Here is a 57,671-nt window from a genome sequence, read left to right on the forward strand (position 1 = left end):
ATACGGCCGAGAAGCGCAGAAACCTCTGAACCCGCTTGTGTGAAACGGAAAATGTTATCGATAAAGAACAGTACGTCCTGTCCTTGTTTATCACGGAAATGCTCAGCCATTGTAAGACCCGTCAGTGCTACACGCATACGTGCGCCCGGCGGCTCGTTCATTTGTCCGAAGACCATGGCTGTTTTCTTAATAACGCCTGAATCGCTCATTTCGTAGAAAAGGTCGTTCCCTTCACGAGTACGCTCTCCTACACCGGCGAATACGGAAATACCGCCGTGCTCTTGCGCGATGTTGTTGATTAATTCCTGGATTAATACGGTTTTACCTACGCCGGCGCCGCCGAACAATCCGATTTTACCGCCCTTGATGTAAGGAGCGAGCAGGTCAACAACCTTAATTCCCGTTTCAAGAATTTCAACCTCAGTTGAAAGCTCATCGAATGAAGGAGCTGATCTGTGGATCGGGTCCTTTTGAGCATCCGCAGGCAGCGGTTCATTTAAATCAATTTTATCTCCCAGTACGTTAAATACGCGTCCGAGAGTCACATCACCGACAGGAACGGAAATCGGCGCACCTGTATCAACAGCTTCCATTCCGCGCTGAATTCCGTCCGTAGATGCCATGGCAATTGTACGGACTGTATCATCGCCTAAATGAAGAGCAACCTCTAGCGTTAGGTCGATGCCTACTTCATTTTCGCCTGTAGCTGGCTGTGAAACTTTAATCGCATTATAAATCGCAGGCAAGTGGCCGTCCTCGAAACGTACGTCGACAACCGGTCCAAGCACCTGACTTACGCGTCCTTTCTTCATCGCTATCCCTCCTGACAAAATCTTTCTATTCTAAAGCGGCTGCACCGCCGACAATTTCGGTAATTTCTTGTGTAATCGCCGCTTGACGCGCGCGGTTATATGAAAGCGAAAGTGAATCAATGAGTTCTTTCGCATTATCAGTCGCATTTTTCATTGCTGTCATTCTCGCAGCGTGTTCACTTGCTTTACTGTCAAGAAGCGCGCCGTAAATTAAGCTTTCCGCATATTGAGGAAGCAGCACTTCGAGCACCTCTTCTTCATCCGGTTCGAACTCGTAAGAAGCCGTGCGCTTCCCGCCGCTCGTTCCGAAATCCGTTAAAGGCAGCACTTTTTTCTCCGTCACTTCCTGTGAAATCGCACTGACGAAATGGTTATACACCAAATGCAGTTCATCAAAAGCGCCGTCGATAAACATTTGAACCGTCTGACGGGTCAAATCTTTAATCTGAGCAAAAGTGACCTCGTCGCCAAGCCCCACTAACTCAGACAAAATCGGCATCTCCCGTTTTTTGAAGAAATCGCGGCCGACTCTGCCGATTGCAATCACCGTGTATTCATCTTTAGACTGATGGCGTTCTTGAATGGTGCGGTAAGCGTTTCGCAAAACCGAACTGTTAAACGCACCCGCAAGCCCGCGGTCAGACGTAATGACGAGATACGCCGTCTTTTTCACTTCTCTTGAGACAAGCATCGGGTGTTTCGCGTTTTTCGCGCCTTTTCCGACGTTAAACACAACCTCCTGGATCTTATCCATATACGGAGCAAATGACTTTGCGTTGGTTTCCGCACGGTTCAGCTTCGCAGCGGATACCATCTGCATGGCTTTTGTAATCTGGCTTGTTTTTTTCGTTGACGTGATCCTTGACTTAATATCGCGTAATGAGGCCAAAGATTTCACCACCTTTATTCTTCATTTGCGTAAAAAGAGAGAAAAAGAGAACCTTTTTCTCTCATCTTCTAAGGGTTAGTTGCTTGGTGCAAATGTGCGTTTGAAGCCTTCGATTGCAGCTTTGAAGTCTTCATCAGCAGGAAGGTTTCCTGTTTTCGCAATGCCGTCAAGCAGATCTTTATGGTTTTGATCAAGGTACATGTAGTACTCTTCTTCAAAACGTCTGATATCCGCAACCGGAATATCATCAAGATATCCTTTTGTCAGCGCATAAAGAATGGCTACCTGTTTTTCAACCGGAAGCGGTTTATTCAAGTCTTGTTTCAGCACTTCAACTGTACGCGCACCGCGGTTCAGTTTCGCCTGAGTCGCCTGGTCAAGATCAGATCCGAATTGGGCGAACGCTTCAAGTTCACGGTATGAAGCCAGGTCAAGACGCAATGTTCCAGCTACCTTTTTCATCGCTTTGATTTGGGCTGATCCGCCGACACGGGATACGGATAATCCGGCATTGATCGCAGGACGCACGCCTGAGAAGAATAGGTCGGATTGAAGGAAAATCTGTCCGTCAGTAATGGAAATGACGTTTGTCGGGATATAAGCGGAGATATCTCCTGCTTGTGTTTCGACGAACGGCAGCGCCGTAATTGATCCTGCGCCTTTAGCGTCACTCAGCTTGGCTGCGCGCTCAAGCAGACGGGAGTGAAGATAGAATACATCCCCAGGGAATGCTTCACGGCCCGGCGGACGGCGAAGAAGCAATGACAGCTCACGGTAAGCGGCCGCTTGTTTGGATAAATCATCATATACGACGAGAACGTGCTTGCCGTTGTACATGAATTCTTCACCCATTGTCACCCCTGCATACGGTGCAAGGTAAAGAAGCGGAGCCGGCTGTGAAGCGGACGCCGTCACGACAATCGTGTAATCAAGCGCGCCATGCTTACGAAGTGTTTCCACCACGCCGCGCACTGTAGATTCTTTTTGACCGATCGCTACGTACACACAGATCATGTCTTGATCTTTTTGGTTTAAGATTGTATCAATCGCAACAGATGTTTTACCTGTCTGACGGTCACCGATAATCAGCTCACGCTGTCCGCGGCCGATCGGAATTAACGCGTCGATCGCTTTGATACCTGTTTGCAGCGGCTCATGAACCGATTTACGGTCCATTACGCCTGGAGCCTGGCTTTCGATCGGACGTGTTTTGCTTGTCAGAATCGGACCCAGTCCGTCTACCGGCTGTCCGAGCGGGTTGACGATACGTCCGATTAATTCTTCACCTACAGGAACTTCCATGATGCGGCCCGTTCTTTTGACCTCATCACCTTCACGGATATCTCTGTAAGGTCCTAAGATAACGATACCTACGTTGGATTCTTCAAGGTTTTGAGCCATACCCAAAACGCCGTTTGAAAACTCAACAAGTTCACCGGCCATACAATTGTCAAGGCCGTGCACACGCGCAATACCGTCTCCGACTTGGATGACTGTACCTACGTCATGAACTTCAATTTCAGATTGGTAATTTTGAATTTGCTGCTTTATCAGCGTGCTAATCTCTTCAGCTTTGATGCTCACTTAGGTTTCACCCCTTCTATCGATTTCCTCCGGCAAGTTGACGTTCCATGCGCTCAAGCTTTCCGCTCACGCTTCCGTCATAAATCCGGTTTCCAATGCGGACTTTAATGCCGCCTATTAAATCCGTCTGCACTTCATTTCTGATTCTGAGCGAAGCGATTCCGGCTTTTTTTGCAAACACTTGAGACAATGATAACATTTCCGCTTCTGACAGCGGTTTTACTGAATAAACAACCGCGTCCTCTGTCTGACGGGCCTGATTGGCAAGTTTGATAAACTCGTCTGTGAGATCAGGCACAATCGAAGACCGACGGCGGTCAATCAGAAGAAAAATCGTATGCAGCACAGACTCAGACAGTGCGCCGAACGATTGCTGAATCAGCTCTTTTTTCTTAGCGGCCGATACCTTCGGATGGCTTAACACTTCCTGTAATCCGGCTTCGTTCCGGAACACTTCTTTTAGTACGGTAAGCTCTTCTTCGATTTCATTGATTTGAGAAGTCTCAACGGCAATGTCGAAAAGCGCAGACGCGTATCGTTTAGAGACAGCAGATCCACTCATCGGCTTTCTCCTACCTCTTTAAGATAGTCCTGAATCAGTTGTTCCTGGGCTTGTTCATCAAGCTCTTTTTCAATCACTTTCGATGCGATTAAGACAGAAAGTGATGCGACTTGCTCGCGAAGTGCGGAAACCGCTTGTTCTTTTTCTTTGACAATTTCGGTTCTCGCCGCTTCTTTCAATCTTTCAGACTCGGCGCGTGCAGCTTGGATAATGTCTTCCTTCTGCTTTTCACCCAGTTTTTTCGCATTTTCAATGAGTGATTGTGATTCCTGTTTCGCTTCTTTTAAAAGAACGCGCTGCTCTTCAATCAGCTTCTGCGCTTCTTTATTTCTTTCTTCAGCGGACGTAATTTCGCCGGCGATATGATCTTCACGCTGTTTCATTATATTTAATAGCGGTCCAAGAGCGAATTTCTTGAGAAGCGCTAATAAAACTAACATAGCTAACAATTGGAATAGGATATCTCCGCCGTTAAACGACAGTCCTAATTCAAGAGGTAATTGAGACATCTACTACGGCAACTCCCTTCTGCAGGTTTTCTCTTCTGATAAAAAGCCGTTTCGGGACGGCTTGCTTATCAGACATAAAGCAATGGCGAAGGTTCTCTTAGAGTGATCTTCGCCATTTTTAGTTCATATAAGGCTTTTTTGCTTAGCCAAAGAACGCTAAGAACGCGATAACGACAGCGATAATCGGAAGGGCCTCAACCAATGCGATACCCATGAACATAAGAGTTCTAAGTTCTTTTCCTGCTTCCGGCTGACGGGCAATTCCCTCTACCGTACGTGAAACGATCAGACCGTTACCAATACCTGCACCAAGTGCACCTAAACCGATTGCAATTGCAGCTGCTATTAAATTCATGAAAAAGTTCCTCCTTTAAAATGTTATCCGAATGGATATATGATTTTAATGATCATGACTGATTTTGTGTGACATGTACACCATCGTCAGCATCGTAAAGATAAATGCCTGGATGGTACCGATGAACAAGCTGAACGCCTGCCATGCAAGCATCGGAAGAATGGCTCCGACTGTGCCGACCAAACCGAGAAAGAAGCTGTTTGAGTAGAAATTCGTCGCCAGATTCGCAAGCAGGCCAAGAAGAATTTCCCCGGCGAAAATGTTACCGTAAAGACGAAGTCCGAGTGTCAGCGTATTCGCAAACTCCTCAATGATCTTCATCGGGAACATAAGCGGAACCGGTCTGAGGTAATCCTTAGAGTATTCCTTCAAACCTTTCATCTTCACGCCGTAATAGTGCGTTAACGACACAACCATAACGGCTAGAGTCAGAGTAATAGCCGGATCGGCCGTCGGTGATTTCCACCAAAGCTCGTGTCCGACCGTTACAGAAAACGGCAGCCCCAGCATATTTGATACAAATATGTACATCAGCAAGGTTACACCAAGCGCCAAGAAGTTAGCCCCTGTTTTTAAATCCATTGTACTGCCTATAATATTGCGGACAAAATCAACAATCCATTCCATGAAGTTCTGGGCTTTTCCTGGACGGATGGACAGCGTTCTCGTAGTGAGAATCGCAATCAGCAGCACAATCACACTTGCCACAGTAATCATCAGAATGTTTGTCAGATTAAAAGTAAGACCAAACAAATCCATAGTTCTGTAATCGTGATTCAATGGGTTTTCACCTCTCTTCCATTGATGAACGTTTGAGCTGAATAATGGAATCTATCATAATGACGGGATAAATTGTCATTAATCCAATAATTACACTTGCCACACTGACTTTATCGGGATATTTAAAGGCGACAGCCATCGCAAGTATCGCATTGCACCAACGCGCTGCGCTCCCGAGTGATCGTATGGACTTTCCTTTCGCCACGGCCTTGTCAAAAGCATTCATTCTTCTGGTCAAGAGCCACAAATTAAACAAACTGAAAACAGTTCCCAAAAAGAGGCCTAGAAAAACAGTTTTATACGCCGTAAGACCATATCCCAGCAAATAGATTGCTAAGATCACAAATACATATCTCCGTTGTCTGCTGAATGTAAAATTGGGATCGTCCATCAACTATCTGTCTCCTGATGAAAATGTAATATAATTCCTGGATACGGCAAAACATGCGGTTAACCCTTTGCAGAAGGCCTTTTTTTGTCCCGCAAAACGGCCTGTTCGAAAAAACCACTCATCCTCCTGATGCCACGGGATGCTGTTTCATTCGCTTAGATAAATCCTCATATAACGGGTTTTTTGGAGGATTTAAAATGAGGATGGATACTAGAAATGAAAGGAATGAAAACCTTCTCATAATACCCTCGTTTAGCATACAATAGCCCCTAACATGTGTCAATCTGTTTAAAGTTAAAAAACTTTTTATACCGAAAGCATACACAGAATGTTCACAAATTCACCTATAAATGTATGAAGTCTGCCCATTCAGCAAATATCTGGATAAAAAAAGAAAACCCCCTGAATGAGGTTTTCCGATTTATTTGGTTCCGTACAGTCTGTCACCCGCGTCACCGAGGCCCGGAACGATATAGCCTTTTTCATTCAGTTTTTCATCAAGGGCGGCGATATAAATATCAACGTCAGAGTGATGTTTCTGCAGCTCTTCCACGCCTTCCGGAGCCGCTACAAGACACATAAAACGAATGTTTCTCGCGCCGCGCTTTTTCAGGCTGTTTATCGCTTCCACCGCAGAACCTCCCGTAGCAAGCATCGGATCCACGACAATAAATTCGCGTTCTTCTACATCAGAAGGAAGCTTGACATAGTATTCCACCGGTTTTAAGGTTTCCGGATCACGGTATAATCCGACATGTCCCACTTTAGCGGCCGGGATTAATTTCAGCATGCCGTCAACCATTCCGAGACCCGCTCTCAGGATCGGCACGATACCGAGTTTCTTCCCTGAAATCACTTTGGATGTCGCTGTTTGAACAGGTGTTTTCACTTCCACTTCTTTAAGAGGAAGATCACGTGTAATTTCAAACGCCATCAGTGACGCGACTTCGTCCACAAGGTCTCTGAAATCCTTTGTGCCTGTATTTTCATTCCGAATATATGTCAGCTTATGCTGGATTAAAGGATGATCAAATACGTAAACCTTTCCCATACTGTGTTCAGCTCCTTTTTTGTTGTCCGAGTGACTTTTTCACACTTCTATTGATTCTACAGAAAAAGACAAACAGTTTCAAGAAAATCATAAAAAAACCCGCCGGATTAAGGTTCCGGCGGGTTTCTTCCTTATTAATAGTCCAGTTCTTTATATAAAGGAAACTTTTCAGTCAAGGCAGATACGCGCTGTCTCGCTTCTTCAAGTTTTGCTTCGTCTTCATGATTTTTCAGTGCGAGGCCGATGATGGCGCCGACTTCTTCAAGCGCGTCACCGTCAAAGCCGCGGCTTGTCACAGCTGCCGTACCGAGACGGATTCCGCTTGTGACGAACGGTTTTTCCGGATCGTAAGGGATCGCGTTTTTATTAGATGTAATGCCGATTTCATCAAGAACGTGTTCAGCGACTTTTCCGGTCAGACCGAGAGAACGGAGGTCGACAAGCACAAGGTGGTTATCCGTTCCGCCTGATACGAGCTGAATGCCCTCTTTGTTCAGAGACTCAGCCAGGCGCTTCGCGTTCGAGATGACGTTTTGCGCATACGTTTTGAAATCATCTTCAAGCACTTCTCCGAAAGAAACGGCTTTGGCCGCGATGACATGCATAAGCGGTCCGCCTTGGATTCCCGGGAAAATGGATTTATCAATCTTTTTGCCGAACTCTTCACGGCAAAGGATCATTCCTCCGCGGGGGCCGCGAAGTGTTTTGTGAGTCGTTGTCGTTACAAAGTCAGCGTAAGGAACCGGATTCGGATGAAGACCGGCTGCGACAAGACCCGCGATATGCGCCATGTCTACCATGAAGTAAGCGCCGACTTCATCAGCGATTTCGCGGAATTTTTTAAAGTCGATCGTGCGGGGGTACGCGCTCGCTCCGGCAACGATGAGTTTCGGCTTATGCGCCAGCGCTTTTTCACGCACATCTTCATAATCTATATATTGCGTGTCTTTATCGACACCGTATTCTACAAAGTTGTATTGAACGCCGCTGAAATTAACCGGGCTTCCGTGTGTTAAGTGGCCGCCGTGGGAGAGGTTCATCCCGAGCACCGTGTCGCCGTGCTCTAAAATCGTGAAGTAAACAGCCATGTTCGCTTGAGCGCCTGAGTGCGGCTGAACGTTTACATGCTCAGCTCCGAAAATCTCTTTCGCGCGGTCGCGGGCGATGTCCTCAACGACATCAACATGCTCACAGCCGCCGTAGTAGCGTTTGCCGGGGTAGCCTTCAGCATATTTGTTTGTTAAAACAGAGCCTTGTGCTTCCATTACCGCTTCCGTCACGAAGTTTTCAGAAGCAATTAATTCGATCTTAGTCTGTTGACGCTTACGCTCATCTTTGATGGCATTAAACACTTGTTTGTCTTGTACAGGTAAATGTTTCATCAGCGAGATCCTCTCCTATCCGTTTCCTGTTCTTTATTTTTACCACCCTTATTGTACATGGTTTTTCAGGTGAATGTAACAGCTTATTTAAAAAAATCACAAAATTTAATTAGAAAACACGAACATTATACAGGAAAAGTATTTTCATCATTCGCATTCATAAACGGCGCGAATTCCGCCTATCAGCTTCGGTCTTGTCCGGGCCATCGTCACATGTGCTTCTCCAAGCTCACGGCTTGATATCCGGACAGGGACGGCAACGGGTTTCAGATGCATGCCGATGAACGTATCACCGATGTCAATCCCGGCGTCAGCCTGAATCGATTCGGCGAGCACGGGAGAACGCATCTGCCGGTATGCATAAGAGGCCATCGCTCCGCCCGCTTTCGGGACGGGGACGGCTGAAACAATGGGGAGCCTGAACCGCTCGGCCGTTTCCGCTTCAATGACAAGCGCCCTGTTTAAATGCTCGCAGCATTGAAAAGCAAGATGCACACCCGTTTTTTCCTTAAACCGGTTAAGTCCGCCGTATATCAATTCAGCCCAATCCCCGCTTCCGGCGGTGCCGATCCGGCTTCCGGCGGCTTCACTTGTACTGCACCCGATCACCAGCAGACTGCCGTCCGTCAGTCCTGCCTGCTCTTGAAACTCAGTCAGCATGTCCGTCCATTTTTGCTTCATCTCTTCCATTGTCCAGCACCTCTTACAGATTTTTTTCTTCGTAATCTGCGATTTTGCCGATCCGCCGTTCGTGGCGGCCGCCCGTAAATTCAGTCGTCAGCCAGACTTTTGCGATTTCGCGCGCCAGCCCCGGGCCGATGACGCGTTCGCCCATCGCAAGAACATTCGTGTCATTGTGTTCACGCGTCGCTTTTGCGCTGAAGGTGTCATGGGCAAGCGCACAGCGTATGCCCTTTACCTTATTTGCGGAGATGCTCATGCCGATGCCTGTGCCGCAAATTAAAATTCCCCTGTCAGCTTCCCCGTTCACCACTTTTTCCGCTACCGGAAAAGCGTAGTCTGAATAATCGACAGAGCCGGCGCCGCATTCACAGCCCATATCAATGTATTCAATCTGCAATTCATCCAAAAGACTTTTTATTTCTTCGCGGATATGGACGCCGCCGTGATCTGACGCAATAGCTACTTTCATTCATTTACCTCCTAGGTGTGGCTGGGCGAAGACAGCCCAGTGTGCTTGTCCTTTTTATTACGAAATCCGTTGATTTCATTCTACTCTTTCACATTCGTTTTGCAAATGACCTGTTTGCAGATTTTCTGACAGATTACTTGCTTTTTCCGTCAAGCAATTGATCAGCCAAAAGGGTCAGCAGCTCCTCCAGTTCGTCCCGCGTCTGTTTATAAACATCAAGCGGACCGCCGAACGGGTCAGAGATATCGCCGCTTTCCCCCGTTACGTATTCTTTAATGGTAAAGACTTTGCCCTGACTGTTTTGATATCGGCCTTCAATCAGCTGTTTGTGCTGTTCCGTCATCGCCAGCACCAGATCAGCCGTCTCGATATGTTCTTCCGATAAGGGAGATGAACTGTGATTGAGAGCGATCCGTTTTTCAAACAGCGCTTCTACGGCATGGGCCGACGCTTTTCCGTGCGGAGACGCGAATACGCCGGCCGAGCTTACGCTGACATCCAGCCCTTTCGTTTCTGCAATGGATTTAAAAAGAGCCTCAGCCATGGGACTGCGGCACGTATTGCCTGTACATACAAAGATTATTTTCATGTCCGTCACCTCTTACTGCCTATTATAAATGAAGAAAAAAGAAACGGCATCTTCGTTTCTTTTTTTACGTATCTTATATCGGTAAAAGCAGTTTCAGCCCGAATCCGATCAAAATGGCTCCGCCAAGCGCTTCGCTGTAGGAGCCGAGCCACGACTGCACCTTTCTTCCCGCCAAAAGGCCCGCCCATGTTAAAACGGTGCTGAAGACCCCGAACAGCGTAACGGCCAGAAACGGATTGGAGCCGTTCATCCCGAGACTGAGCCCGACAGAAAAGCTGTCCAGACTGACACCGACCGCAAACAGCAACAGTCCCGATCCTGCCGGAGATATGAGCGGCCCGTCTGATTGTTTAAACGCGGCGATGATCATCTGCACCCCTAAAATGAAAAGAAGAGATCCGCCGATGTAAACGGCGAGCGTCCCCAAAAAACCGGACAGCAGATGCCCGGCCGCCATTCCCACAAGCGGCATCATGACATGAAACAGCCCGATGACAACCCCTATATGAAAAATCTGTTTTTTCTTCAGCTGAATCATTCCCATTCCGAGCCCGACGGAAAAGGCATCCGTCCCCAAAGCAAATGCCATGATGCTTAAGGAGACAAGTTCCCCGATGAATAGATTCGACATGAAATAAAAACCCCCTTGGACGTGCCCGCTTGTTTAGCTTATGCATGTCCGATAAGGGGTAGAACAAGTTAATGGATAACGGTGCCGCCTGCGGCTTTCATCAGCCTGTTCATCACGGCGAGCCCCACTCCGGTATCCGGAAAGGACTCAGAAATAATCATGTCCACTTCCGCTTCATCAAAGCTGCGGAGCGCATCGTATAAGGCGGATGCCACTGTTTCAAGGTCGGCGCGTCTGCCGCAGACCTTGATATAATCAGCCTGGTAACTATCGGCGTTCTCTTCTGTTGTCAAAATGCCGATTCGTTTTCCCCGGCTTTTATATACGTCTGCCAGTTCTTGAATTCTCCGGGCGCCGCCGTCGGCAATAGCCATCGGCGCAGAAGGCGCGTAATGTGTATATTTCATACCCGGAGAAATAGGAACCTCATCTTCTTCGGTCAGCCCTTTATCCACAAGAACCGGACCGGCGGCGGATTCAATCTGCTCTTTTGTCACGCCGCCCGGACGAAGCAGCACGGGCTGTTTCCCCGTACAGGACAGAACGGTTGATTCCACGCCGATTCCCGTCGCGCCGCCGTCCACAATACCGGCAATGCGGCCGTTTAAATCATGAGCTACATGCTCGGCCTTCGTCGGGCTCGGTTTCCCTGATAAATTGGCGCTCGGCGCGGCGATCGGCAGTCCGGCCGAGCTGATGAGGGCTAATGCCACCGGATGATCAGGCATTCTGACCGCTACCGTCTCAAGTCCCGCGGTGACACGGGGTGACAGCACACCGGGCTTACACGGCAGAACAAGGGTCAGCGCCCCCGGCCAGAATAGCTTCATAAGCTTTTTCGCCGTCTCAGGAATATGGCTGATAAAACGATCAAGCTGGCTGATATGGGATATATGCACAATCAGCGGGTTATCGCTCGGCCTTCCTTTCGCCTCATATATTTTGGTTACGGCTTCCGTATTTTCAGCGTTAGCGCCCAGTCCGTAAACGGTTTCTGTCGGAAAAGCCACAACCTCATTCTGCCGGAGCAATTCCGCGGCTTGTGTAATCTGGGGATCGGTTGTGGATAATTCGCGCGAACAATCCACAAACCATCTTTTTGTTTTCATGTATAACCAAACTCCTTATTTTAAAGCGGTAAAACTTTATTTTCTCTCGTGTATTCCTTTTGAAAGTATAAAAGATGTCCTTTAATAAAACAAGTGTTATCCACAAACTGTGGACAACACTTTTTAATAAGTGGATAACCTTGTGTATAAGTTAGATCAGGCAGAGGTTTTCACCATTAAAAACGAACCTTCTGTGCATAACGAGTTGCGGAAATGTTCGGACGTATACAGTTCATCAGGTGCATCGGCGCACGCTTCAAATCCCATCACATTCAGAAACTCAGCAGATGAGGGCTGATTGGCGACTAAGTAGACATCTTGAATCTCATGTTTTTTGCACAGCACATCCATACTTTGAAACAGTGTAACGATATGGCTTTGATTCAGCCTGTCCGACATGACGAGTGAACGGAGAAGCCCTTTTCCGCCGCTGAATTTTTCGATCCCGAGACAGGCGGCAATCTTTTTTTCACTGTCTTCCAGCACGATAAAACGGCTGATCTGCTGATCGATTTCCGCATGTGCCGTATCAGCCTTTTTCAAAAAGGCCTCCAGCGCCTCCGTATCTTGATCTCTTGCCACTCTCAGCTGATAAAACATATATTTCCCTCCGTTTCGATCAACTCTTTCTTCCAATCTATGAATCGAATCCGGATTTATGCCTTTTGCTTCAGGAAAATAGATCTGAAATCCAATCGACGAGGAAAAACTTCACTTCTGTATCATCGTCATCTTTATTTTCTTTCTTCGCTTTATCAGCCTTTGCTTTTACGTCATCCAGCACTTTTTTAGTCTGTTTCTGCGTTTCTTCCTGCTTCTGTCCGCCGTCTTCCTGATCTTTCACCGCTTCGCCGTTTGAGAAATCAAGGAAGCACAGCGGCGGAAACAAGACGCACCACCAGTTGGCGCCCTCGCCATTGCCGAGTGTAATTAAAATCGCTTCATATTTTCCGGCCGGATAGACCATATTGCCGTAGAGCTTTGTCGGAAACGAGATTTTATTGAATTGAACTGAAACGGATTGATGCGCACCCTTTTCTTTCATTGTTTGTTTGACGATTTCTTTAATTTCAGGAAGCTTCGAACGAATGAGCCGCCGCGCTTCTTCAATGGAAGTGATATCTTTCACCCAGTCCGTGATTTGCTTGTTTACAGCATCTCTGATCTGGCGCTTGAGCTTTTGATCCTCATCGTTATCACTGTTGGCCAAAATCCTGAGCCGGATCGCTTCATCCGGTATGACAACGGGCTCATTGGCTGATGCCCGCGCCGTTTCTTCTTTTGTCAAACCCGCAAGCGCTCCTGATAATAAAAGAAAAATATATATGCAGATCATCATGGTCTGTTTCATCGGTCCCCACCGTTCCTCTCCGTGCTTTTTTTATCTAGTCCCATTATGGACATGACGGAAAAGGTTTAAACCGGCGGAAAGAAAAAAATCTAGCAAGCTGATAATCTGCATTGACAGATTCAAAATATGGTACGATATTATTTTGATAGGAGGTTTTCAGATGAAATATAATTACACCGTGCTGCTGTCGGCGGCATGTATGTCTGTCATTTATTCTATTTTGTATGTTCATCAATTCATTATCGCGGCTTTCATTTCGATGGCGTTTTATTTTTTGTTTCCTTATTTGATTTTTGCGCTGCCGCTTCAATACTTTCTGAATAAAAAGCCGAAGAGATTTCATCCGCTGTATCTTCTTTATTATTTAGGGGTGTCATTCATTGCAAACGGGATCATCTTCGGTCTTTTGCAGCCGTCAGGCCAATCTCTGTTTTCTAATTCAGCCTTTTATATCTTTGCGATTTTAACAGCCGTCGTCTATTGGGTATGGGATTCCGTATTGCTGCAAAGACAAAATCCGGCTACAGAAGCGTAATCAGCAGACAGCCGGCTGAAGGGAGAGCGGCGCAAAAGAAAACGGCGGCCATCTTTAAACGGGCGTGCCGTCCTTCTTCTGTTTCAGAATGATAATTGGCCCGCTGCTCCGCTCCGCTTACGGCCAACCCGGAAACGATGATCGCTGTGACGATAAGAACAGCCGTAACGGCGCCGAAAATGATGTCAAAGCCAAACGGCAGAACAAATCCCGCCGCATAAGCTGCGGCGGCGAGTATACATCCGAAGGCGAACGCTTTTTTCAAGGCGGATGCCCCTTTCATTTTCTTTCCATTGTAACAAAAGCCCGCCATGTGCGTCACCGGCGGGCTTTTTTCATGATGTGATGATCGCGGATACGGTTCTGTCTTTTCCGTTGATGTCCTGTACGACTTCCACTTCCGCATTTGGAAAGGAATGACGGAACAGGTCTTTCACGGCTTTTCCCTGATTATATCCGATTTCAAAGACGACAAGCGCTTTATCTTTCATGACAAGAGGCAGCTCCTCCATAAACCGCTTGTAGAATTTCAAACCGTCACCGCCGTCCGTAAGTGCATGAAGCGGCTCATGGAAACGGACGATATCCGACAAATCCGCCATTTCTTCTTCAGAAATATACGGCGGATTGGAAACAATAATATCCGCTTTTTTCCCTGATGAAATAAAAGGAGTTAACAGATCTCCCTGCAAAAAACAGACGTCCGCTCCGAGGTTCTGGGCATTTCTTTCCGCCACCTGCAGCGCTTCTTTTGAAATATCCGAAGCCGATACTGAAAAATGTCCGCATTCAAGCGCGAGCGTCACCGCAATGGCTCCGCTCCCCGTACCGATATCAATGACGTTCAGGCGTTCTGCCTCGGAAAATACCCGCTTCTGTCTGTCCAGCAGATGAAAGACGACTTCTTCCGTTTCCGGACGCGGAATGAGAACATCGTCATTCACAAAAAATTCCCTGCCGTAAAACTGTTCTTTCCCGATAATATATTGAATCGGAATACCTTCTTTATGCATCTCCACGTGCCGTCTGAATCGATAAAGCTCGTCCTCGCCGACGGGCTCCTGCAGACTTGCGAGAAGTTTGCTCCGATCCATTCCGGTATCATTTAACAACAGCAGCTCGGCCGCGTTTTTTTCTCTTCCCGCTTCGGTTAAATAAGAAGAAGCCCAGCTTAGGGCTTCAAAAACGGTCTTCATCTTAATTTTCCGCCTGCTGGAGCTTGCTTGACTGGTCTTCTACGATTAACGCTTCAACCACTTCATCAAGCTTGCCTTCCAGGATTTGATCCAGCTTTTGAATCGTCAGGCCGATGCGGTGATCCGTCACACGGTTTTGCGGGAAATTGTATGTGCGGATACGCTCGGAACGGTCGCCTGAACCGACGGCTGATTTACGGGTCTGATCATATTCAGCCTGAGCTTCCTGCTGGAATTTGTCATAGATTCTGGCGCGGAGCACCTTCATCGCTTTTTCTTTGTTTTTAATCTGGGATTTTTCATCCTGACAGGATACGACGACACCGGTCGGTAAATGCGTCAGGCGTACGGCCGACATCGTCGTGTTTACGCTTTGTCCGCCCGGTCCGCTTGATGCGAATGTATCGACGCGGATGTCTTTTTCGTGGATGTCCACTTCTACTTCTTCCGCTTCAGGAAGACACGCCACCGTCGCCGTGGATGTATGAATACGGCCGCCTGATTCCGTTTCCGGAACACGCTGTACGCGGTGCGCGCCATTTTCATACTTCAGCTTGGAGTATGCGCCTTTTCCCGTAATCATAAAGATGATTTCTTTGTAACCGCCCGTTCCGGTCACGTTTGCTTCCATGACTTCAGTCTTCCAGCCTTGGATTTCGGCATAACGGGAGTACATTCTGTAGAGATTTCCCGCAAACAGCGCGGCTTCTTCTCCTCCCGCTGCTCCGCGGATCTCCATGATTACGTTTTTGTCATCGTTCGGGTCTTTCGGGATGAGGAGCACTTTCAAACGCTCTGATAAGGTTTCCGTCTCTCCCTGCAGTTCGGAGATTTCTTCCTTCACCATTTCTCTCATATCGGCATCAAGCTTTTCCTCAAGCATCGCTTTCGCATCGGCAAGCTGTTCTGATGCGTCTCTGTATTGTCTATAGACTTCAACGGTTTCTTGTATATCAGATTGCTCTTTCGAATATTCTCTAAGCTTTTTCGGATCGTTGACCACTTCCGGATCACTTAAAAGCTCATTTAATTTTTCGTATCGTTGTTCAATTGACTGTAAACGGTCTAACACGGTCTTCACCTCTGTTTTCCTGTGCGTAACATTCTCATTATAGTATAGGGCTTATCGCCAGTCAAAAGCAATTCGCCTCTGTTATACTGAAGCAAAAAAGGAGGGGCGGATATGCTGAAATCCATCCACCATATAGCAATCATATGCTCTGATTATGAAAAGTCGAAAGCTTTTTACACCGAGATTCTCGGTTTCGGCATTATAAAAGAAACATACCGAAAGGATCGCGGATCTTATAAACTTGATCTGGCGCTGGACGGCGCGTATGCGATTGAATTGTTTTCCTTTCCCGATCCGCCCGAACGGCCGACCAGACCGGAAGCCGCGGGTCTCCGGCATCTCGCTTTCACCGTAAACGATCTTGAAGCAGCCGTCAGGGAGTTAAAAGAAAAGGGCGTCGGCACAGAACCGATCAGAACCGATCCGCTGACGGGGAAACGGTTTACCTTTTTCTTCGATCCCGACAAGCTTCCGCTTGAATTGTATGAAGCGTAACTTTTTTTGAAGAAATGCCGCTTTCTTTGGCGAATTCCTTCTTGTTTTGTCTAACATGAAGGGAACGCCGCCTCATGGTCGAATACCTAGCAAAAAGGAGGTATGTGATCATGAATACAAACATGGCCGCGAAAGAGCTCGGTGTCTCCGCAAAAACGGTGCAAAGGTGGGTCAAGCAGCTGAATCTTCCGGCTGAACGGAATGAGCTCGGACATTATTCCTTTACACCTGAGGATCTTGATGTGCTGAAATCGGTCAAACGGCAAATTTCTGAAGGCACTGCCCTTCTGGACGTTCAAGTGCCCCGGCAGCCGAAAAAACGGACGGGCTTCATTTTGCAGCGTCCGAAAATCAATGGCGGCGCTGAACAAAGATTGGCAGAGCTGGAGCGCAAACTGGACATTCTCACGAAAGAGAAACAAGGTGAGAACCATCTGCTTTCAAGGATAGAGGAGCTTGAACGCCAGCTGAAACAAAAGGCGGATGAAGGGGTGTCTTATCAGCTTCTTCAGCACAGGCGGGAAATTGACGACCTCAATACCGAATTGCAGACATTGGCCTCCCGCATCCAGGAACTTTCCCAGACAGCTCCCCTCTCAGAAACAGCCGCTTCTTCAGAACATAAGAAACCCAGAAAAAAAACGAGATTTTCGCCTTTTAAATTTCAATTCTAATCAAAAAAGCTCCCTGAAACAGGGAGCTTTTCATTATGCAGTCAGCGCAATGATGATCGGCAGTGAGATGAGAGATAAAATCGCACTGATCACGAACGCGGACGCAGTTTCTTCCTCTTGTTTTTCGAAACGTGTGGCAATCATCGCCGCTACCGCAGATCCAGGGAATGCAACGAGCAATACCGCTTTTGTGATCTGGTCAGCCGAAAGTCCGACTGCAAGAGCGATTAAGTACATCAGCGCAGGCTGAACGGCAACTTTTAACAAAGCGATACCGAAAGCCGGCAGACTGAGCTTAATGCTGCGGATACCGACAGTTACACCGACAGCGAAGAGCGCGACACCCGATGTTGTGCTTCCGAGCTGATCAAGCATTTTTTCTCCCAAAGCAGGGAGTGTTACACCACAGAGTACCAAGATGATACTGATAAGCGGTGCAGCCGCAAGCGGTTCGGAAAGACCGTGAAGAATAGACTTACCAGTCATTTTCCAGAAGTTCTCGTTTTCAGTGTCTTTTTTCTTAGATGACTCACCGACAGTAGCGATAATGATCGCAAGCGGGTCAAGGATGGCGTTAACCACGATACCCGTAACGGCGATAGGAATCGCTACTTCGCTTGCTCCGAATAAACTTCCTAGTACGGGAATACCCATAAAAGCAAATGTCGGCTGTGCAGAGTTTAAAGAAAATACAGATGAATTCGTTAAATCATACTTGAAGATAAATTTGCAAACCAACAGAATGACGATATAGAATCCGACAATCCCAATGATCAAAGCGACCATCAAAGGAACCTGTGATAAAAACGCACTTCTTGAAGTGGTTAAAATACTTGCGATAAAATGCGCCGGAAGCGCGTACTTCGTAACTAAGGTGCTTACCCCTTTTGCTGACTTCGCGTCATAACTTCCGAAGCGACCTGCGAACCATCCCAGCACGATCACGAAAAAGATCGGCGCCAGGAGGATTAAAATATCTAAGAAGCTCAAAATATTCTCCTCCAAATCCTTAATGTCCGTATACTTTAGCCTTTACATAAAAGCTTTCCCTCGGACTGTAAAATTAATCGTAAAAATTATTTAGCGACAACTTGTTTATATTGCGGTTTCCACATTGCATCAAGAACGGCTTGTTCTACATTTTCAGGAATGCGGTTTGCCACGCCTTCTTTAATTGCAGTTTCCGCTACGGCGATCGCAACTTTAATTGAAACTTCTTGTAAGTCGCTCATGCTCGGCAGAAGGCCTGCACCCGGTGTTTCAAAATCAACGCTTTCTGCGATTGCGTCAGCAGTTGCCGCAAACATTGCAGGAGTAATCACTTTCGCTTCTACAACGATTGAACCGAGACCAAGTCCAGGGAACGCGAATGCGTTGTTAGATTGTCCGATTTCATGAGAAACGCCATTGTACTCTACATTGTCAAACGGGCTTCCTGTCGCCACAAGCACTTTGCCGTCAGTCCATTTGAAAAGATCGCTAGGAACGGCTTCAGCAAGCGGTGTCGGGTTAGACATCGGCATGATGACCGGACGCTCAACGTGTTTTGCCATTTCTTTGACGATTTCTTCACTGAACGCGCCGCTTTGGCCTGATGTACCGATTAAGATTGTCGGTTTCGCTTGACGGATCACTTCAATGAAAGGAATTTGTCCATTTTCATCGCGTTTCCAATCTTTAATTTCTTCAGCTGTGCGCAGGTACGGCTCTTGGAAATCAAGAATGTTTTCCATACCTTCAATTAACAAGCCTCTGTAGTCCATTGTGTAGAACGCTTTGTTGGCTTCTTCTTCAGAAAGACCGGCAAGCACCATAGTGTCGCGGATTTGGTCAGCGATTCCGATTCCGGCAGATCCCGCACCGAAGACAACCACACGCTGGTCTTTAATAGACGCGCCTGTTTTCTTCATAGCCGCAAGCACACCTGCAAGCGTAATCGCACCTGTTCCTTGAATGTCATCGTTGAATGTAAGAATTTCATGGTTGTATTTCTTCATGATATTGCGCGCGTTTTTGTTTCCAAGGTCTTCCCAGTGAAGAAGAGCTTTAGGGAAATATTTAAGCGCAGCTTTTACATAAGCGTCAACGAAAGCTTCGTAACGTTCGCCTTGGATACGTTCATGACGGTTACCGATGTATAAAGGATCGTTCAGAAGTTTTTCATTGTTCGTACCGACGTCAAGAACGACAGGAATAACACGGCTTGGGTCAATACCGGCAGCAGCTGTGTATACCGCTAATTTACCGATGGCGATGTTGATACCGCCTACACCCCAGTCACCGATTCCGAGGATGCTTTCTGAGTCTGTCGCAACGATCAGATCAATATCTCCGGCAGTGGCATGAAGGTTTTCAAATGCCTCTTCGATTCCTTCCACGTTGTCGATAGAAAGGTAAATCCCTTGAGGTCTTCTGTACTCATGGCTGTATTCTTGAATCGCTTCACCGACAGTCGGTGTGTAAACAACCGGCAGCATTTCACGAAGATGGTTTTGAAGCAATTTAAAGAAAAGAACTTCGTTTCGGTTTTGCAAATCATTCAAATACACGTTTTGGCGAAGGCGGTCCGGCTGAGCTTGAAACTGCTCGTATGCGCGTTTTGCCTGCTCATCAAGAGACAGAATTGTCGGAGGAAGCAGCCCGTCTAATCCAAGGCTTTTTCTTTCTTCTGCTGAAAACGCAACACCTTTATTTAAAGTAGGGATAGATAGAACTTCTTTTCCTCTTAAAGTAGTTTCTAAGTTGCCTTCCTTCGTTACTTTAATATTATTCAAGAAAATCTCCTTCTTTCTTCAAATAGTTAACAAAGTTAAGTAATTACCCATTTTGGCTAGTGTGATCGCGATCTGCTATATCTTTTTTTGACAATTATTCGAACAATGTCTCATAACTATTTACATTACTTAGTCATTTTATGCCTGTAAAAATGAAAATTCAAGAGATGAAAATTACTTAATTTTTTCATACTCTTTTTTAAGTTATTTAACTACAATTTTTGAAAAAACGTCAAAAAAACACCGGATTTTTTACCGATGTTTTCATGAAAAGGGTTATTTATCAGTCTGTTTTTTTCGGCACTTCGTGATGATGTCTGCATCTCGCTTCGTATGACTCCGACGCGCCGACTAAAATGACCGGATCATCATAGGAAGCGGGCTTCCCGTCAATCAAACGCTGCGTACGGCTTGCCGGCGACCCGCAAACGGAGCAGACCGCCTGCAGCTTCGTCACCGATTCGGCAACCGCCATCAGATTCGGCACCACACCGAACGGCTCTCCCCGGAAATCCATATCAAGTCCGGCCGCGATGACACGATAGCCTTTATCCGCAAGCGAGGATAAGTCACCGATGATCGATTCGCCGAAAAACTGCACTTCATCTACCGCGATGACGTCCGTGCTTTCACTGATATGATCCCATATTTCAGCCGAAGACGAGATGACGTGGCTTGTCATGGATGTGCCGTTGTGAGAAACGACAGCCTCCTCACTGTAGCGATTATCAATGGCAGGTTTGAATACCTTAACCTCCTGCTTCGCATATGTCGCTCTTTTCACTCTGCGGATCAGCTCTTCTGATTTCCCAGAGAACATGCTGCCGCATATCAGCTCAAGCCATCCGCTTTGCTTCATTATGTACATAGGCTATCCGCTCCCCTTTTTTTCCTGTTTATGGACATAAAAAACAGGCAAGAAGCAATTCTTGCCTGCCTGTAAAATCTATTATTACTTAAGACCGTATTTTTTGTTAAAGCGATCAACACGACCATCAGCAGAAGCGAATTTTTGACGTCCAGTGTAGAATGGGTGGCATTCAGAGCAAATCTCAACGCGTACCTCTTCTTTTACTGAGCCTGTTTCAAATTCATTTCCGCAAGCGCATTTAACTGTTGCTTTTTTGAAATTAGGATGAATTCCTGCTTTCATTGTATCCATCTCCTTCCGCCCTGAATCCCGTGTGGAAACAGAGTTATTATTCCGGAGTAATCCGGAACGCATATGAGAGAATTATATCAGTCATTTACTGCATTTGCAAATACATTTTTTATCAGCGGCGGGCTGATGATGAAAGGTTTGCCTGCTTCCATTCTTGGTTGATCAAATCGAAGAATTCCTGATTCGTTTTTGTTTTTTTCATTTTTCTCATAAACTTCTCTGCGAAGTCCGGAGAATCAGACATCGATTTGCGGATCGCCCATAGACGGTCAAGATGCTCTTTCGGCACGAGCAGCTCTTCCTTCCGTGTGCCGGAGCGGCGGATATCGATCGCCGGGAAAATCCGTCTTTCCGCAAGAGAACGGTCAAGGTGAAGCTCCATGTTGCCCGTTCCTTTAAACTCTTCATAGATGACGTCATCCATCCGGGAGCCCGTGTCTACGAGCGCCGTCGCCAAAATGGTCAGACTGCCGCCCTCTTCAATGTTTCGCGCGGCACCGAAAAAGCGCTTCGGACGATGGAACGCAGCCGGGTCAATCCCGCCGGAAAGCGTACGTCCGCTTGGCGGGATAACGAGGTTGTAGGCCCGAGCCAGGCGGGTAATGCTGTCCATCAGAATGATAACGTCTTTTTTGTGTTCAACGAGACGCATCGCCCGTTCAAGCACAAGTTCCGCTACCTTAATGTGATTTTCCGGCACTTCATCGAACGTCGAGCTGACGACATCGCCCGCTACGGAACGTTCAATATCCGTTACTTCTTCCGGTCTTTCATCAATTAAGAGAACGATCAATTCAGCGTCAGGCTGATTTGTCGTAATGCTGTTAGCGATTTCTTTCAACAGCATGGTTTTACCGGCTTTCGGCGGCGCCACGATCAGACCGCGCTGGCCGAAACCGACGGGAGCCATCATATCGAGAATTCTTGTTGAGAGATAATTCGGTTTCGTCTCAAGCACCATTTGGCGGTCCGGATAAAGCGGAGTCAGCGCAGGAAAATGGACGCGCTCTTTCGCAGATTCCGGATCGTCTCCATTTACCGCTTCAACGTGCAAAAGTCCGTAATAGCGTTCGTTTTCTTTCGGCGGACGCACCTTGCCGGATACTTTGTCACCGTTTCTTAAATCAAAGCGGCGGATCTGGGAAGCAGAAATGTAGATGTCTTCTGAGCTTGGCGAGTAATTAATCGGTCTGAGGAAGCCGAATCCTTCCGATTGGATGATTTCGAGCACGCCTTCCATAAACAGAAGATCCTCCTGCTCGGCGTTGGCTTTCAGAATGGCAAAGATTAATTCTTTTTTAGTCAGTTTGCTGTAGTAGGAGATTTTATAATGTCTGGCCAGTTCATATAGTTCTTTTAATTTCATATTTTCCAAAGAGGAAATAGATACGTCTTTCATAAAAACACCACGCTTTTCATAGTCAATGTATTGCTGTTTTCATTCAAATCGGCTGCTTCGCATGATTCCGCCAAAGCACATTCTTTTATAAAACGTTAAGGAACTTCTATCGGTAACACTTCCACCCATGATCGGCGCTTTTTTTAAAAAAGGAATGTCTTAATGAGTTTTGAAGGAAGCGAGGACAAAAACTTGAGAAGATCAATATTTATATCGTCTGTATGCGGTAGAATTTGAAAATTTCCCAGTACTCAAAAGAAGGAATGACACAGAAAAATCGCAGCACTCTTTATTTTTACCTCATTTCAAAAAATTATTCAACTTAAATAATGCTTTGACATATAAATGATAGGGTTGACTCTTTATTGCAAAAGAAAAGCGGGACTTTCCGTCCCGCTTTTCTCTATTTATGGCCGGATCACAAGATTTGGTTTTTTCTTCAGGCTGTGTCTTCCGTCAACGAATCGGACCGTTCCTGATTTCGCACGGATGACCAGACTTTCAGTCGTACCGACGGAGCCTTTGAACTGAACGCCTTTCAGCAGCTCTCCGTCCGTGACGCCCGTTGCGGCAAAAATGGCGTCATCCCCTCTCACAAGGTCCTCCATCCGGAGCACTTTGGATACATCAAGGCCCATTCGCTCACAGCGGGCCTGCTCTTCCGCACTTTGCGGCAAAAGCCTGCCGATGATTTCGCCGCCGAGCGCTTTTAACGCAACGGCAGACAGCACGCCTTCAGGAGCCCCGCCTGAACCGAAGAGAATGTCTACTCCCGTATGGTCAAAGGCCGTATTGATGGCGCCCGCGACATCACCGTCGTTGATCAGTTTGATTCTGGCGCCCGCCTCACGCAATTCAGAGATGATTTTTTCGTGTCTGTCACGATTTAAAATGGTTGCCACGACATCTTCAATGTCTTTGTTTTTCGCTTTCGCAACGGCTTTTAAGTTATCAATGACAGGCGCTTCGATATCGATGCAGCCTACCGCTTCAGGACCGACCGCGATTTTTTCCATATACATATCCGGGGCGTTCAGCAATGTTCCATGGTCGGCGACCGCGATCACCGTCAACGCATTCCAGCCGCCGCTCGCTACGATGTTTGTGCCTTCAAGAGGATCGACGGCGACATCGACGCGCGGGCCGTATCCGTTTCCGAGCTTTTCGCCGATGTAAAGCATCGGCGCTTCATCCATCTCGCCTTCCCCGATTACGACCGTGCCTTTCATCGGCACCGTGTCAAACACGTCACGCATTGCACTTGTCGCCGCATCATCAGCTTCATCTTTTTTCCCGCGGCCCATCCATCTGGCAGATGCTAAAGCCGCCGCTTCAGTGACTCGAACCAATTCCATCGATAAACTTCTTTCCATTTCAACACGATCTCCTCTCAAAAGTCCGCATTTCTATGAATTTTGGAGCTGTTCTATCTCTTCGTCCGTCAGTCTTTGCCGCCAGATTGTGGCGCCCAGACCTTCGAGTTTTTTCTCAAGATTGCTGTAGCCGCGGTCTAAATGCTCGAGACCGGTAATTTCGGTTACGCCGTCAGCCATGAGCCCGGCGACGACCAGACAAGCGCCTGCACGCAGATCGCTCGCCTTTACTTTTGCGCCCTGAAGCTCGGCCGGACCTGTGATAATGGCCGACCTGCCTTCCACTTTCATGTTGGCCCCCATCCGTCTCAGCTCATCTATATGTTTAAATCGGGCCGAGTAGATGGTGTCGGTTACGACGCTCGTGCCGCTGGCTCTCGTTAACAGAGATGTCATCGGCTGCTGAAGATCAGTCGGGAATCCCGGGTAAACAAGCGTTTTTACGTCGACCGGTTTTATCTGCTTCTGCCCGCCGAGCATAAGAAGCTGATCGTCACTCGTCTCAATGTGAAAACCCATTTCCCTGAGCTTCGCCGTTAATGACTCCAGGTGAGTCGGTATGACATTATCAATAATGACTTCTTTCCCCATCGCGGCGCCGGCGATCATAAAGGTGCCCGCCTCAATTCTGTCCGGAATGATCGTATGCCTGCATCCGTGCAGCTCTTTTACGCCGTCGATTCTGATTACATTGGTTCCCGCGCCTTTGATCTTTGCGCCCATGCTGGTGAGCAATGTGGCAACATCAATAATCTCAGGTTCCTTGGCGGCGTTTTCTATCACGGTTTTACCTTCAGCCAGTACAGCGGCAAGCATGATATTGATCGTCGCTCCGACGCTGACGACATCTAAATAAATCCGTGCGCCTCTCAGCCTTTCGGCGCGCAGATAAATCGCGCCTTGTTCATTGGTGACTTCCGCCCCAAGCGCTTCAAACCCTTTGATGTGCTGGTCAATCGGCCGCGGCCCGAGATGGCATCCGCCCGGCAGTCCGATGACCGCCTGTTTGAAGCGGCCCAGCATCGCGCCCATTAAGTAATAGGAAGCGCGGAGTTTTTTCACTTTGCCGTTGGGAAGCGGCATGCTGATCATCGGGGAAGGGTCGACGACCATTTCTCCTTTTTCAAAATGGACGTTTCCGCCGATTTCTTTCAGCAGGTCACGCAGCGTTTCAATATCTGAGATCTCCGGAAGCCCTTCGATCGTTACTTCGGAATTTGCCAGAATGGTTGCGGGTATCAATGCGACGGCGCTGTTTTTCGCACCGCTGATATGTACGGTTCCGTTTAACGGATCGCCGCCGGCAATATTCAACTTTTCCATGATAGTCTCCTTCCATAAGAAGATAGCTGCGGAGCGTAAATAAAATGGCATTTTATTCTGTCTCTGCAAATAAAGCTCTTGTCCAAAATGTAGCCAATTCGAAGAGAAAGAATACAAGGACATTATAAAATAACAGGAAGAAAATAGCGAAGCTTTGCGGGGCATTTTTAACACAGGATGCACAGAGGCCCGCCGGGTTCACATTCCGGGGAAACACACTCTTCACTTTGATACTGAAGGCCCGCTGCCAAACAGGAAAACATAAGGGTGCGGCAAACGGATGCAACCGGTTTGCCGCCCTTTTCACCCTTATTTATTCCAGTCTGCCAAGAATTGCTCGATGCCTTTATCCGTTAACGGATGTTTCGCCAGCTGGTGAATGACTTTAAGCGGCATCGTACCGATATGCGCACCGCGTAAAGCGGCTTCAGTCACGTGCTGCGCATGACGGATGGAAGCTGCGATGATTTGTGTATCAATATCATGAATGTCAAAAATCTGTCTTATTTCTGAAATCAGTTCAAGACCGTTATGGCCGATGTCATCCAGACGGCCTAAGAACGGAGATACATAAGTCGCTCCGGCTCTTGCCGCCAAAAGCGCCTGGTTGGCACTGAAGATGAGCGTTACGTTTGTTTTAATGTTCAGGTCGCTCAGCGCTTTTACGGCTTTTAACCCTTCAGACGTCATCGGGATTTTCACCGTGATATTCGGTGCGATTTTCGCAAGTTCTTTACCTTCTTCAATCATCTCTTCAGCATTCAGGGAAATGACTTCCGCGCTTACTGATCCGCTCACGACTTCCGTAATCTCACGAAGTCTGTCATGGAAAGACACGTCAGCTTCTTTCGCCACTAAACTAGGGTTTGTCGTAACTCCGGCAAGAACGCCAAGTTCATAAGCTTCTTTAATCTCGTCAATGTTTGCTGTATCAATGAAAAATAACATAAGGAAAGCCTCCCCAGTAATAAATTTTCAGAACTGTAAAACATGATTGCGCTTTCTAAAGGTAAGACATAAAACCGCCTGTCAATGCTGTCAGGCGGTTTATGGATGTTACATTGGATTAAGCTTGGTTTGAAGAACCGAACTCACGCATTTTGCCGATAACCGTTTCTTTGATCGCTTCACGAGCAGGTCCAAGATATTTACGAGGATCGTATTCGTTCGGCTTAGCTGCCAATGTTTCGCGGACAGCTTTTGCAGAAGAAATTTGGTTTTCAGTGTTTACGTTGATTTTAGCCGTACCAAGTGAGATTGATTTTTTAATGTCGGCAGTCGGAATTCCTGTACCGCCGTGAAGTACTAACGGAAGGCCGGTTGATTTGCCGATATCTTCCATTTCTTTGAAACCGAGGTTCGGTTCGCCTTTGTAAGGACCGTGAACAGAACCCAGTGCAGGTGCAAGGCAGTCGATGCCAGTGCGCTCTACAAGTTCTTGACACTCTTTAGGGTCAGCATAGATTACGCCTTCAGCGATCACGTCATCTTCCTGTCCGCCTACAGTTCCAAGCTCAGCTTCAACTGAAACGCCGTGGAAATGAGCAAGCTCAACCACTTTAGCTGTAGTTGCTACGTTTTCCTCAAACGGGTGGTGAGATGCGTCGATCATTACAGAAGTGAAACCTGCATGAATCGCTTTCGCACAAGATTCAAAGCTTGAACCGTGGTCTAAGTGAATGGCGACAGGAACTGTCACTTTGTATTCTTCCATAAGAGCTTTAACCATGGCAACCACTGTTTTGAAGCCGCCCATGTAGCGTCCCGCGCCTTCTGAAACACCAAGAATAACCGGGGATTTTTCCTCTTCTGCTGCTTGTAAAATAGCTTGAGTGAACTCAAGGTTATTTAAGTTAAATTGTCCAACAGCATATCCTTTTTCTTTAGCTGTATTCAACATTTCCGTCATTGAAACTAAAGGCATGTCGAAAGTCCTCCTTATGTAGCCTGATTTGCTTCTTCTCGAAAAAAGCTTTCCACCTATAGCATGACCATAAAAACCTGTCATATGTAAAACAACAGATCGCTTTTTCTCCATCTCTAGGATACCAACTTTTCGACAAATCGGCAACACAATGACATAATTGTTTCTAATTTTATTAATTCGATTTTAGAGGTAAATATTTTTTCACCGCGTCTCTGATCTCATCAATGTCAAAAGGTTTCGCAAAATGGGTCAGCGCTCCGAGCTCTTTTGATTCCTTAATCATATCGAGTTCTCCGTAAGCGGTCATGATAATGACGCGGATGGATTCGTCAATCATCTTCATGCGCTTGAGAATTTCGATTCCGTCCATGCCGGGGATTTTCATATCTAAAAGCACGAGATCGGGCCGTTCTTTCGTTACGATGTCCAGCGCCTGTATGCCGTTGGCGGCCTGAAACGTCTGGTACCCTTCTTTATGAAACACTTCATTGAGCAATATGCGTATACCGTATTGGTCATCTACGATTAAAATCTTTTCATTCATCATTTTACACCCCAATATTATCATTTTCGTCAAAAGGAAGCAGTTGTTTATGTATTCTGTTTGATTTTCACATTTCCTTTAATTATAATAGTCTACTTTCCGACATTTTCTGAGCATTTTCTCTTTTGTTGTATACTGTTCTTGTATGTGTAAAGGAGGTTTCACTCATGTTAAAGATATTTACGACGCAGCTTGCAGGCATTTTTTCCCGCATTCAGGATAAGGAATCCGAAGCAATAGAAGACGGCGCGCGCCTGCTGGCGCAGGCAGCCGTCAGCGGTCATACCATTTATTTATACGGCGCAAATGAGATGCAGGGCATTTTGTGCGAGGCGGAACTCGGCTCAGAACCGATGCCTTCCGTCAAAGCGTTTCCGGATACAGCTGATTCGATTACAGAAAGCGACAGGGTGCTGATGTTTTGTTCAGGTCCGGGCACGGCTGAAGAACAGGCGCTGGCTCAAAAGCTTTATGAAAAAGGGATCGGCCTCGTTGGCGTATCTCCTGTCATCAAAGATCAAACCGGGATTGAGGCATTTTGTGATGTTCATATTGACAGCAAATTAAAAATGCCGCTTCTGCCTGATGAAGACGGGACAAGATACGGCTTTCCTTCATTAATGACAGGCCTGTATGTCTATCACGCACTGTCCTTTACGTTAAAGGAAATGATGCAGGAATATGCCTGATGCAGAAAAAAGACTTGCCGCTTTTAAAGGAGGCAAGTCTTTTTTTATTACTTCTGTTCTGCAGCTTGTACGGAAGCGCCGATAAAGTCTTTGAATAAAGGCTGAGGTCTTGTCGGTCTTGATTTGAACTCAGGGTGGAACTGGCAAGCGACATACCAAGGATGGTCTTTCAGCTCGATGATTTCCACAAGACGGCCGTCAGGGCTTGTTCCTGAGAACACAAAACCGTTCTCTTCCATTTGCTGTCTGTATTCGTTGTTGAATTCATAACGGTGGCGGTGGCGTTCGTATACCACTTCATCCGCATACGCTTCGAAGGCTTTCGTGTCTTCCTGAAGCTTACAAGGGTACAGTCCGAGACGAAGCGTTCCTCCAAGATCCTCGACATCTTTTTGTTCTGGCAGAAGGTCGATGATCGGATAAGGAGTGGACGGATCAATCTCCGCAGAGTGAGCCCCTTCCAGACCTAATACGTTTCGCGCATATTCAATGGATGCAATCTGCATACCGAGGCAGATGCCGAAGAACGGAATTTTATTCTCACGCGCATACTTGGCGGCGATGATTTTCCCTTCTACGCCGCGGTCTCCGAAACCGCCGGGCACGATGATTCCGTCTGTGCCGCTAGTCAGCTCTTGAATATTGCTTTCTGTCACTTCTTCGGCGTTAATCCATTTGATCTTCACATCAGCGTCAAACGCATAGCCGGCGTGGCGCAGTGATTCAACGACTGAAATGTAAGCGTCCTGAAGCTCGACGTATTTACCGACGAGGCTGATTGTAATGGTTTTAGACAAGTTTTTCACTTTCGTGACAAGGTCTTTCCATTCCGTCATATCCGGGTCTTTGCATTCTAATTTCATATGATCGCAGACAAGCTTATCGAGTCCCTGCTCCTGAAGGTTAAGCGGGATGGAGTAAAGGTTGTCCGCATCTTCGCACTCGATGACCGCTTTCGTGTCAATATCGCAGAAGAGCGCGATTTTATCTTTCATATCTTGAGAAATCGGCATTTCCGTGCGCACGACGATGATATTAGGCTGAATACCGAGGCTTCTCAGCTCTTTTACGCTGTGCTGCGTCGGCTTTGTTTTCAGCTCGCCCGCCGCTTTGATGTACGGAACAAGCGTACAGTGAATGTACATCACGTTTTCATGGCCGATGTCGCTTTTCATTTGACGGATGGCTTCAAGGAACGGAAGGGATTCGATGTCTCCCACTGTTCCGCCGATCTCAGTAATGACTACATCTGCGTTTGTTTCTTTGCCTGCACGGTACACGCGGTCTTTCAGTTCATTTGTGATATGCGGAATAACCTGAACCGTTCCGCCGAGGTAGTCCCCGCGGCGCTCTTTTTTCAATACGGCGGAATAGATTTTACCGGTCGTCACGTTGCTGAATCTGTTCAGATTAATGTCAATGAAACGCTCATAATGCCCTAAGTCAAGGTCAGTCTCAGCGCCGTCATCGGTAACGAATACCTCACCGTGCTGGTACGGGCTCATCGTTCCCGGGTCAACGTTGATATAAGGGTCAAATTTTTGGATAGTGACGCTCATGCCTCTGTTTTTCAAAAGGCGGCCAAGTGACGCAGCCACAATTCCTTTTCCGAGTGATGATACAACTCCCCCGGTTACAAAAATATATTTCGTCATTTCGTTTGCTCCTCTCTTCGGTCTGCGCTACATTCCTTAAAATGTGCCGTTTTATAGAAAATCATTTCACTAAAAACAAATGATGTGTAAAAGAATTTGGGAGATGAAAATAAGAAAGCTCCCTTTCAATTTCTTGAAAGGGAGCGTAGCACTCTTATGAATTCTCTTCTTTTTGAAGAGCCCAAAATACATACTACATAGTTCGACAATGAAAGTCAAGATCGTTTTGCTGATATAAAATCAGTCTTTGCGTTCCTCTTCCTCATCATCATAATCTTCCTCATCTTCTTCAATCATCTCTTCTTCGATCTCAAGCTCGTCGTCATCTTCTTCATCGATATCTTCGTCGTCGAAGCTGTCTGCGTCAAGGTCAATATCTTCTTCTATTTCATCGAGATCGATGTCATCTTCATCAACTTCCTCGAATTCATCAAGGTCGAGATCTTCCTCAACGACTTTTTTCGCTTTTTTCTTTTTCGCTTTTACAGTCGGCTGTGTTTCTTCGTCCAGCTGATCGTACGGATACCAGCTGCGAAGCCCCCACGTCTGGTCTGACAGAGCAATAAAACGGCCGTCAATGTTCAGGTCTGTATAAAATTGGGCGATACGGTCGCCCAGTTCCTCTTTCGTAACACCGAGCAAGGAGATCATTTCATTCAGCAGCTCCTGGAACGGAACCGGTTTTTTATGTTCTGAGAAAATTTCGTGAGCGATTTCAACTAAAGCCATCTGCTTCAGCTGTTCCTGAGAATATTGTTTGATACTCAAGGTCGGACACTCCCTTTCTATTACTTATATGTATCTGTTTCTATCCTATAATAAGAACGAATTTGTATTGTTTTGTTCATAAACCATACCTCTCATTATAAACAAATTAAAACAGAATATGCTACCCTTAACAGCGTAATTTAAGAAATTTTAGAGCCGTCCCTTCATAAATCGGCTGATGTGCGAAAACAAAGCCGCCGGCATATGCGCTGGCGGCCCGCTTCTTTCTATAAAGACTCTTGTTTTTCGGCGCCGAATACAGACATGGCGAGCAATTCACTGACATCATAAGTGCCGACCGCGTCTTCGGCTTCTTTCGCTTTCGTACCGTCACCGAGCATGGTCAGACAGTAAGGACATCCGGAGCTGATGACCGTCGGACTGACAGAAAGCGCCTGCTCAGTCCGGGCCGTGTTGATTCTCGCTCCCGTTTCTTCTTCCATCCACATGAGCCCTCCCCCGGCGCCGCAGCACATCCCGTTTTCGCGGCTGCGCTCCATTTCCTTCAATTGAACGCCCGGAATGGCTTTTAAGATCGCTCTCGGCGGCTCATACACTTCATTGTATCTTCCTAAATAGCACGAGTCATGGAAGGTAATCGTTTCATTCACCGGGTGAAGCGGTTTTAGTCTCCCCTGTGACACAAGCTCGGCTAATAATTCAGTATGATGATAGACTTCGGCCCGGAATCCGAAATCAGGATATTCATTTTTGAACATATTATAGGCGTGCGGATCAATCGTGACGATTTTTTTGATCCCGTGTTTTTCAAATTCGCCGATGTTGTGTTCCGCCAGCTCTTGGAACAGAAACTCGTTACCCAAACGGCGCGGCGTATCGCCTGAGTTTTTTTCCTTATTGCCGAGAATCGCAAAGGATACGCCCGCTTCATTAAGCAGCTTTGCAAATGAGACGGCAATCTTTTGGCTCCTGTTATCGTAGGAACCCATTGAGCCGACCCAAAACAAATAGTCGAACTCTTTGTCTTGTTTTTTCATTTCTTTCACTGTCGGAATCTCTGTATCGGCCTGCTCCCGCCAGTTCTCCCGCTCTTTCCGGTTTAAGCCCCACGGGTTTCCCTGTCTTTCAATGCTTGTCATGGCCCGCTGCGCGTCGCTGTCCATCTTCCCTTCCGTAAGCACAAGATAGCGGCGCAGATCAATAATTTTATCAACGTGTTCATTCATGACCGGACATTGATCTTCACAGTTGCGGCAAGTGGTGCACGCCCAAATCTCCTCTTCCGTGATGACCTCACCGATTAAGCTCGGGTTGTAATCAATGGCTGCCGCCGCTTCACGCGATCCTCCCCCTGAGGAAGCCGCGGCGAGCTGATTCGCCTTCGTGTGCTGAAAAACGGGCGCGGGCACCCACGGAGATTTTGACGTCACGGCAGCGCCTTTCTCCGTCAAATGGTCTCTGAGCTTTAAAATGAGGTCCATCGGCGAGAGCATCTTGCCCGTACCGGAGGCCGGACACATATTTGTACAGCGGCCGCATTCGACGCAGGCGTATAGGTCGACAAGCTGAGAGCGGCGGAAGTCTTCAATCTTTCCGACGCCGTAGCTTTCTTTCGTCTCATCGGTGAAATCGATTTTTTCCAGCTTTCCTTTTGGATCAAGCCTGCTGAGGAACACATTCGCCGGACCCGCAATTAAGTGCGCATGCTTTGATTGCGGCACGTACACTAAAAAGCTGAGCAAAAACAACAGATGAAGCCACCATGAAACATAAAACACGGCGGCGGCCGCCGGCGCTGAAAGACCGCCGAGCACAAACGCAATAGAGGAAGCGATCGGCTCCGTCCAAGACAGAGAATGATCGTGCCATAAAAGGTTCATGGCGTTCCCGAGAAGCACCGTCACCATCAGTCCGCCGATAAACAGCAGGACAAGCCCCGCTTTAAACCCGCGTTTCAGTCTGACGAGCTTTTCAATGTAGCGCCGGTAAAACGCCCAGACTACGGCGATTAAAATCAGAAACGTAACGATTTCCTGAAAAAAGGTAAACGCCGGATAAAGCGGACCGAACGGCAGATGGCGGTCAGGAAGCAGCCCTTTCAGAATAAAATCAATTGCGCCGAACTGAACGAGTATAAAACCGTAAAAAAACAGAACGTGGATGATTCCGCTCTTTTTATCTTTCAGCAGTTTTTTCTGTCCGAACACATTCACCCATATCTTCTGAAGACGTTCTTTCAGGCGTTTATCAAATTCTTCCCTTTGGCCGAGCTTAATATAAGCGATCCTCGTTCTGATCAGGTAAACGAATAAATAAACGGCGTAAGCGGTTACAGCTGAAAACAGCAGCGCGTTTACCATGAGAAATGCGTTCATCTTGTCTCCCCCTTTGTTCTGATACCCCTCTTCATTGTCATATCTTTACTTTATCATAAATAATGAATGAGTGTTCAGTCAATAATTAAATTCACATTCTCAGGGCACACTACGAATACTTCGGAAAGGAGCGTCGGTATGAATGTCATTTTTGTGTTGCTTGTCATTTTTATCATATTGATCGCACTTATGCTGCTTGATATGCTGCTTGGCCGGGCGGCGTACAAAAAACAGGCGTATGAGCCCGTTTTTGACCCGAAAAAGAGTGATATCACACTCATTCACTGCGGCAGCGAGCTTGTGCGGCAGATGACGGCCGATATCCGCCAAGCCGTCTCTTCTATTCATATGATGTTTTTTATTATGAAGAACGACCAAGTCAGCCATGAGATGTTTGATTTATTGAAAGAAAAGGCCCAGGCCGGCGTCTCCGTATATCTGCTGCTCGATTGGGCGGGCAGCCGCCAAGTGAAAAAGCCTTCCATTCAAACGATGAAAAAAGCCGGCGTTCACGTTCATTTTCTAAATAAACCGGCATTTCCGTTTCTTTTTTTCAGGCTGCAAAAACGGAATCACCGGAAAGTGACCGTCATTGACGGCAAAATCGGGTATGTCGGCGGTTTTAATATCGCTGAAGAGTACCTCGGCAAAAAAGCGAAGTTCGGAAACTGGGAGGATTATCACCTGCGGATGACCGGCGAAGGCACGGCGGATCTTCAGACTCTTTTTGTAAGCGATCTGAAACGAAACACCGGAAAAGCACCCGGATCACCCGGGGTTTATCCGGTGTTATCCGAAGGGAATATTTCTCATAGGACATATGCATCTGACGGTTTTTCGCTTGAATCGCATTATGAAAACTGCATCCGTAAGGCGGAGAAAAAAATCATTATCGGCACGCCTTATTATGTACCGAGCAAAAAGCTTCAGGAAGCGCTTATTTCAGCCTGCCGAAAAGGCGTCAAAGTCATCTTGATCGTTCCGATGAAATCAGACCACCCGCTCGTTCGGGAAACAGCTTTTACCTATTATCCCGAGCTTCTGAAGGCCGGCTGCCTCATCTATCGGTATTATCAAGGCTTTTATCATGTCAAAGCCTTCATTATAGATGACCGCATCAGCATTATCGGCACGCCGAATTTTGATAAACGGAGCCTGTTCTGGAATGAAGAGGTGAATGTCATCATTCATGATGAAGCCTTTACAAAGGAAGTGCTTTCAACCATAAAGCAGGACATCGAAAAATCCGAGCTTCTCACATTAGAAAAAGTGAAACAGCGCTCCGTCAGACAGCTTCCTGCAGAATGGCTTGGAAAGGCCATATCTTACTTTTTATAAAGGAGAAACCATATGCTGTTCAGATTCGGATTCGTCGCAAACGCCATGTGCCTTTGGGACGTGTCACCCGCAAAAACCTTGACATATGCGCGCTATACCAAGCTTTCCCGCAGTCAGCAGAAAGAGGCCCTGCTTTCTGTGACGAAAGCAAATCTTACCAATACGCTGCGCACGATCCACTATGTGATCAGCCACGGCATCCCGCTGTACAGGTTCTCAAGCTCGATTGTGCCGCTCGCCACCCACCCGGACGTGCTGTGGGATTTTGTTACGCCGTTTCGTCAGGAGTTCCGTGAGATCGGCGGGCTGGTCAGAAAATATAACCTGAGAACGAGCTTTCATCCGAACCAATTCACGCTTTTTACAAGCCCGAAACAGGAGATTACCGCAAATGCGGTCAAGGATATGGCCTATCATTATGACATGCTGGACGCAATGGGCATCGCGGACCGTTCCGTCATCAACATCCATGTCGGAGGCGCTTACGGTGACAAACAAAGCGCCCTTGGCCGTTTCCGCGTGAATCTGAAAGAACTTCCCGATGTCATCAAACAGCGGATGACTTTAGAAAACGATGATAAAACATATACGTCCGAGGAAACACTCAGTGTATGTGAGCAAGAAGGCATTCCGTTTGTGTTTGATTATCACCATTTTTACGCCAATCCGACCGATGACGCTGATTTAGATGACATTCTTCCGCGGATGATCAAAACATGGCAGCGGATCGGCTTAAAGCCGAAGGTCCATCTCTCCTCGCCAAAATCAGAATCAGCCGTACGCAGTCATGCGGACTATGTGGATGCGAATTTTATTCTGCCGGTGCTGGAGCGGTTCAGACAATGGGATACGGACATCGATTTTATGATTGAGGCGAAAGAGAAAGACCGGGCGCTGCTCCGGCTCGTCGAAGAATTAAGCGCCATCCGCGGAGTCAAACGCCTGGCGGGCGGAGTGCTGAAGTGGAAGGCATAACCAGGTTTATCACCCGTTTATATGGGGAATTTCCGAAATAACAGACCATCAGACGGAGGAGAAAACATATGAAAAACATTACATCTTTGAAAATAGCCGCTAAGAAGTTCACTTTACGAAACATGCTTCAGCTTTATCAGCTTTGCCACACGGGAGGCCACGAGCTGTATATCTACTCTAAAAAAACGATGTGCAAGATCAAAGATATCATTGAGCTGGAAACGTTCAGAATGGCTCATAAAGAACAAGAATATTTAATTGTAGTGGAAGGAAAGAAGGCGGTGCAGCTTGTTGACCGTTTCAAACATATCATCGAACCCGCGCAAAAAGAAGCCCATTAAATACGGACTACATAAAAAAGGATAGACAGGAGGCTGCCCGGCCCCTTTTGTCTATCCTTTTTCTTTTATTGATGTATCAGCTCGCCGAATTGGGCCTGATGGAGTCTCTGGTACATGCCGCCGGATGCCAGCAGTTCCTTATGATGACCTTGTTCAGCAATGCCTTCTTTCGTGACGACGACGATCCGGTCCGCATCCTTAATCGTAGCCAGCCGATGGGCGATCACAAGCGTTGTGCGTCCTTCAGACAGCTCTTGCAGCGATTTTTGAATGGCGGCTTCCGTTTCTGTATCGAGGGCTGATGTAGCCTCGTCTAAAATTAAGATCGACGGGTTTTTCAAAAACATTCTGGCGATGGAAAGCCGCTGCTTCTGCCCGCCTGACAGCTTCACGCCGCGCTCGCCGATCACCGTGTTTAAACCGTCGGGATACCCGTTTACCAAATCCTCTAAATGCGCCTGGCGGACGGCCTGCCAGATTTCTTCCTCAGACGCGTCCAGCCGCCCGTAAGCAATGTTTTCCCGCAATGTGCCGGAAAACAGAAAGACATCCTGCTGGACGACGCCGATTTGTCCGCGCAGAGATGACAGCGTCATGTCCTTAATATCGATTCCGTCGATGGAAATCACGCCTTCAGACGGCTCATAAAAGCGCGGCAGCAGACTTGTCAGCGTTGATTTTCCCGCTCCCGAAGGCCCGACGAATGCGACTGTCTCCCCGGCATGAATGGACAAATTGATTCCCGACAGAACCGGACTGTTTTCTTCGTAACCGAATGACACACGATCATAACGGATATTCCCTTTTAAACCGGACACATGTCTCGCGTTCGGGGCGTCCTTGATATCAGGCTCCGTTTCCAGTATTTCTATAAAGCTTTTAAAACCGGCAATGCCTCTCGGATACATCTCAATAATCGCGTTGATTTTATCAATCGGACGGAACAGAACGTTCGTCAGCAGCACAAAAGCGACGAATTCCCCGTAAGATAGCGATCCGCGGATCACGAACCATGTCCCGCACAACAGGACGAACAGCGTGACGAATCTTGTCAGCATGTAACTGATCGAGCCGTTTTTCGCCATGATTTTATATGACGTCAGCTTTGTTTTGCGGAAACGCTGATTGTTCACGTCAAACCGCTGCGTTTCAAACGCTTCATTGCTGAAAGCCTGAACAAGACGGATGCCGCCGATATTGTTTTCAACCCTCGCGCTGAAGTCTCCGACGTCTTTGTTCAGTTTTGTAAACGCAGAGGTCATTTTTTTATTAAAATACAAAGCAAGCCAAATGACGACCGGCATAATGATAAAAGTCAACAGCGCAAGCTGCCAGTTAATAAACAGCATCACACCGAATGCGCCCAAAATCGTCATAATCGCGATAAACAGGTCTTCAGGTCCGTGGTGGGCGGTTTCTCCGATATACATCAAATCATTGGTGAGCTTGGACATTAAACTGCCCGTTTTGTTGTTATCGTAAAATTTGAACGAAAGCTTTTGCAGATGGTCGAAAAGCTTTTTCCGCATATCGGTTTCAATGTTAATGCCGAGCATATGGCCCCAATACGTCACAACATACTGAAGCGCCGAGCTGAGGGCGTAGACCCCGAATAAAGCCGCCGAAGTCAAAATAATCAGACTCCAATCCCGCCCCGGGAGCAATGTATCGATAAAGTAATTGACAATCAGAGGAAAACTCAGCTCCATCAATCCGCCGGCGATGGCAGAAAAGAAGTCGAGAAAAAACAGCTTTTTGTACGGTTTATAATAAGAAAAAAATTGTCGCAGCACGATTCCGTCCTCCTTGTGCCTCGTTCTTAATGATAATATTTCTCAATTATACTATACACAAGGAGTTTTAAAAGCGTTTTTTATAAAACGCCGGAAAATAACCGTGCGAAGGATTCCTTCGTTCTTTCCCATAATGTGCGCTTATAGAAACGGACGGGGCTGATTTTTTCAGACTCCTTCATATCCTCCAGATAATGCGATTCAAGATCTTTGATCGCCTCTTGATCTGTAAAAAAGACATTGACTTCAAAGTTCAGCTGAAAGCTTCTCATGTCCATATTCGCTGTCCCGACAGAGGCGAGGTTTCCGTCAGTGATGAGCACCTTTTGATGCATAAAGCCTTTTTGATAAGAATAGACTTCGATTCCTTCGCGAAGAAGCTCGGGGAAATACGATCTCGTCGCGTACTGGGTTAAAAACCCGTCATTGGTTTCCGGCACCATGACACGCACCCGGACGCCTCTGGCAGCAGCCTCCTTTAGCGCTGTGCGGATCGGCTCATTCGGTACGAAATAAGGCGTCGCGATCCATACAGACGATTCGGCCGCCGCTATCATGGCGTAATACAGATCGCTCATCCGCTCCTTCATATCGGGGCCCGTCGGAACGACTTGATAGACGCCGCCGCTTTCTGCCGCAACCGGGCGGGTGTATGCTTTCTGATCAATCAGCACCTCATCCGAAACGTATTCCCAATCAAGCATAAAAATGCTGTGGAGCGTCTGAACGATTTCTCCTTCGACTTTCATATGGGTGTCCCGCCAAAAGCCGACATCTTGGTCTTTGCCGATATACTCCTTGCCGACATTCAGCCCGCCGACAAAACCGGTTTTCCCGTCAACGATGACGATCTTGCGGTGATTTCTGAAATTGAATTTTTGGTTGAAAAAACCGTATTTCAGCGGCAGAAACGGGACGATGTTCACGCCCGCGCGTTTCAGTTTTTTAATATCTTTTCCGGCCAGCTTCAGGCTGCCGGCCGCGTCGAACAAAAACCGCACTTCCACGCCTTGACGCGCCTTTTCCATCATAATGTCCATCATCTTGTGCCCGAGCATGTCTGATTTGAACATGTAATACTCAATATGTATAAATGACGCGGCCTCCCGGAGCGCCTCAAACAGCTCAGGAAATGTTTCGTCCCCGTTTTTGAGCACCTTCAGCCTGCTTTTTGTATTGATATTCATATGGGACGCCTTGATTGAATATTGAAAGAAACGCTTCTGATTTCCTTTCAGCCCGGTCAGATCGGGAGTCTGTTCCATATCAAATATCGTTCTCAGCTTTTCCCGGTTGTATGTACGTTTCGACCTGAAAAGCTTGCCTTTTTCATAAAGCTGGCCGGAAAAAAGGTAAAATAAGTACCCGGCGATCGGAAAAAACACAAGAATATGAATCCATAACAGCGTGTGCTGCGAGGTGCGGTTTTCAAGAATTAACGAATAGATGCTGAACAAAATAATGCTTGCATAGCAAAGCACCCCTCCGTAAAACTCAAGCCTGGAAACCGGAAAAAACCATATGACATATGCTCCGATAAGCATCATATATAAAAAGCAAAATTCCAGTCTCCTTTTCAGCATCCCGACTCTCCCCCATCTGATCCGATATCTCTGTATACCCTCTGTTTTCCGGCTTGTAAACATATGAAAAAGCCTCTCCGCACGAGCGGAAAGGCTTATGATGAAGCTTCCTGTGATTGGCCGGGTGTGATGTTCTGAAGCAATGCCGGATTGAGCGAGCAGCTGCCTTTGATTTTATTTTTGAAGATGCCGATGATCAGACCGGTGACCGCTATCGACACTAAGGAGAAGAGCCCTTTCAGCAATCCGACGGAGAAAATGCCGGCCAGCACGACGCCAAAATCGAAGAGGAAATTAACGGCACCCGGATTCCATCCGCAGCGCTTTTGCAGAAATAAAGCCAGGATATTGGCGCCGCCGAGCGATGCCTGATGATAAAACATGAGCGACAAGCCCAACCCGATCAGCGCCCCGCCGCAAATCGCCCCGGCAAGCGGTGAAACAGAGACCGGCGGCAGCCAGTGATCCGCGCCGGTAAACAGAGTCAGCGCTGTGACTGCAAAAACGGTGGATAGAGTGAATTTGATTCCCATTCTGATGAGAGAAAATATATAAAACGGGATATTAATCAGAAAGAAGATAATCGCAAACGAGGAATGAAACACGTATGACAGGCTTAGTGACAGTCCCGCTGTGCCGCCGGTTAATACATGAGAATGTCTGAGTGTCAGGACGCCGGCGCTTGTCATCAGACAGGCGGCTAAAATGAGGAAAATCCGCTTCATTCTTCACTCTCCTTTTGTTGATGTTATTTCCAAATAAAACATAACAGGAATCCCCGCCGCCCAGCCATTACCTTGGCAGAAAATATCTTATGTTTTTATTTTTTCACCATAAAAAATCCCCCTCTTGCAGGGGGGATTTTTACGTGCGTTTCCGATAGACAACATAGCTGCGGGTCAAATACTTGAGCGGCAGGCTGAACACGTGAACCAATCTTGTAAACGGCCAGAGGATAAAAACGACGTACCCTATGATGATATGAAACTTAAACCATAGCGGGACACTTTCCATCAAAGAAGCGTCAGGGCGGAACAAAACGATTTCCCTGAACCACGGCCCGACTGTTGCCCGGTAATCAAATCCTTTCGAGTCAATGTTGAGGAACGTGGCCGCAACGCCCGACAGCATCATGAACAGCAGCAGAATAAGCGTCAGGATATCCGATGGCGAGCTGGTTTTGCGGATTCTTTTGTCAAACAGCCTTCTGTACGTCAGGATCACAAGTCCGGCACATGCCGCGATCCCCGCCGGCAGGCCTGCGCCAATCGCCATTTTGTGATACATATGCTCGGAAATGCCAAGAGAAGCATACACGCCTTCCGGGATCAAAATTCCCATGACATGCCCGCCAACAACGCATAGCAGTCCCCAGTGAAAAAGTGTGCTGCCAGCGGCGAGTTTTTTCTTTTCTAACAGCTCGCTTGATTTCGCCGTCCAGCCGAATTGGTCATGCTGATAGCGGTAAATATGCCCGCCGATAAAGATCGTCAATACAATGTATGGCATAACGCCCCACAGGATCTGCCCGCTCATGCCTGAACAGCCCCTTCTTCAATGCTTTCACGTACACCGATGTTTTCCAGCGCGGCCTGCAGCACGTGCAGCAGCTCAGCATAGATGCTGTCATTTTTTTTGAGGCGGGAAGCCAGCTCCCTCACATTGGACAGGTATTTCTCAAACACGCTTCTCGCCGCTTCAATCTCCGCAACCGCGGCGAATTCCAGCATCAGCGGCAGGTAATCTGGCAGTTCTTTATCTGTCGGCAGGAAACCGGATTGCTGGTAGGTGTTTTTTAAATGCAGCAATTCGATGCCGCGTTCCCTCTGCTCGCCTGAGTTAAAGTAGGTGACATACATATTCGTTTTTTTCCCGAAATCGAACGTATACACATAGTGTTCAATCAGCGCTTGCGGAGAAAAGCCGGCTGCCGCCTCTAAAAAGTGCAGCAATTTCTCACGGATTTGCTGATTGGTGATGTCATGGATAAGAGCCTTCCAATCGGGAATCTCGGCTCTCCACTCTTCCTCCGGATAAGAGAGAAGAACGGAAAGAGCGGAGAACGTCATTTGCCGGTCTGTGGTGTTCATGTTATTACACCTCATTTATGAAAAATTAGAAACAAGAGCCCGGGCCGCCTGAAAATGATAAGCCGCAGCTCCCTTGTTCAGCATATAAATCAGACACTTCTTCACGATGGCTGCTCGGGATCACAAAGCGGTCATCATATTTGGCGATTGCCAGCAGCCGGTACATGTCTTCAATTTGCTGTTCTGTTAAGCCGACACTGGAGACCAATGCCGGGTCGATGGATTTATTCGTCTGAACCGCCCTCATATACTGGCGCATGACAGACATTTTCTTTAACGTTGACCGAATATGATCCGTATCACCGGCCGTTAATAACTGCGCCAAATAGTCAATCGGAATTCTCATTTGGTCGATAGCCGGAAAAATCGCTTCCGCCGTTTGCCGGCTGCCTTTTCCTTCAAAGAGATTCATAATCGGGCTGAGCGGCGGAATGTACCAAACCATCGGCAGCGTACGGTACTCAGGGTGAAGCGGAAGCGCAATCTTCCAGTCAATGATCATTTTATAGATCGGCGATTGCTGCGCAGCCTCTATCCATTCAGCCGGGATGCCTTGTTCTTTTGCCAGTTTGGCAATCTCAGGATCATTCGGATCAAGAAAAACGTCCAGTTGGGAATGGTAGAGATCCTTTTCATTTTCAACCGATGCCGCTTCCTCCACTTTGTCCGCGTCATACAGCATGACGCCGAGATAGCGGATTCTGCCCACACACGTTTCGGAGCAGATGGTCGGCAGCCCCGCCTCCAATCGCGGGAAGCAGAGTGTGCATTTTTCCGCTTTGTTCGTTTGCCAGTTAAAATAGACTTTTTTATAAGGACAGGATGAGACGCAATATCTCCATGAACGGCATGCGTTTTGATCAACGAGGACGATGCCGTCTTCCTCACGTTTGTACATGGCGCCGGAAGGACAGGAGGACACGCACGCCGGATTGATGCAGTGTTCGCAAATACGCGGCAGATACATCATAAAAACCTCATCGAATTCCGTTTTGATCGATTCCTCCATTTTTTGAACGTTTGGATCTTCAAGCCCTGTAATATGGCCGCCCGCGAGATCATCTTCCCAGTTCGGGCCCCATTCGATATTCATGAAATCCCCCGTCAAGGACGATTTCGGGCGCGCCACCGGCTGGTGTTTTTTCTGCGGGCTGTTTGTTAACGTTTCATAATCATAGTTCCAAGGTTCATAGTAGTCATCAATCGTCGGCTGGTTCGGGTTATAGAAAAGGCCTGCAAGCCGGTTTGTTTTCGGGCCTGACTTCAGTTCAAGCTTTCCTTTTTTCAACGTCCAGCCGCCTTTATATTTATCCTGGTCCTCCCATTGCTTCGGGTAGCCGATGCCAGGCTTTGTTTCTACATTATTGAAGTACATATATTCCGCACCGGAACGGTTTGTCCACGTGTTTTTGCAGGTGACGCTGCACGTGTGGCAGCCGATGCATTTATCCAAGTTCATAACCATCCCGATTTGCGCTTTAATCTTCAAGCCAATCGACCTCCTTCAGCTTGCGGATGACGACATTCAGATCGCGCTGATTCCCCGTCGGACCGTAATAGTTAAAGCCGTAACTGAGCTGGGCATAGCCCCCGATCATCTGGGTCGGCTTGACGTGAATCCTTGTCGGGCTGTTATGGGTGCCTCCGCGGTTATTCGTCAGTTTTGTGCCGGGCACGTTGATGTGGCGGTCCTGGGCATGGTGCATAAACGCCATTCCTTTAGGAATCCGATGAGACAAAACCGCTCTCGCGACGACAACACCGTTTCGGTTGAAGCATTCAATCCAATCGTTGTCTTTGATATCCGTATCCGCAGCATCATCTTTATTCATCCACACGGTCGGCCCGCCGCGGAACAGAGTCAGCATCGGCAGAGAATCAAAATACATGCTGTGGACGGACCATTTATTATGCGGCGTCAAATAATTAAGAACGATTTCTTTGCCCTCTTGATCAGGCCGCTTGCTTAGGAACGGACGGTGCTGGAGGATCGGTTTAAATGTCGCCATCGTTTCACCGAATTCCATCATCAGTTCATGATCGACATAATAGGATTGTCTGCCTGTCAGCGTCCGCCACGGAATTAATTTTTCCACATTCGTCGTAAACGGCGAATACCTGCGCCCTCCTTTTTCTGAGCCGGTAAAGGCCGGAGAGGTGATGACCGTTTTCGGCTGGGCTGTAATTTGCTCGAACGTAAAGCATTCTTCCTCGCGCTCTTCCGCCAGGTCTTTCAGCTTCAGGTTTGTGATGTTTTCAAGCGATTCCCATGCTTTCACGGCGACTTTTCCATTTGAGGTGGACGACAGGGTTAAAATCGCTTCCGCCGCCTGCTTCGCTTCACTTATATTCGGGCATCCTTTGGCAACGCTGTTTGAATCGGTTTCTCCCAGTCTCTGTTTGAGTGATTCATATTCATCCGCAATCGACCAGCTCATCCCTTTTGTTCCGCTCGGTTTTAAAGCCGTATGAGGGCCAAGCGCGGTCATTTTATGAAAAATGTGTTTGTAATCCCGTTCAACGACATGGATGTTCGGCATCGTTTTTCCCGGAATGGCTTCACATTCACCCTTGCTCCAGTCATTGATTTTGCCGAACGGCTGGGCCAATTCCTGCATCGTGTCGTGGAGGAGCGGCGTGGCGACTACCTCTTTCACCGGCTCCATATCGACTTCTTCCGCCAGATCGGAAACGGCTTTTGACAGCGCCTTGAAAATATCCCAGTCTGACTTCGATTCCCACGGTGCCGAGATGGCCGGAGCAAATGGATGAATAAACGGATGCATATCCGTGCTGCTGAGATCGTGTTTTTCATACCATGTCGCCGCCGGCAGCACGATATCGGAATACAGCGCCGTACCCGCCATTCGAAAATCGAGGTTGATTAACAAGTCGAGCTTTCCTTCCGGTGCCTGCTCCCTCCATTTGATTTCTTCAGGGCGAATGCTGTCGCTGTCGTCATTCATCAAACCGTTCGTCGTCCCCAGCAGATGCTTAAGAAAGTATTCATGCCCTTTTCCTGAGCTGGAGATCAGATTTGCCCGCCATACGAAGAGATTCCTTGGGAAATTCACTTCATTGTCTGGGTCTTCAATCGCGAATTTCAGTTTTTTCTCTTGAAGCCGTGAGGCCACGTACGCACCTACGTCTTCAGGTGTCGCCGCCCCCGCTTTCTCAGCTTCTTTGTACAGATCAATGCCGTTTTGATTGAATGTCGGGTAAGACGGAAGCCACCCTAATCGCGCCGCCAGCACATTGTAATCGGCGTGATGCTTGTAGCGGGATGACGTGGCGATCGGTGAAGCCAAGTCACTGATCGGCTGGTCTTCATAACGCCACTGGTCTGTCGCAAAGTAGAAAAACGAAGTGCCGTTTTGCAGCTTAGGCACGCCTTCCCAGTCCTTTGCGGTTGCAATCGTCTGCCACCCTTCAGCCGGACGGAGCTTTTCCTGCCCCACGTAATGGGCCCAGCCTCCGCCGTTTACGCCTTGGGCGCCTACGAGTAAAACAAGATTTAACACCGCACGGTAAATCGTGTCGGAGTTGAACCAGTGGTTAATACCGGCCCCTACGATAATCATGGATCTGCCGTCTGTATCGATCGCATTTTGGGCAAACTCCCTGGCAATCTGTATAACGGCTTCTCTTTTAATTCCCGTGATCTGTTCCTGCCAGGCAGGTGTGAACGGACGGGGATCATCATAAGATGCGGCTGATTGTCCGCCGATGCCCCGGTTCACGCCGTAGTTGGCCAATATCAAGTCAAACACGGTCGTGACGTACGTCTCCTCACCATTCAGATCCAATTTTTTAATAGGAAGATTCCGCTCAAGCACTTTGTTTCCGTCATTTGAAAAATACGGAATGCGCACCATGCCGATTTCGTCCTCTATTCCGAGCACGGAGAGACGGGGCTTAATCTGTTCCCCGGTGTCTTCGTCGATCATGTGCAGATTCCATTTCTGCTGCCCGTCCCAGCGGGAGCCCATCGTTCCTTGCGGTATAGCAAATTCGTTTGTCTGTTCATTCCAGACCGCAGGCTTCCAATGATCATTTTTTGTCTGCCGCCCGATGTCTTTCGCATGCAGAAACCGCCCGGCTGTATACACGCCGTTCTCTTTTGACAGAGTGACGAAGAATGGAAAATCGGTGTATTGCTTCGCGTACTCAATAAAACGTTCAGTTTCTTGGTTCACGTAAAATTCCTGCAAAATGACGTGACCCATCGCCATCGCAAGCGCCCCGTCAGTCCCCTGGCGGATACTCAGCCAGTCATCCGCAAACTTTGAGGATTCCGCAAAATCGGGACTGATCGAAATGACCTTGGCGCCTTTATAGCGGGCTTCCGCCAGAAAATGCGCATCAGGCGTTCTCGTTAACGGAACGTTGGAGCCCCATGTGATGATATAGCCTGAATTGTACCAATCACTGCTCTCCGGAACGTCCGTCTGGTCGCCCCAAATTTGCGGGGACGCCGGCGGAAGATCCGCATACCAGTCATAAAAACTGAGCATTGGGCCGCCGATTAACGACATGAATCGCGAACCTGATGCGTGGCTGATCATGGACATCGCCGGGATCGGAGAAAAACCGACATTCCGGTCAGGCCCGTATTTCATCACTGTATACAGCAGAGAGGCTGAAATCAGCTTCAGCACCTCCGGCCATTCCGCGCGGACAAAGCCGCCTTTCCCCCTTGCCTGTTTATAGGACTTCGCTTTTTCAGGGTTTTCGACGATCGATTTCCAGGCATCCAGCGGATTTTGATGCGCCTGCAATGCTTCCCGCCACAAATTGATCAGCACACCGCGTACATATGGATATTTCACACGGAGCGGGCTGTAGATGTACCAAGAAAAACTGGCCCCCCGCGGACAGCCTCTCGGTTCGAAATCAGGCATATCCGGGCCTGTTGATGGATAATTCAAGTTTTGTCCTTCCCACGTGACAATTCCGTTTTTCACATAAATATTCCAGCTGCAAGAACCCGTACAGTTGACGCCGTGGGTGGAGCGAACGACTTTGTCGTACTGCCATCTGTTTCTGTATACATTCTCCCAATCACGATCTTCGCTTGTCGTTTGGCTATGGTTATTTGAATGATGTTCGATAGGAGAAAAATAGTTTAATCTCCTGAGCAACGGACTCATTTTCTTTTTCTTCATGATCGTTCACTCCTTCCGAGTCAGGTGATGCTATGTACACTATAAACAGAGACGGCGCATCACCTTGTGAACTATGTCACACACTCTGCTTTTTTCACAAAACGTTCACACAGAGCAGCAGGAAGGATTTTCAAACCGATATGGGGACGCCCGGCGTCATCAAAAAAAACCGGTTCTGTTTAAGAACCGGGTTCGGCGTTTTCATCCCGTGATGTATGCAGATACCGCAAAAACAACTGATAGGAACAGAAGACATTTTGCTGAAGCATCGCCAAAAAGTTCATTTGCAGCCGCGGATGGTAAGACATCATTTGCTTAAATACGGAATATGGAATATGGAGTACCAGAATATCCGGTGAGGCATTGACTGAGATAAAAGGCGATAAAGAGAGCCCGCCTTTTTCATCAATCGGAAACACATCGCCTTTTTCCCACAGCGCAACGGTTTGCGACCCTTCAGGGAGCCTGCTGTCCGTAAAACGGATATTGCCTTTTAATACAATATAAACGGATTGTGAGTGAAGAAAGGATGGAGATTGGTCAGATGAGCCGCGGATAAACGTCCCGGTTTTCAGCAAGGTTTCGACAATGGACAGAGGCACTTCATTAAACATAGGAAGTTGTTTCAGAAATAATAAATAGTCACACTGATTCATAGGAAAGCCTCCTGTGCTAAGGATAGCTTTAGTGTAGCCCGATTGAGCCTGCGCGGCAGTGATGTATTTCACAGCTTGTATGATAAAAGTCACTTATCAGGAGAGTGTTTGCACTTATAATGAAATAAAAAGGGGGGTTTCGATGAAGGCGATGATTCCGAAGCAGCACGGCGCATGGGCGATGCTGCTGATTCCATTTTTACTTGGCATGGTCAAGGGAGGCCCGGTTTTCTGGCATATTCCGCTCTTTTTGGGCTGGCTGTTCCTTTACTTGACGGTTTATCCCGTTTCGCTCGCTTTGAAAAAGAAACAGCTTCAGCCCTATCAAAAGTGGATATGGTATTACGGCTTTCCGGCCTGCTGCTTTTTGATCATTTCTGTCTTTCATAAGCCGCAGCTCGTCTGGATCGGCGTTTTTTTATTGCCGCTGTTTCTCATACATACGCATTATGCCCGCCGAAAAAATGAACGGGCGCTCACGAATGATATAGCGGGTGTTCTGTTCTTTTGTTCAGGCGGGCTTGCGAGCTGCTGGCTGGGAACGGGAACCCTTGACGGCTGGGCTTGGTTTCTATTCTTGCAATCCGCTTTATTTTTTGTCGGGAGTTCTTTTTATGTGAAATCGGTCATACGGGAGAGAAAAAACAGAACCTTTGCATACTGGTCGTGGGGATATCACCTCTTGCTCCCCTTTTTATCGGCTCTTCTCGGGGCAGGCTGGGCGTTTCTCGCTTTTATCCCAAGCAGTCTGCGGGCCTGGTTTTTTCACGGAAGAGACTGGCCGGTGAAAACGATCGGCATTCTGGAAATCGTAAATGCCGGCTTCTTTCTTGCCGTCATGTGCCTGTTTATCACAAGGTAAAAAAAACAAGGACACCGCTGTCCTTGTTTTTTTCAGTCAATATTGCAGATCTCCAGCGGACAATTTTCACACTCGATCTCGCATCGTAAATAGTCCCGCTTGTGCAAAATAATTTTTCCGGTTTCGTCTATCGAAATAACCCCTTGTTTGCGGAGGTCTCCCAGCATGCGGTTGACGCTCTCCCTTGCCGCCGCGCAAAACTTAGCCAAATCCTGATTTGTCAGCACAATGTTAATCAGAATCCCGTCACTTCGTTCCACCCCGTAGCTGTTTGATAAGCGGATAAGGGTGGAATAGAGCGCCCCCTTTTTGCCGTGAAGAAGCAGGTCCCTGATCTTGGACTGGATTTTTCGAAGATGGGTGCTCATCCATTTCATAAATTCAAACGTCAAAACACCGTTTTGGATCAATTCCTTTTCCAGCTTGTTTTTATTAATGACGAGCACCTCGCCATCCTCTAACACTTTCGCACTGAGCATATATCTCGGCTCATCTGTGAATAGCGTCAATTCCCCGACAATATCGTTTTTTTGGCAGATTCTAAGCGTCAAGTCTTTTCCGTCAGACGTCAGCTTGCCGATTTCAATGAGTCCTGATTGAATCAGATAAAGCTCTTTTGCATCCATTCCTTCTTGAAACAAATACGTGTGTTTTTTCATTTTCCTTTTCGTACTGATCGATTCCAGCAATTCATGCAGTTCGCGGGAAAGAAGTTCTTTATCAGATTTTCGGACAGAGAGAATATTCATGAGCTCACCTCGAAGAAAGTCACGTTGCGTATGTATATTGTAACGTGACTTGATTTGCACTCACCCAGAAAAAACTAACAATCTTGTGAATGGATCATTATGAATTGAGGCTCTGACTGTTTCTCTCCGTATGTGTTTTCATTTTTTCCTGCCAATACATCCAGATCACAAGAACAAAGCTGGCTAACGCGACCTCTGAAAGCGCCATAAACCCGATCGCGTATTGGCCTGTTGCCTGAAATACACTTGCCAGAATCAGCGGAGGGAAAAAACCGCCCAGTCCGCCCATAGCTGACACAATACCGTTGGCAATCCCCGCTTGCTTCGAAAAGTAGAAAGGCACCAATTTAAAAACAGTCCCGTTTCCAATCCCTGAGCAGACTGCCACCGTCAGCGATCCGAACGCATAAAGACCGATCGTCGGGGAGAATGACAGCATGACGCCTGACAGCGTAAGCCCTGCGAAAACGAACATCAGAATACGGAGCGGGCTCAGTTTATCTGCAAGAAACCCTCCCACAGGTCTGAGCAGTGTAGAGACCGCAATAAAGCCGGCCGTCCGCAGACCGGCGTCCGCAGGGCTCAGCCCAAAATGCTCAACCAAAAAATTCGGAAGATAGATGGTAAAGGCGACAAAGGCGCCGAACGTAATAAAATAAAACAGGCTCAACATCCACAGCACATAATTTCGGTAAACGGCTTTCATTTGTGTCTTTATGGAAACTTTGACTTTCTTCTCATGCCGGTCGCCGAACAAAACGTGCAGTAATGCGAAAACAGCCAGCAAAACAAGATACATCTGCACGGTTGCTTTCCATCCCGCGGCTTGAGCGATAACCGGCGCTGCAAAGGTAGTAACGGCGGTTCCGATGTTTCCGGCACCGTAAATCCCATTGACGACACCGTGCTTTTCTTTCGGATAATATTTCGGGAGGGACGTCACTCCGATGGAGAATACCGCTCCCCCGATCCCTAAGAAAAAGCCGCCCGCGATTAAATCAAATAAAGAATCCGCGATACTGATCCAAAATACAGGAAACAAAAGCAGGATGAAGCTGAACATAAACATCAGCCGCGCGCCATACCTGTTCGTTAAATATCCTAAAGGAATACGGAGAAGCGATCCGAGAATAACGGGAATCGCCGTCACCAATGAAATCTCGCCTTTGCTTAAATGAATATCTGATGTCATTTGAGAAATGAGCGATGAAATCAGCACCCACACCATAAACCCTGCCACTAAGCTTAATGACTGCAACGATAATTGAATATGTTGACGATTGATCATTCGGCTTGCCCCTTTCACTGATTCAATATCAGTCTTATCATACAAAAACTCAGTGTGCGGGATTGTGAATTACATCACACGCTTTATATACAAAAAAAGAACAAAGCCCGAAGACTTTGTCCTTTGATCATCATTACATTTTTTCCGGAGCGGATACGCCGATCAGCTGTAGCGCATTGTTCAGCGTAATTTGCGTCGCTTTCATTAAAGCGAGACGCGCGCGGCTCTTCTCTTTATTTTCCGGATCGATGACTTTCTCCGCATTGTAGAAGCTGTGCAGAGCGGAAGCCAGATCATAAATATAGTTTGTGACACGGTGAGGAATGCGTTTTTCCGCCGCTTCTGCCACTGCCTCAGGGAAGCCGCCGATCGTTTTCAGCAGGTCATATTCTTTTTCTGATTGAATATGGCTGAAATCAAGATCTGCCGCCGGTTTAAGTCCCTGCTCCTCCCCTTGGCGAAGCATGCTGCAAATACGTGCATGTGCGTATTGCGCATAATACACAGGGTTTTCGTTAGATGTGGATACGGCAAGATCCAAGTCAAAATCCATGTGCGTATCAGCACTGCGCATCGCGAAGAAATAACGGACCGCATCAAGGCCGACCTCTTCAATCAGGTCGCGCATCGTTACGGCTTTCCCCGTACGTTTGCTCATCTTCATTTTTTCACCGTTTTTGTATAAATGAACGAGCTGAATGATCTCAACTTCCAATGTGCCTTTCTTGTAACCGAGCGCTTCAATTGCCGCTTTCATACGCGGAATATACCCGTGGTGATCCGCGCCCCATACATTGATGAGCTTGTCGAATCCGCGGTCAAGTTTGTCTTTATGGTATGCGATATCCGGCAGCAAATAAGTGTATGAGCCGTCTTTTTTGATCAGCACACGGTCTTTATCGTCGCCGAACGTTGTGGAACGGAACCATGTCGCGCCGTCCTCTTCGTATACATGGCCCTTTTCGCGAAGCGCCTCGAGCGCCTGATCAATTTTTCCGTTTTCGTACAGTGACGTTTCAGAATACCATACGTCAAACGGCACACGGAAATTTTCCAGGTCGGAGCGAAGTTTATCAAGCTCGTACTTTAAGCCGTATTCACGGAAAAACGCCTGACGTTCGCTCTCCTCTTCATGTACGAAACGGTCGCCGAAATCTTCGGCAAGCTTTTTCCCGATGGCGATAATATCCTCGCCGCGGTAGCCGTCTTCCGGCATCGGTTTCTCGAGACCGAGCGCTTCAAAATAACGGACTTCAACGGAAAGCGCCAGGTTGTTAATCTGGTTGCCCGCATCATTAATATAGTATTCGCGGCTCACATCATAGCCCGCTTTAGAAAGCACGCTGCACAGCGCGTCACCTACCGCCGCGCCGCGCGCATGGCCTAAGTGAAGATCTCCCGTCGGGTTGGCCGATACGAATTCGACCTGAATCTTTTCGCCTTGTCCGATGTTTGTCTCTCCGTAGTGTTCACCCGCTTCAAGCACGGACGGAATCAGTTTTGTTAAGTAGCTGTTGTTCATGTAAAAGTTGATAAAGCCGGGTCCCGCAATATCCATCTTTTCAATGGAAGCTTTGCCTTTATCAAATGACGCCACGATCTCCTCAGCGATTTGGCGCGGCGCTTTTTTTGCGATTCTCGCCAGCTGCATCGCCATGTTTGTGGAATAATCACCGTGTGTTTTTTCTTTCGGCGTTTCTAACAGTACGCTTGGAATCTGGCTTTCGTCCGCCAGGCCCGCTTTCAGAACGGCCGCTTTGATCTCTTCCTTCAGCACGTCCTTCATTTGTTCCGCAATATTCATGCCTTTGTTTCCTCCTTATATTGGATCGTCATGTTATGTACATGTTCTTGGTTTTCGCCTACAGTCATGTTATATGTCAGTTTGACGGAGCCTTCTGAACCGCCGACATCTGATTGAATGTTTTTCGTTTCCGTACGGAGCTCCATTTGTCCGAACGGCAGTTTATATTGAGTGAGTGTCGATGCCCCCGGAATGAACCGCTGTTTCATTTGGATGGCGCCCGATCTAATCACGAGAATCTCTTTTTCTGTGATCTTGACGACCGTTTTAATCTTGCCCAAATCATGCTCTTCGTGATAGGAAAGATACGTTTTGCCGTTTCTCACGTAATAGAATCCACTCGATGTAAATTCAACCGACTCTTCTTCAGAGCCGTTATGAATGAATGATTGCACATGAATGGCTACTGGTGTCTCCTGTCTCATGCTGACACTTCCTTTTCATCATCCCGCTTAACCTGAATAGTATAAGTTTTCAAGGGAAAAAGTTCAACCGCTTCCTCCTATCTTACCATCATTGCTCATTAGATTTGAAGATAAACCTCATAAAAAGCAGTTCCTTATGAGAAGAGAAAATCATATCACTATGTCACCCAATCCGTGAAAAACATGACAGCAGCTTTTCAGAAACCCAAACAGTCTCATCGAAGCTGCTGCGACTTCCAGCAGCATAGATTGTGCAGCAGAAATGCCAACGATGTCAAAGCGCTGCGTGACAGCTATAAAAACGTCCGCCAAACACACGTGATGGCTGCTGTATTATGCCAAGTCATCATATTCGGCTGCGTGTTCGAAATCGTCAAAGCCGTCCCTTTCCGCTTTCACACGCCCCTGACTCGCGGTGTTACTGATTTTGTATTTATTGTATTTTATGCGGACGTACTTGCTGCAGCTTTTCCAGCATGGCAGCCTGTTCAAAAAAGGGCTTGCGGGAGCGCTGACAGGAGCCGGGGTTTGGTGGATGCTCAGTTTCACCATAAGTGAACTGCTGTTTTTAATCATCCTGGCTGCCATCCAGCAGATCGGCTCATTTATTTGTAAACGATTTTTTTATCGCAGCTCTGCTTCTCTCAACCTGTGAAATAAGCTACATCGCAATCGCTGACGGACCAGCCCCAACCGGAATCACCGTCATGGCTGTATAATCACTCGTGCGGTACACGGTTACGGTATTGTCGTCGGGCTGTGATGCATAAATGTACTGATTATCAGGTGTTACGGCGAGGTCAAAGGCGCCGGGCAGAGACACGTTTGCAACGATCCTCTGTCCAGCCGTATTAACTACGTATAAGTTATTAATGAGAAACGGTTCACTATATGGCTCTAGAAAATAAGCCCTAGTGCTATCGCGAGAAAATACAATCGTCCTCAGAGTTTCAAATAAACGGTTGAAGTCGCCTCCCCTGCTTAATGGCGACAAACTGATCTCCGTTACACCTTTCGGCAGCAGCTCACCATTCAACACATACGCAAAATTTCCAGCGTAAGGAGTGGCAATTAAACTGGGAAATTCAAATGTATCTATGATACTTTCTACCAACTGCCCAGTATTTACATCATATTTATCAACCGACCAACTGCTTCCATTAGCGGTATAGACATACTGTCCATTGGGATCAAGAGCAAAGTCTAAAGCGCCGGGTATCGGAATGACATCAATGACCGATTGAGAGGCCATGTTGATCATATATATAGATCCGGCGGCCATCACGTACGCGAACTCATCTGTTGAATCAAATTCAACCTTTCTCGGCCCTCCTCCAACAGTGATGGTATTTATGATGGTTAATGTTTTATTATCTAGCACTGAGACAAGGTTGGTATTCCCATGGAGGACATACGTGAAAGCTTTATCGAAAGTAACGCCTAGATTAGTTGGCACGTCAGAAAAAGGGATTGTTTTTACAACAGTGTTTAAATCTGAATCAATAACCGAAACCGTGCTGTCTCCTGAATTGGCTGTAAACACATACGATTGAGGGTCTGGCGATGGCGGTAAAACAAGTGTCCCGGTCACCGTAAGCGGACTGCCGTAGAAAGGCGGTACAATGAGAAGATCTTCCACTGTTATCTGACTGAAATCAGGACAGCGGCCAGACTGCGCTGCATAATAAACAACTTGATCAATCTCTTCAGTATGAATCACAGAAACAGACCCGTCCCCTTGTCCATATTGATTTCGTACAGGCGACACACTGACAAGAAGCGTAACGGTCCCTTTAACTCTCACGGCATATCGAACACCGATATCTTCTGGTTCCGGCCCAGTCTGGATTAAGCAAGGCTCACTGATACATAATAAATGAGCAGTACTCCATGTAACCGCCGCAGCTGCTTCGGCAGAATCAATGGTGAACCCCTCGGGAATGTCAATCGGCACTTGAAACGGCGCTTCTCTGCTAATTTCCTCATCACAAAAACAGAAACAATTTTCCTGTAAAGCAGGCAGATCATTCTTTTTCATGAATTCACGTCCTTTTAGAAATGTACAGCATGCAGTTGGTTAAATCACAATATCTCCCGGTGAAACCCCAAGAGATATCACAGTTTCCACAGAATAATCATCCGTGTTGTAAACAGTGATGTTCTGCTCTAAAAAATGAGCAGCATACAGAAATTCGCCATTCGGAGTAAACGCAAAGTCTCTTGCCGATTGCGGAACATTTCCTATAACGCCTGCACCATTCGGACTGACAGCATATAAATTGCCAGTGAAGCTGTCATGTAAATACACCTCTGATCCACTCGTAAACATTACATATTGGCCATCAGGCTCCAGCTCTTGGGTAATGCTTATCGTAAACGTATTTAAGTCAATAACCGTCAAATAATTGAATAAGAATTCTTGTTCTAAGACATACGCATACCGCTCCGGCCAATTTGTTTCTATGGATGATACGATAAGCTCTCGTTCAATCGTTCCTGTGACTTCACCGGTGAATAGGTCCACTTTTTGCACTAAACCAAAATCAAGAACATAGGCGAATAACCCATTGGGATCTATTGCAAAATCAAATCCTTCCACAGGAATCGACCTATCCACAGTTAACGTATCAATTCCAATCACATAAATCGCAGTATCGCCGAGAACATAAGCAAACTCATGATTTGGGATGCATTTTATCGATCCAGGCGGCTGATCCAGCAGTATGGATGCTGTCACTGTTAAAGTGTCATAATCGATGACAGAAATCACATTATTGTTGAAGTGCAAAACAAACACAGCGCTTTTATCCGGAGTTATTTCAATACCTGTCGGCCGGTACGGAAGAGCAATTTTTGTCACAACGGTGTGAGTGTTTGTATCTATCACAGAAACCGATTGATCGTTTGGATTCGCTGTAAACGCATAAACGGGTTCCGGTTCGGGCACAAGCACAATCGTGCCCGTCACCGATAAAGGACTGCCATAGAATGGCGGAACGACAATAAGGTTCTCGATCGTAATGTCACTGACATCCGGGCAATCATCGGGTTCATCAGAATAATAGACGACTTGGTCAATCTCTGCATTGCGGATGACAGAAACAGACCCGTTCCCTTGTCCATATTGATTTCGCACTGGTGAGACACTGACGAGAAGCGTAACAGTTCCCTGCAGGCGCACTGCGAATTGAACACCGATTTCATCAGGCTCTGGCCCCGTCTCAATGAAACAGCGTTCAATGACACAAGAAAGGCTGTCTGCATTCCACGTCACGTTTGCAACAGCTTCAGCCGGATCAACGACAAACCCCTCAGGCAATTCAATCGGCGCTTGAAACATCGCTTCACGGCTTGCTTCTTCCTCGCAAAAACATAAACATTCTTCTTGTGCGGCTCCTGCTTTTTCTTTAAAGGAAAGCTTGTTATTTCTCATATCTTCACTTCCTTTTCAGACATACACTGCTCACGCAGATACAACAGAATATGGGAAGGTGTATTTGTTTGCTTGTACAAATTGTGGGGATAATAGTGGATTTTTGAAATGATATCCGCAGACATGCGGTTTTAACGAAAGAAAACATTGCGGTATTTTTGCGCTATCCTTCCGAATGAAAATGATAAAATATGTCATATACATAACGTGGAAGGGAGGGATTCGGAATAGTGGCGAGTGTTTTATCATCTTCAGCGGTTGGAGAAAAAATCAACGAATGGTATATGTACATTCGAAGGTTCAGCATCCCGGACGCCGAGTACTTGCGGAGAGAAATCAAAGAAGAACTTGCAGGTCTGGAAGATGATCAGGATCTTCATCTATACTATTCTCTCATGGAATTCCGCCACAATCTGATGCTCGAATACCTCGAACCGCTGGAATCGCAGCGGATAGAAGAACAGCCGAGACTATCGGATCTGCTCGCGGATATTGATAAAAAGCAGGCCCGGCTGACCGGACGTCTTGATTATTATTTTAATTTTTTCCGGGGGATGTATGAGCTGGAATGCCGTGAATATCTTTCAGCGATTCAGTTTTTTAAGAAAGCTGAATATAAGCTTGATTTTGTCAAAGATTGTATCGAGAAAGCTGAATTTTATTTTAAGATGTCAGAGTCCTACTATTATATGAAACAGACTTATTTTTCTATGGATTATGCCCGGCAGGCTTATAAAATTTATCATAAGCAGGAGGCATATAATATAAGGGTGCTTCAGTGCCATTCATTGTTCGCTACCAACTTTCTTGACTTAAAGCAATATGATGAAGCAATTCAGCATTTTAAAAAGGCTTATGCCATGGCAGAGGCAGAACAGCAGCCACAATTAATGGGCCGGACTCTATATAATATCGGACTTTGTTTTAACAGCCAAGAAAATTACAAACCAGCCATTGATTACATAAAACGGGCAATAGCTGTTTTTGAAGATGGGAACATCATCACTTCTCTCCCGCAAGCCTATTTCTTAATCACACAAATACATTATAAAATCGGAAATATGGCCATAGCCAGACAATATCATGACAAAGGGGTATCTTATGCAGAGGAGGCAGAAGATTCCCTATATATCGCCGAGTATGAATTTTTAGAATCTTTATATGTCGGTGAGCCTGATGAAGAAGCAATCATGGAATGTTTTGACTTTCTCAGAGATAAATCGATGTATGCTGATCTTGAAGATTTTGCCTTAGATGTGGCAAAATATTATCATGAAAGAGAAAATTTCGAGAAGGCTTCCGCATATTTTTTAAAGGTGGAAGAAACAAGACAGCAGATTCAAGGAGGTGTGAAGTTGTATGAAATTGAAGTATAAATTAGCACTTACTTGCTTAGCGATAGGCACTATTTTTGTTTCAGCCGACATTGCAAGTGCACCGGAACATCAATTTGAAGTTGCTCAGCGCGGAATGATTTAAATGATGATTACTTTTAGGCTTGCAGGTTAAACTGCAAGCCGTTTTTTATATAAACAACTAATTTGCAAAAACAAAAAGTATACCTTAAAATTCAAATGTGTAAAAAGTATTTGACACATATACATATATTATTTAAAATAAATATATATAAATTTGAAAATTTAAAATAAAAACAAAAATATTTAAGGAGGGTTTTAGTGGATAACAATATAAAAAAACTTAGAACAGCAGCTGATATTTCACAAAATGATCTGGCTAAGCTCTGCAATGTGACCAGACAAACCATCAATGCAATTGAAAATAATAAATATGACCCAACTTTAAGTCTGGCATTTTCGATAGCTCACGCATTAAATACGGGAATAGATAAAGTATTCAACTATAACGCCAAAAAAAATTAAGGGAGCGGTTCTTATGAAAAAAATGGATGAGATGCAAAAACACCAATCGGGTATAGCCGCCAGAATAGCATTTAGTTTTTATACTGTCGCTTTACTGATATGGTCATTAATAGATTATTTTAAAAACGGAAATACAGGATGGCAATTTCCAATACTTTTAATAGGCTGCGCGCTCTATTTATGGATTCAAGTTTATCATAATCGAAAAACAAGGTAACA

Annotated in this window: 59 protein-coding genes and 2 pseudogenes (1 of these 61 only partly in view); 13 read left to right on the plus strand and 48 right to left on the minus strand. The window is 46.9% G+C overall.

Annotation, left to right across the window (positions count from 1 at the left end):
• From atpD to spoIIR, 17 genes are all read right to left on the minus strand, one after another.
• Positions 1-812: the 5' portion of a F0F1 ATP synthase subunit beta gene (gene atpD, locus MY7_RS15845; protein WP_003151173.1), read on the minus strand. The gene continues 610 nt to the left of window position 1, outside the view; the window shows 812 of its 1,422 coding nt (coding positions 1-812); the start codon lies at positions 810-812; its stop codon lies beyond the left edge, outside the window.
• A 25-nt stretch (positions 813-837) separates the two neighbouring features.
• Entirely contained in the window at positions 838-1,701 is an 864-nt protein-coding gene (gene atpG, locus MY7_RS15850) for an ATP synthase F1 subunit gamma (protein WP_003151172.1), read from the minus strand.
• Positions 1,702-1,776: 75 nt separating this feature from the next.
• On the minus strand, positions 1,777-3,285 hold the full coding sequence (atpA, locus tag MY7_RS15855; protein ID WP_003151170.1) for a F0F1 ATP synthase subunit alpha: 1,509 nt from the start codon (positions 3,283-3,285) through the stop codon (positions 1,777-1,779).
• 16 nt (positions 3,286-3,301) lie between these two features.
• Positions 3,302-3,847, minus strand: coding sequence for a F0F1 ATP synthase subunit delta (locus MY7_RS15860; RefSeq protein ID WP_003151169.1), 546 nt, complete (start codon positions 3,845-3,847; stop codon positions 3,302-3,304).
• The gene (gene atpF, locus MY7_RS15865) at positions 3,844-4,356 is read right to left on the minus strand and encodes a F0F1 ATP synthase subunit B (protein ID WP_003151168.1); all 513 of its coding nucleotides are present in this window, start codon (positions 4,354-4,356) and stop codon (positions 3,844-3,846) included. The genes MY7_RS15860 and atpF overlap by 4 nt, the downstream gene beginning before the upstream one ends.
• A gap of 142 nt (positions 4,357-4,498) precedes the next feature.
• Positions 4,499-4,711: a F0F1 ATP synthase subunit C gene (gene atpE / locus MY7_RS15870; protein ID WP_003151167.1), complete on the minus strand. Its 213-nt coding sequence runs from the start codon at positions 4,709-4,711 to the stop codon at positions 4,499-4,501.
• 45 nt (positions 4,712-4,756) lie between these two features.
• Complete coding sequence (gene atpB / locus MY7_RS15875) at positions 4,757-5,491, minus strand: F0F1 ATP synthase subunit A (RefSeq protein ID WP_029325729.1); 735 nt, start codon at positions 5,489-5,491, stop codon at positions 4,757-4,759.
• Between the two features lie 7 nt (positions 5,492-5,498).
• The gene (atpI, locus tag MY7_RS15880; RefSeq protein WP_029325730.1) at positions 5,499-5,882 is read right to left on the minus strand and encodes an ATP synthase subunit I; all 384 of its coding nucleotides are present in this window, start codon (positions 5,880-5,882) and stop codon (positions 5,499-5,501) included.
• 421 nt (positions 5,883-6,303) lie between these two features.
• The gene (gene upp / locus MY7_RS15885) at positions 6,304-6,933 is read right to left on the minus strand and encodes a uracil phosphoribosyltransferase (protein ID WP_003151154.1); all 630 of its coding nucleotides are present in this window, start codon (positions 6,931-6,933) and stop codon (positions 6,304-6,306) included.
• 134 nt (positions 6,934-7,067) lie between these two features.
• Positions 7,068-8,315, minus strand: coding sequence for a serine hydroxymethyltransferase (glyA, locus tag MY7_RS15890; protein ID WP_007614376.1), 1,248 nt, complete (start codon positions 8,313-8,315; stop codon positions 7,068-7,070).
• Between the two features lie 147 nt (positions 8,316-8,462).
• The gene (locus MY7_RS15895; protein ID WP_007407598.1) at positions 8,463-9,005 is read right to left on the minus strand and encodes a TIGR01440 family protein; all 543 of its coding nucleotides are present in this window, start codon (positions 9,003-9,005) and stop codon (positions 8,463-8,465) included.
• Positions 9,006-9,018: 13 nt separating this feature from the next.
• Positions 9,019-9,468: a ribose 5-phosphate isomerase B gene (rpiB, locus tag MY7_RS15900; protein WP_003151149.1), complete on the minus strand. Its 450-nt coding sequence runs from the start codon at positions 9,466-9,468 to the stop codon at positions 9,019-9,021.
• 133 nt (positions 9,469-9,601) lie between these two features.
• Positions 9,602-10,057 (minus strand): low molecular weight protein arginine phosphatase, encoded by a 456-nt coding sequence (locus tag MY7_RS15905; protein WP_029325731.1) that lies wholly within the window; start codon positions 10,055-10,057, stop codon positions 9,602-9,604.
• Positions 10,058-10,130: 73 nt separating this feature from the next.
• The gene (locus MY7_RS15910) at positions 10,131-10,688 is read right to left on the minus strand and encodes a manganese efflux pump MntP (RefSeq protein ID WP_007614380.1); all 558 of its coding nucleotides are present in this window, start codon (positions 10,686-10,688) and stop codon (positions 10,131-10,133) included.
• A gap of 68 nt (positions 10,689-10,756) precedes the next feature.
• Positions 10,757-11,797, minus strand: a complete 1,041-nt coding sequence (locus MY7_RS15915; protein WP_007614381.1) for an L-threonylcarbamoyladenylate synthase — start codon at positions 11,795-11,797, stop codon at positions 10,757-10,759.
• Positions 11,798-11,953: 156 nt separating this feature from the next.
• Positions 11,954-12,397: a hypothetical protein gene (locus MY7_RS15920; RefSeq protein ID WP_007614382.1), complete on the minus strand. Its 444-nt coding sequence runs from the start codon at positions 12,395-12,397 to the stop codon at positions 11,954-11,956.
• 70 nt (positions 12,398-12,467) lie between these two features.
• Positions 12,468-13,148 (minus strand): stage II sporulation protein R, encoded by a 681-nt coding sequence (gene spoIIR, locus MY7_RS15925; protein WP_007614383.1) that lies wholly within the window; start codon positions 13,146-13,148, stop codon positions 12,468-12,470.
• Between the two features lie 160 nt (positions 13,149-13,308).
• Here spoIIR and MY7_RS15930 point away from each other — a divergent pair, with 160 nt between their 5' ends.
• Entirely contained in the window at positions 13,309-13,683 is a 375-nt protein-coding gene (locus tag MY7_RS15930) for a UPF0715 family protein (RefSeq protein WP_007614384.1), read from the plus strand.
• Here the strand turns inward: MY7_RS15930 and MY7_RS15935 are convergent.
• From MY7_RS15935 to prfA, 3 genes are all read right to left on the minus strand, one after another.
• Positions 13,670-13,948: a DUF5316 family protein gene (locus MY7_RS15935; RefSeq protein WP_029325732.1), complete on the minus strand. Its 279-nt coding sequence runs from the start codon at positions 13,946-13,948 to the stop codon at positions 13,670-13,672. The genes MY7_RS15930 and MY7_RS15935 overlap by 14 nt on opposite strands.
• Before the next feature lie 70 nt (positions 13,949-14,018).
• Entirely contained in the window at positions 14,019-14,879 is an 861-nt protein-coding gene (prmC, locus tag MY7_RS15940) for a peptide chain release factor N(5)-glutamine methyltransferase (protein WP_007614386.1), read from the minus strand.
• Between the two features lies 1 nt (position 14,880).
• Entirely contained in the window at positions 14,881-15,951 is a 1,071-nt protein-coding gene (prfA, locus tag MY7_RS15945; protein WP_003151139.1) for a peptide chain release factor 1, read from the minus strand.
• A 111-nt stretch (positions 15,952-16,062) separates the two neighbouring features.
• Between prfA and gloA2 the strand changes: the two genes are divergently transcribed.
• Together gloA2 and racA are read left to right on the plus strand one after the other, a co-directional pair.
• The gene (gene gloA2, locus MY7_RS15950; RefSeq protein WP_007614387.1) at positions 16,063-16,446 is read left to right on the plus strand and encodes an SMU1112c/YaeR family gloxylase I-like metalloprotein; all 384 of its coding nucleotides are present in this window, start codon (positions 16,063-16,065) and stop codon (positions 16,444-16,446) included.
• A gap of 110 nt (positions 16,447-16,556) precedes the next feature.
• Positions 16,557-17,120: a chromosome-anchoring protein RacA gene (gene racA, locus MY7_RS15955; protein WP_029325733.1), complete on the plus strand. Its 564-nt coding sequence runs from the start codon at positions 16,557-16,559 to the stop codon at positions 17,118-17,120.
• Between the two features lie 33 nt (positions 17,121-17,153).
• Here racA and MY7_RS15960 read toward each other — a convergent pair whose 3' ends face one another.
• The 11 genes and pseudogenes from MY7_RS15960 to spo0F all read right to left on the minus strand — a co-directional run bounded on the left by MY7_RS15960 (position 17,154) and on the right by spo0F (position 27,625).
• A complete protein-coding gene (locus tag MY7_RS15960; RefSeq protein WP_029325734.1) occupies positions 17,154-18,110 on the minus strand; it encodes an AEC family transporter in 957 nt (318 codons plus the stop codon).
• 86 nt (positions 18,111-18,196) lie between these two features.
• On the minus strand, positions 18,197-19,894 hold the full coding sequence (gene malS, locus MY7_RS15965; protein ID WP_007407609.1) for an oxaloacetate-decarboxylating malate dehydrogenase: 1,698 nt from the start codon (positions 19,892-19,894) through the stop codon (positions 18,197-18,199).
• Between the two features lie 283 nt (positions 19,895-20,177).
• A complete protein-coding gene (locus tag MY7_RS15970; protein WP_007614390.1) occupies positions 20,178-20,762 on the minus strand; it encodes a thymidine kinase in 585 nt (194 codons plus the stop codon).
• An 84-nt stretch (positions 20,763-20,846) separates the two neighbouring features.
• On the minus strand, positions 20,847-21,047 hold the full coding sequence (gene rpmE / locus MY7_RS15975) for a 50S ribosomal protein L31 (protein WP_003151132.1): 201 nt from the start codon (positions 21,045-21,047) through the stop codon (positions 20,847-20,849).
• A 121-nt stretch (positions 21,048-21,168) separates the two neighbouring features.
• Positions 21,169-22,455 carry a transcription termination factor Rho gene (gene rho / locus MY7_RS15980; RefSeq protein ID WP_003151107.1) on the minus strand — a complete coding sequence of 429 codons (1,287 nt, stop codon included), beginning with the start codon at positions 22,453-22,455 and terminating at the stop codon, positions 21,169-21,171.
• Positions 22,452-22,661: pseudogene (locus MY7_RS20190) on the minus strand (hypothetical protein). The gene rho and the pseudogene MY7_RS20190 overlap by 4 nt, the downstream one beginning before the upstream one ends.
• A gap of 201 nt (positions 22,662-22,862) precedes the next feature.
• Positions 22,863-23,828, minus strand: coding sequence for a class II fructose-bisphosphatase (glpX, locus tag MY7_RS15985; RefSeq protein WP_003151105.1), 966 nt, complete (start codon positions 23,826-23,828; stop codon positions 22,863-22,865).
• Positions 23,829-23,861: 33 nt separating this feature from the next.
• Positions 23,862-25,151, minus strand: coding sequence for a UDP-N-acetylglucosamine 1-carboxyvinyltransferase (locus MY7_RS15990; protein WP_007407612.1), 1,290 nt, complete (start codon positions 25,149-25,151; stop codon positions 23,862-23,864).
• 309 nt (positions 25,152-25,460) lie between these two features.
• On the minus strand, positions 25,461-26,099 hold the full coding sequence (fsa, locus tag MY7_RS16000) for a fructose-6-phosphate aldolase (protein WP_007407613.1): 639 nt from the start codon (positions 26,097-26,099) through the stop codon (positions 25,461-25,463).
• Positions 26,100-26,217: 118 nt separating this feature from the next.
• The gene (locus tag MY7_RS16005) at positions 26,218-27,075 is read right to left on the minus strand and encodes a class II fructose-bisphosphate aldolase (protein ID WP_003151102.1); all 858 of its coding nucleotides are present in this window, start codon (positions 27,073-27,075) and stop codon (positions 26,218-26,220) included.
• Positions 27,076-27,250: 175 nt separating this feature from the next.
• Positions 27,251-27,625 (minus strand): sporulation initiation phosphotransferase Spo0F, encoded by a 375-nt coding sequence (gene spo0F / locus MY7_RS16010; RefSeq protein WP_012118670.1) that lies wholly within the window; start codon positions 27,623-27,625, stop codon positions 27,251-27,253.
• 164 nt (positions 27,626-27,789) lie between these two features.
• On the opposite strand from spo0F, the gene MY7_RS16015 reads away from it, so the two are divergent.
• Positions 27,790-28,311, plus strand: coding sequence for a DUF2529 domain-containing protein (locus tag MY7_RS16015; protein WP_007614394.1), 522 nt, complete (start codon positions 27,790-27,792; stop codon positions 28,309-28,311).
• Between the two features lie 47 nt (positions 28,312-28,358).
• Here the strand turns inward: MY7_RS16015 and pyrG are convergent, their stop codons facing one another.
• The 3 genes from pyrG to MY7_RS16030 form a co-directional block, all read right to left on the minus strand.
• Positions 28,359-29,966 (minus strand): glutamine hydrolyzing CTP synthase, encoded by a 1,608-nt coding sequence (pyrG, locus tag MY7_RS16020; RefSeq protein ID WP_007407615.1) that lies wholly within the window; start codon positions 29,964-29,966, stop codon positions 28,359-28,361.
• 240 nt (positions 29,967-30,206) lie between these two features.
• Positions 30,207-30,734 (minus strand): DNA-directed RNA polymerase subunit delta, encoded by a 528-nt coding sequence (rpoE, locus tag MY7_RS16025; protein ID WP_007614395.1) that lies wholly within the window; start codon positions 30,732-30,734, stop codon positions 30,207-30,209.
• A gap of 227 nt (positions 30,735-30,961) precedes the next feature.
• Positions 30,962-33,070 (minus strand): heterodisulfide reductase-related iron-sulfur binding cluster, encoded by a 2,109-nt coding sequence (locus MY7_RS16030; RefSeq protein WP_007614396.1) that lies wholly within the window; start codon positions 33,068-33,070, stop codon positions 30,962-30,964.
• A 138-nt stretch (positions 33,071-33,208) separates the two neighbouring features.
• On the opposite strand from MY7_RS16030, the gene cls (MY7_RS16035) reads away from it, so the two are divergent.
• From cls (MY7_RS16035) to MY7_RS16045, 3 genes are all read left to right on the plus strand, one after another.
• Positions 33,209-34,408, plus strand: coding sequence for a cardiolipin synthase (gene cls / locus MY7_RS16035; RefSeq protein ID WP_029325735.1), 1,200 nt, complete (start codon positions 33,209-33,211; stop codon positions 34,406-34,408).
• Between the two features lie 12 nt (positions 34,409-34,420).
• The gene (gene uvsE, locus MY7_RS16040) at positions 34,421-35,383 is read left to right on the plus strand and encodes a UV DNA damage repair endonuclease UvsE (protein WP_007614398.1); all 963 of its coding nucleotides are present in this window, start codon (positions 34,421-34,423) and stop codon (positions 35,381-35,383) included.
• Positions 35,384-35,451: 68 nt separating this feature from the next.
• Positions 35,452-35,724 carry a hypothetical protein gene (locus MY7_RS16045; RefSeq protein WP_003151087.1) on the plus strand — a complete coding sequence of 91 codons (273 nt, stop codon included), beginning with the start codon at positions 35,452-35,454 and terminating at the stop codon, positions 35,722-35,724.
• A 65-nt stretch (positions 35,725-35,789) separates the two neighbouring features.
• On the opposite strand, the gene MY7_RS16050 is transcribed toward MY7_RS16045, so the two are convergent.
• From MY7_RS16050 to MY7_RS16085, 8 genes are all read right to left on the minus strand, one after another.
• Positions 35,790-37,517, minus strand: coding sequence for an ABC transporter ATP-binding protein (locus tag MY7_RS16050; protein WP_007614400.1), 1,728 nt, complete (start codon positions 37,515-37,517; stop codon positions 35,790-35,792).
• A gap of 80 nt (positions 37,518-37,597) precedes the next feature.
• Entirely contained in the window at positions 37,598-39,100 is a 1,503-nt protein-coding gene (cls, locus tag MY7_RS16055; RefSeq protein ID WP_029325736.1) for a cardiolipin synthase, read from the minus strand.
• Between the two features lie 95 nt (positions 39,101-39,195).
• Positions 39,196-39,825, minus strand: a complete 630-nt coding sequence (locus MY7_RS16060) for a YitT family protein (protein WP_007614404.1) — start codon at positions 39,823-39,825, stop codon at positions 39,196-39,198.
• 139 nt (positions 39,826-39,964) lie between these two features.
• Entirely contained in the window at positions 39,965-40,636 is a 672-nt protein-coding gene (gene narI / locus MY7_RS16065; RefSeq protein ID WP_007407624.1) for a respiratory nitrate reductase subunit gamma, read from the minus strand.
• Positions 40,633-41,190, minus strand: coding sequence for a nitrate reductase molybdenum cofactor assembly chaperone (gene narJ, locus MY7_RS16070; RefSeq protein WP_007614407.1), 558 nt, complete (start codon positions 41,188-41,190; stop codon positions 40,633-40,635). Before narJ ends, narI begins: the two co-directional genes overlap by 4 nt.
• Positions 41,191-41,215: 25 nt before the next feature.
• On the minus strand, positions 41,216-42,679 hold the full coding sequence (gene narH / locus MY7_RS16075) for a nitrate reductase subunit beta (RefSeq protein ID WP_007614408.1): 1,464 nt from the start codon (positions 42,677-42,679) through the stop codon (positions 41,216-41,218).
• Positions 42,669-46,355, minus strand: a complete 3,687-nt coding sequence (locus tag MY7_RS16080; RefSeq protein ID WP_007614409.1) for a nitrate reductase subunit alpha — start codon at positions 46,353-46,355, stop codon at positions 42,669-42,671. Before MY7_RS16080 ends, narH begins: the two co-directional genes overlap by 11 nt.
• Positions 46,356-46,534: 179 nt before the next feature.
• Entirely contained in the window at positions 46,535-47,011 is a 477-nt protein-coding gene (locus tag MY7_RS16085) for a Crp/Fnr family transcriptional regulator (RefSeq protein WP_007614410.1), read from the minus strand.
• 142 nt (positions 47,012-47,153) lie between these two features.
• Between MY7_RS16085 and MY7_RS16090 the strand changes: the two genes are divergently transcribed.
• A complete protein-coding gene (locus tag MY7_RS16090) occupies positions 47,154-47,873 on the plus strand; it encodes a YwiC-like family protein (RefSeq protein ID WP_022553930.1) in 720 nt (239 codons plus the stop codon).
• A 32-nt stretch (positions 47,874-47,905) separates the two neighbouring features.
• On the opposite strand, the gene MY7_RS16095 is transcribed toward MY7_RS16090, so the two are convergent.
• The 4 genes from MY7_RS16095 to MY7_RS16110 form a co-directional block, all read right to left on the minus strand.
• Complete coding sequence (locus MY7_RS16095) at positions 47,906-48,622, minus strand: Crp/Fnr family transcriptional regulator (protein ID WP_007407631.1); 717 nt, start codon at positions 48,620-48,622, stop codon at positions 47,906-47,908.
• Positions 48,623-48,719: 97 nt separating this feature from the next.
• On the minus strand, positions 48,720-49,910 hold the full coding sequence (narK, locus tag MY7_RS16100; RefSeq protein WP_007614416.1) for a nitrate transporter NarK: 1,191 nt from the start codon (positions 49,908-49,910) through the stop codon (positions 48,720-48,722).
• A gap of 133 nt (positions 49,911-50,043) precedes the next feature.
• Complete coding sequence (argS, locus tag MY7_RS16105; RefSeq protein ID WP_007407633.1) at positions 50,044-51,714, minus strand: arginine--tRNA ligase; 1,671 nt, start codon at positions 51,712-51,714, stop codon at positions 50,044-50,046.
• Entirely contained in the window at positions 51,711-52,139 is a 429-nt protein-coding gene (locus MY7_RS16110) for a DUF1934 domain-containing protein (RefSeq protein WP_007614418.1), read from the minus strand. The genes argS and MY7_RS16110 overlap by 4 nt, the downstream gene beginning before the upstream one ends.
• 156 nt (positions 52,140-52,295) lie before the next feature.
• Here MY7_RS16110 and MY7_RS19645 point away from each other — a divergent pair.
• Positions 52,296-52,794: pseudogene (locus MY7_RS19645) on the plus strand (bacteriocin biosynthesis protein AlbG); the annotation flags it as partial.
• Positions 52,795-52,800: 6 nt separating this feature from the next.
• On the opposite strand, the gene MY7_RS16120 reads toward MY7_RS19645, so the two are convergent.
• Positions 52,801-54,177: a YncE family protein gene (locus tag MY7_RS16120; protein ID WP_007614432.1), complete on the minus strand. Its 1,377-nt coding sequence runs from the start codon at positions 54,175-54,177 to the stop codon at positions 52,801-52,803.
• 39 nt (positions 54,178-54,216) lie between these two features.
• The gene (locus MY7_RS16125; protein WP_007614434.1) at positions 54,217-55,572 is read right to left on the minus strand and encodes a YncE family protein; all 1,356 of its coding nucleotides are present in this window, start codon (positions 55,570-55,572) and stop codon (positions 54,217-54,219) included.
• Between the two features lie 230 nt (positions 55,573-55,802).
• Between MY7_RS16125 and MY7_RS16130 the strand changes: the two genes are divergently transcribed.
• From MY7_RS16130 to MY7_RS16145, 4 genes are all read left to right on the plus strand, one after another.
• Positions 55,803-56,948 carry a response regulator aspartate phosphatase gene (locus tag MY7_RS16130; protein ID WP_007407638.1) on the plus strand — a complete coding sequence of 382 codons (1,146 nt, stop codon included), beginning with the start codon at positions 55,803-55,805 and terminating at the stop codon, positions 56,946-56,948.
• Positions 56,932-57,051, plus strand: a complete 120-nt coding sequence (locus MY7_RS16135; RefSeq protein WP_021494790.1) for a PhrC/PhrF family phosphatase-inhibitory pheromone — start codon at positions 56,932-56,934, stop codon at positions 57,049-57,051. The genes MY7_RS16130 and MY7_RS16135 overlap by 17 nt, the downstream gene beginning before the upstream one ends.
• 197 nt (positions 57,052-57,248) lie before the next feature.
• Positions 57,249-57,452, plus strand: coding sequence for a helix-turn-helix transcriptional regulator (locus MY7_RS16140; RefSeq protein ID WP_003151064.1), 204 nt, complete (start codon positions 57,249-57,251; stop codon positions 57,450-57,452).
• A 13-nt stretch (positions 57,453-57,465) separates the two neighbouring features.
• Positions 57,466-57,669 (plus strand): hypothetical protein, encoded by a 204-nt coding sequence (locus MY7_RS16145; protein ID WP_007407641.1) that lies wholly within the window; start codon positions 57,466-57,468, stop codon positions 57,667-57,669.
• The last annotated feature ends 2 nt before the right edge of the window (positions 57,670-57,671 follow it).

The sequence above is a fragment of the Bacillus sp. 5B6 genome (assembly GCF_000259405.1).
In the GTDB taxonomy this organism is placed as follows: Bacteria; Bacillota; Bacilli; order Bacillales; family Bacillaceae; genus Bacillus; species Bacillus velezensis.

Bases quoted from the DNA above. Each gene is read 5' to 3' on its own strand.
- MY7_RS15860 (WP_003151169.1), bottom strand. From the start codon at position 3,847: ATGAGTGGATCTGCTGTCTCTAAACGATACGCGTCTGCGCTTTTCGAC.
- atpF (WP_003151168.1), bottom strand. From the start codon at position 4,356: ATGTCTCAATTACCTCTTGAATTAGGACTGTCGTTTAACGGCGGAGAT.
- atpE (WP_003151167.1), bottom strand. From the start codon at position 4,711: ATGAATTTAATAGCAGCTGCAATTGCAATCGGTTTAGGTGCACTTGGT.
- atpI (WP_029325730.1), bottom strand. From the start codon at position 5,882: ATGGACGATCCCAATTTTACATTCAGCAGACAACGGAGATATGTATTT.
- upp (WP_003151154.1), bottom strand. From the start codon at position 6,933: ATGGGAAAGGTTTACGTATTTGATCATCCTTTAATCCAGCATAAGCTG.
- glyA (WP_007614376.1), bottom strand. From the start codon at position 8,315: ATGAAACATTTACCTGTACAAGACAAACAAGTGTTTAATGCCATCAAA.
- MY7_RS15895 (WP_007407598.1), bottom strand. From the start codon at position 9,005: ATGGAAGAGATGAAGCAAAAATGGACGGACATGCTGACTGAGTTTCAA.
- rpiB (WP_003151149.1), bottom strand. From the start codon at position 9,468: ATGAAAGTAGCTATTGCGTCAGATCACGGCGGCGTCCATATCCGCGAA.
- MY7_RS15905 (WP_029325731.1), bottom strand. From the start codon at position 10,057: ATGAAAATAATCTTTGTATGTACAGGCAATACGTGCCGCAGTCCCATG.
- MY7_RS15910 (WP_007614380.1), bottom strand. From the start codon at position 10,688: ATGTCGAATCTATTCATCGGGGAACTTGTCTCCTTAAGCATCATGGCA.
- MY7_RS15915 (WP_007614381.1), bottom strand. From the start codon at position 11,797: ATGAAAACAAAAAGATGGTTTGTGGATTGTTCGCGCGAATTATCCACA.
- MY7_RS15920 (WP_007614382.1), bottom strand. From the start codon at position 12,397: ATGTTTTATCAGCTGAGAGTGGCAAGAGATCAAGATACGGAGGCGCTG.
- spoIIR (WP_007614383.1), bottom strand. From the start codon at position 13,148: ATGAAACAGACCATGATGATCTGCATATATATTTTTCTTTTATTATCA.
- MY7_RS15930 (WP_007614384.1), top strand. From the start codon at position 13,309: ATGAAATATAATTACACCGTGCTGCTGTCGGCGGCATGTATGTCTGTC.
- prmC (WP_007614386.1), bottom strand. From the start codon at position 14,879: ATGAAGACCGTTTTTGAAGCCCTAAGCTGGGCTTCTTCTTATTTAACC.
- gloA2 (WP_007614387.1), top strand. From the start codon at position 16,063: ATGCTGAAATCCATCCACCATATAGCAATCATATGCTCTGATTATGAA.
- racA (WP_029325733.1), top strand. From the start codon at position 16,557: ATGAATACAAACATGGCCGCGAAAGAGCTCGGTGTCTCCGCAAAAACG.
- MY7_RS15970 (WP_007614390.1), bottom strand. From the start codon at position 20,762: ATGTACATAATGAAGCAAAGCGGATGGCTTGAGCTGATATGCGGCAGC.
- rpmE (WP_003151132.1), bottom strand. From the start codon at position 21,047: ATGAAAGCAGGAATTCATCCTAATTTCAAAAAAGCAACAGTTAAATGC.
- rho (WP_003151107.1), bottom strand. From the start codon at position 22,455: ATGAAAGACGTATCTATTTCCTCTTTGGAAAATATGAAATTAAAAGAA.
- glpX (WP_003151105.1), bottom strand. From the start codon at position 23,828: ATGGAAAGAAGTTTATCGATGGAATTGGTTCGAGTCACTGAAGCGGCG.
- MY7_RS15990 (WP_007407612.1), bottom strand. From the start codon at position 25,151: ATGGAAAAGTTGAATATTGCCGGCGGCGATCCGTTAAACGGAACCGTA.
- fsa (WP_007407613.1), bottom strand. From the start codon at position 26,099: ATGTTATTTTTCATTGATACAGCAAACATTGACGAGATTAAAGAAGCT.
- MY7_RS16005 (WP_003151102.1), bottom strand. From the start codon at position 27,075: ATGCCTTTAGTTTCAATGACGGAAATGTTGAATACAGCTAAAGAAAAA.
- spo0F (WP_012118670.1), bottom strand. From the start codon at position 27,625: ATGATGAATGAAAAGATTTTAATCGTAGATGACCAATACGGTATACGC.
- MY7_RS16015 (WP_007614394.1), top strand. From the start codon at position 27,790: ATGTTAAAGATATTTACGACGCAGCTTGCAGGCATTTTTTCCCGCATT.
- pyrG (WP_007407615.1), bottom strand. From the start codon at position 29,966: ATGACGAAATATATTTTTGTAACCGGGGGAGTTGTATCATCACTCGGA.
- MY7_RS16030 (WP_007614396.1), bottom strand. From the start codon at position 33,070: ATGAACGCATTTCTCATGGTAAACGCGCTGCTGTTTTCAGCTGTAACC.
- cls (WP_029325735.1), top strand. From the start codon at position 33,209: ATGAATGTCATTTTTGTGTTGCTTGTCATTTTTATCATATTGATCGCA.
- uvsE (WP_007614398.1), top strand. From the start codon at position 34,421: ATGCTGTTCAGATTCGGATTCGTCGCAAACGCCATGTGCCTTTGGGAC.
- MY7_RS16045 (WP_003151087.1), top strand. From the start codon at position 35,452: ATGAAAAACATTACATCTTTGAAAATAGCCGCTAAGAAGTTCACTTTA.
- cls (WP_029325736.1), bottom strand. From the start codon at position 39,100: ATGCTGAAAAGGAGACTGGAATTTTGCTTTTTATATATGATGCTTATC.
- MY7_RS16060 (WP_007614404.1), bottom strand. From the start codon at position 39,825: ATGAAGCGGATTTTCCTCATTTTAGCCGCCTGTCTGATGACAAGCGCC.
- narI (WP_007407624.1), bottom strand. From the start codon at position 40,636: ATGAGCGGGCAGATCCTGTGGGGCGTTATGCCATACATTGTATTGACG.
- narJ (WP_007614407.1), bottom strand. From the start codon at position 41,190: ATGAACACCACAGACCGGCAAATGACGTTCTCCGCTCTTTCCGTTCTT.
- MY7_RS16080 (WP_007614409.1), bottom strand. From the start codon at position 46,355: ATGAAGAAAAAGAAAATGAGTCCGTTGCTCAGGAGATTAAACTATTTT.
- MY7_RS16085 (WP_007614410.1), bottom strand. From the start codon at position 47,011: ATGAATCAGTGTGACTATTTATTATTTCTGAAACAACTTCCTATGTTT.
- MY7_RS16090 (WP_022553930.1), top strand. From the start codon at position 47,154: ATGAAGGCGATGATTCCGAAGCAGCACGGCGCATGGGCGATGCTGCTG.
- MY7_RS16095 (WP_007407631.1), bottom strand. From the start codon at position 48,622: ATGAATATTCTCTCTGTCCGAAAATCTGATAAAGAACTTCTTTCCCGC.
- narK (WP_007614416.1), bottom strand. From the start codon at position 49,910: ATGATCAATCGTCAACATATTCAATTATCGTTGCAGTCATTAAGCTTA.
- argS (WP_007407633.1), bottom strand. From the start codon at position 51,714: ATGAATATTGCGGAACAAATGAAGGACGTGCTGAAGGAAGAGATCAAA.
- MY7_RS16110 (WP_007614418.1), bottom strand. From the start codon at position 52,139: ATGAGACAGGAGACACCAGTAGCCATTCATGTGCAATCATTCATTCAT.
- MY7_RS16120 (WP_007614432.1), bottom strand. From the start codon at position 54,177: ATGAAAAAGAATGATCTGCCTGCTTTACAGGAAAATTGTTTCTGTTTT.
- MY7_RS16125 (WP_007614434.1), bottom strand. From the start codon at position 55,572: ATGAGAAATAACAAGCTTTCCTTTAAAGAAAAAGCAGGAGCCGCACAA.
- MY7_RS16135 (WP_021494790.1), top strand. From the start codon at position 56,932: ATGAAATTGAAGTATAAATTAGCACTTACTTGCTTAGCGATAGGCACT.
- MY7_RS16145 (WP_007407641.1), top strand. From the start codon at position 57,466: ATGAAAAAAATGGATGAGATGCAAAAACACCAATCGGGTATAGCCGCC.